This is a genomic window from Alteribacillus persepolensis (genome assembly GCF_900099605.1).
GTDB lineage: Bacteria > Bacillota > Bacilli > Bacillales > Marinococcaceae > Alteribacillus > Alteribacillus persepolensis.
The window spans coordinates 57,672-115,342 of the sequence record NZ_FNDK01000001.1; the positions used below are offsets into that span (position 1 = coordinate 57,672).

The 57,671-nt window shown below is 41.4% G+C and carries 59 protein-coding genes and 1 other annotated feature (1 of these 60 only partly in view); of the genes, 43 read left to right on the forward strand and 16 right to left on the reverse strand.

The window, feature by feature from the left end; translation table 11 throughout:
• Window positions 1-364 precede the first annotated feature (364 nt).
• A complete protein-coding gene (locus BLT18_RS00280; protein ID WP_091270180.1) occupies window positions 365-1,174 on the forward strand; it encodes an inositol monophosphatase family protein in 810 nt (269 codons plus the stop codon).
• Window positions 1,175-1,227: 53 nt separating this feature from the next.
• On the opposite strand, the gene BLT18_RS18055 is transcribed toward BLT18_RS00280, so the two are convergent.
• Entirely contained in the window at window positions 1,228-1,404 is a 177-nt protein-coding gene (locus BLT18_RS18055; protein ID WP_175487313.1) for a DUF5325 family protein, read from the reverse strand.
• A 153-nt stretch (window positions 1,405-1,557) separates the two neighbouring features.
• Here BLT18_RS18055 and typA point away from each other — a divergent pair, with 153 nt between their 5' ends.
• On the forward strand, window positions 1,558-3,396 hold the full coding sequence (gene typA, locus BLT18_RS00285; RefSeq protein ID WP_139184690.1) for a translational GTPase TypA: 1,839 nt from the start codon (window positions 1,558-1,560) through the stop codon (window positions 3,394-3,396).
• Between the two features lie 22 nt (window positions 3,397-3,418).
• Window positions 3,419-3,772, forward strand: coding sequence for a YlaH-like family protein (locus BLT18_RS00290; RefSeq protein ID WP_091270182.1), 354 nt, complete (start codon window positions 3,419-3,421; stop codon window positions 3,770-3,772).
• A 48-nt stretch (window positions 3,773-3,820) separates the two neighbouring features.
• Here BLT18_RS00290 and BLT18_RS00295 read toward each other — a convergent pair whose 3' ends face one another.
• Window positions 3,821-4,018 carry a YlaI family protein gene (locus tag BLT18_RS00295; protein ID WP_091270183.1) on the reverse strand — a complete coding sequence of 66 codons (198 nt, stop codon included), beginning with the start codon at window positions 4,016-4,018 and terminating at the stop codon, window positions 3,821-3,823.
• A 209-nt stretch (window positions 4,019-4,227) separates the two neighbouring features.
• On the opposite strand from BLT18_RS00295, the gene BLT18_RS00300 reads away from it, so the two are divergent.
• Together BLT18_RS00300 and BLT18_RS00305 are read left to right on the forward strand one after the other, a co-directional pair.
• Entirely contained in the window at window positions 4,228-4,692 is a 465-nt protein-coding gene (locus BLT18_RS00300) for a pyridoxamine 5'-phosphate oxidase family protein (protein ID WP_091270184.1), read from the forward strand.
• 208 nt (window positions 4,693-4,900) lie between these two features.
• On the forward strand, window positions 4,901-6,229 hold the full coding sequence (locus BLT18_RS00305) for a PhoH family protein (RefSeq protein WP_091270185.1): 1,329 nt from the start codon (window positions 4,901-4,903) through the stop codon (window positions 6,227-6,229).
• Between the two features lie 464 nt (window positions 6,230-6,693).
• Here the strand turns inward: BLT18_RS00305 and BLT18_RS00310 are convergent, their stop codons facing one another.
• The gene (locus BLT18_RS00310; protein WP_322787532.1) at window positions 6,694-7,206 is read right to left on the reverse strand and encodes a peptidyl-prolyl cis-trans isomerase; all 513 of its coding nucleotides are present in this window, start codon (window positions 7,204-7,206) and stop codon (window positions 6,694-6,696) included.
• A 136-nt stretch (window positions 7,207-7,342) separates the two neighbouring features.
• On the opposite strand from BLT18_RS00310, the gene glsA reads away from it, so the two are divergent.
• The 4 genes from glsA to BLT18_RS00330 all read left to right on the forward strand — a co-directional run bounded on the left by glsA (window position 7,343) and on the right by BLT18_RS00330 (window position 13,681).
• Complete coding sequence (glsA, locus tag BLT18_RS00315; RefSeq protein ID WP_091270186.1) at window positions 7,343-8,266, forward strand: glutaminase A; 924 nt, start codon at window positions 7,343-7,345, stop codon at window positions 8,264-8,266.
• Window positions 8,267-8,337: 71 nt separating this feature from the next.
• Entirely contained in the window at window positions 8,338-8,619 is a 282-nt protein-coding gene (locus BLT18_RS00320; protein WP_091270187.1) for a YlaN family protein, read from the forward strand.
• Between the two features lie 297 nt (window positions 8,620-8,916).
• Entirely contained in the window at window positions 8,917-12,366 is a 3,450-nt protein-coding gene (gene pyc, locus BLT18_RS00325) for a pyruvate carboxylase (protein ID WP_091270188.1), read from the forward strand.
• A gap of 148 nt (window positions 12,367-12,514) precedes the next feature.
• Window positions 12,515-13,681: a GNAT family N-acetyltransferase gene (locus BLT18_RS00330; protein ID WP_091270189.1), complete on the forward strand. Its 1,167-nt coding sequence runs from the start codon at window positions 12,515-12,517 to the stop codon at window positions 13,679-13,681.
• A gap of 390 nt (window positions 13,682-14,071) precedes the next feature.
• Here the strand turns inward: BLT18_RS00330 and BLT18_RS00335 are convergent, their stop codons facing one another.
• Window positions 14,072-14,983: a COX15/CtaA family protein gene (locus BLT18_RS00335; protein ID WP_091270190.1), complete on the reverse strand. Its 912-nt coding sequence runs from the start codon at window positions 14,981-14,983 to the stop codon at window positions 14,072-14,074.
• A 359-nt stretch (window positions 14,984-15,342) separates the two neighbouring features.
• On the opposite strand from BLT18_RS00335, the gene cyoE reads away from it, so the two are divergent.
• From cyoE to BLT18_RS00365, 6 genes are all read left to right on the forward strand, one after another.
• The gene (gene cyoE, locus BLT18_RS00340; RefSeq protein WP_091270191.1) at window positions 15,343-16,275 is read left to right on the forward strand and encodes a heme o synthase; all 933 of its coding nucleotides are present in this window, start codon (window positions 15,343-15,345) and stop codon (window positions 16,273-16,275) included.
• Between the two features lie 154 nt (window positions 16,276-16,429).
• The gene (gene coxB, locus BLT18_RS00345) at window positions 16,430-17,506 is read left to right on the forward strand and encodes a cytochrome c oxidase subunit II (protein WP_091270192.1); all 1,077 of its coding nucleotides are present in this window, start codon (window positions 16,430-16,432) and stop codon (window positions 17,504-17,506) included.
• A 24-nt stretch (window positions 17,507-17,530) separates the two neighbouring features.
• A complete protein-coding gene (ctaD, locus tag BLT18_RS00350) occupies window positions 17,531-19,402 on the forward strand; it encodes a cytochrome c oxidase subunit I (protein WP_091270193.1) in 1,872 nt (623 codons plus the stop codon).
• 1 nt (window position 19,403) lies between these two features.
• Complete coding sequence (locus tag BLT18_RS00355; RefSeq protein ID WP_091270194.1) at window positions 19,404-20,024, forward strand: cytochrome (ubi)quinol oxidase subunit III; 621 nt, start codon at window positions 19,404-19,406, stop codon at window positions 20,022-20,024.
• Between the two features lie 2 nt (window positions 20,025-20,026).
• Entirely contained in the window at window positions 20,027-20,371 is a 345-nt protein-coding gene (locus BLT18_RS00360; protein ID WP_091270195.1) for a cytochrome C oxidase subunit IV family protein, read from the forward strand.
• A gap of 157 nt (window positions 20,372-20,528) precedes the next feature.
• The gene (locus BLT18_RS00365; protein ID WP_091271101.1) at window positions 20,529-21,080 is read left to right on the forward strand and encodes a DUF420 domain-containing protein; all 552 of its coding nucleotides are present in this window, start codon (window positions 20,529-20,531) and stop codon (window positions 21,078-21,080) included.
• Window positions 21,081-21,684: 604 nt separating this feature from the next.
• On the opposite strand, the gene ytvI is transcribed toward BLT18_RS00365, so the two are convergent.
• Window positions 21,685-22,749: a sporulation integral membrane protein YtvI gene (ytvI, locus tag BLT18_RS00370; protein ID WP_091270196.1), complete on the reverse strand. Its 1,065-nt coding sequence runs from the start codon at window positions 22,747-22,749 to the stop codon at window positions 21,685-21,687.
• A gap of 209 nt (window positions 22,750-22,958) precedes the next feature.
• A complete protein-coding gene (locus BLT18_RS00375; protein WP_091270197.1) occupies window positions 22,959-23,318 on the reverse strand; it encodes a YugN family protein in 360 nt (119 codons plus the stop codon).
• 166 nt (window positions 23,319-23,484) lie between these two features.
• Between BLT18_RS00375 and BLT18_RS00380 the strand changes: the two genes are divergently transcribed.
• The gene (locus tag BLT18_RS00380; RefSeq protein ID WP_091271102.1) at window positions 23,485-23,913 is read left to right on the forward strand and encodes a CBS domain-containing protein; all 429 of its coding nucleotides are present in this window, start codon (window positions 23,485-23,487) and stop codon (window positions 23,911-23,913) included.
• Between the two features lie 46 nt (window positions 23,914-23,959).
• On the opposite strand, the gene BLT18_RS00385 is transcribed toward BLT18_RS00380, so the two are convergent.
• Window positions 23,960-24,472 (reverse strand): PaaI family thioesterase, encoded by a 513-nt coding sequence (locus tag BLT18_RS00385; RefSeq protein WP_175487314.1) that lies wholly within the window; start codon window positions 24,470-24,472, stop codon window positions 23,960-23,962.
• 150 nt (window positions 24,473-24,622) lie between these two features.
• Here BLT18_RS00385 and BLT18_RS00390 point away from each other — a divergent pair, with 150 nt between their 5' ends.
• The 5 genes from BLT18_RS00390 to BLT18_RS00410 all read left to right on the forward strand — a co-directional run bounded on the left by BLT18_RS00390 (window position 24,623) and on the right by BLT18_RS00410 (window position 26,807).
• Window positions 24,623-25,006 (forward strand): YlbD family protein, encoded by a 384-nt coding sequence (locus BLT18_RS00390; RefSeq protein ID WP_091270199.1) that lies wholly within the window; start codon window positions 24,623-24,625, stop codon window positions 25,004-25,006.
• Window positions 25,007-25,026: 20 nt separating this feature from the next.
• Window positions 25,027-25,248, forward strand: coding sequence for a YlbE-like family protein (locus BLT18_RS00395; protein ID WP_091270200.1), 222 nt, complete (start codon window positions 25,027-25,029; stop codon window positions 25,246-25,248).
• Window positions 25,249-25,311: 63 nt separating this feature from the next.
• On the forward strand, window positions 25,312-25,722 hold the full coding sequence (locus BLT18_RS00400; RefSeq protein ID WP_091270201.1) for a hypothetical protein: 411 nt from the start codon (window positions 25,312-25,314) through the stop codon (window positions 25,720-25,722).
• A gap of 62 nt (window positions 25,723-25,784) precedes the next feature.
• The gene (locus tag BLT18_RS00405) at window positions 25,785-26,228 is read left to right on the forward strand and encodes a YlbF family regulator (protein ID WP_407639909.1); all 444 of its coding nucleotides are present in this window, start codon (window positions 25,785-25,787) and stop codon (window positions 26,226-26,228) included.
• Window positions 26,229-26,378: 150 nt separating this feature from the next.
• The gene (locus BLT18_RS00410; protein WP_091270202.1) at window positions 26,379-26,807 is read left to right on the forward strand and encodes an SRPBCC family protein; all 429 of its coding nucleotides are present in this window, start codon (window positions 26,379-26,381) and stop codon (window positions 26,805-26,807) included.
• Between the two features lie 128 nt (window positions 26,808-26,935).
• Here BLT18_RS00410 and cbpB read toward each other — a convergent pair whose 3' ends face one another.
• Window positions 26,936-27,373, reverse strand: a complete 438-nt coding sequence (cbpB, locus tag BLT18_RS00415) for a cyclic-di-AMP-binding protein CbpB (protein ID WP_091270203.1) — start codon at window positions 27,371-27,373, stop codon at window positions 26,936-26,938.
• Window positions 27,374-27,573: 200 nt separating this feature from the next.
• Window positions 27,574-27,879 (reverse strand): MerR family transcriptional regulator, encoded by a 306-nt coding sequence (locus BLT18_RS00420; RefSeq protein WP_091270204.1) that lies wholly within the window; start codon window positions 27,877-27,879, stop codon window positions 27,574-27,576.
• A gap of 204 nt (window positions 27,880-28,083) precedes the next feature.
• Here BLT18_RS00420 and BLT18_RS00425 point away from each other — a divergent pair, with 204 nt between their 5' ends.
• The 3 genes from BLT18_RS00425 (at window position 28,084) to BLT18_RS00435 (ending at window position 30,594) form a co-directional block, all read left to right on the forward strand.
• Window positions 28,084-28,650 carry a nitroreductase family protein gene (locus BLT18_RS00425; RefSeq protein WP_175487315.1) on the forward strand — a complete coding sequence of 189 codons (567 nt, stop codon included), beginning with the start codon at window positions 28,084-28,086 and terminating at the stop codon, window positions 28,648-28,650.
• A gap of 6 nt (window positions 28,651-28,656) precedes the next feature.
• Window positions 28,657-29,004, forward strand: coding sequence for a hypothetical protein (locus BLT18_RS00430; protein WP_091270206.1), 348 nt, complete (start codon window positions 28,657-28,659; stop codon window positions 29,002-29,004).
• Between the two features lie 222 nt (window positions 29,005-29,226).
• Window positions 29,227-30,594, forward strand: coding sequence for an aspartate kinase (locus BLT18_RS00435; protein ID WP_091270207.1), 1,368 nt, complete (start codon window positions 29,227-29,229; stop codon window positions 30,592-30,594).
• A 193-nt stretch (window positions 30,595-30,787) separates the two neighbouring features.
• Here the strand turns inward: BLT18_RS00435 and BLT18_RS00440 are convergent, their stop codons facing one another.
• From BLT18_RS00440 to proB, 4 genes are all read right to left on the reverse strand, one after another.
• Window positions 30,788-31,645 (reverse strand): ion transporter, encoded by an 858-nt coding sequence (locus tag BLT18_RS00440; protein WP_091271107.1) that lies wholly within the window; start codon window positions 31,643-31,645, stop codon window positions 30,788-30,790.
• 508 nt (window positions 31,646-32,153) lie between these two features.
• The gene (proC, locus tag BLT18_RS00445) at window positions 32,154-32,990 is read right to left on the reverse strand and encodes a pyrroline-5-carboxylate reductase (protein ID WP_091270208.1); all 837 of its coding nucleotides are present in this window, start codon (window positions 32,988-32,990) and stop codon (window positions 32,154-32,156) included.
• 11 nt (window positions 32,991-33,001) lie between these two features.
• Window positions 33,002-34,249 (reverse strand): glutamate-5-semialdehyde dehydrogenase, encoded by a 1,248-nt coding sequence (locus BLT18_RS00450; protein WP_091270209.1) that lies wholly within the window; start codon window positions 34,247-34,249, stop codon window positions 33,002-33,004.
• On the reverse strand, window positions 34,250-35,368 hold the full coding sequence (proB, locus tag BLT18_RS00455) for a glutamate 5-kinase (RefSeq protein WP_091270210.1): 1,119 nt from the start codon (window positions 35,366-35,368) through the stop codon (window positions 34,250-34,252).
• Between the two features lie 101 nt (window positions 35,369-35,469).
• Window positions 35,470-35,703 (reverse strand) — a binding site (T-box leader).
• A 139-nt stretch (window positions 35,704-35,842) separates the two neighbouring features.
• On the opposite strand from proB, the gene BLT18_RS00460 reads away from it, so the two are divergent.
• The 5 genes from BLT18_RS00460 (at window position 35,843) to coaD (ending at window position 39,696) form a co-directional block, all read left to right on the forward strand.
• Complete coding sequence (locus BLT18_RS00460; protein ID WP_091270211.1) at window positions 35,843-36,631, forward strand: SDR family NAD(P)-dependent oxidoreductase; 789 nt, start codon at window positions 35,843-35,845, stop codon at window positions 36,629-36,631.
• A gap of 116 nt (window positions 36,632-36,747) precedes the next feature.
• Complete coding sequence (locus BLT18_RS00465) at window positions 36,748-37,023, forward strand: YlbG family protein (protein ID WP_091270212.1); 276 nt, start codon at window positions 36,748-36,750, stop codon at window positions 37,021-37,023.
• Between the two features lie 94 nt (window positions 37,024-37,117).
• Window positions 37,118-38,311, forward strand: coding sequence for an MFS transporter (locus tag BLT18_RS00470; protein ID WP_091270213.1), 1,194 nt, complete (start codon window positions 37,118-37,120; stop codon window positions 38,309-38,311).
• Between the two features lie 324 nt (window positions 38,312-38,635).
• Window positions 38,636-39,208: a 16S rRNA (guanine(966)-N(2))-methyltransferase RsmD gene (gene rsmD, locus BLT18_RS00475; RefSeq protein WP_091270214.1), complete on the forward strand. Its 573-nt coding sequence runs from the start codon at window positions 38,636-38,638 to the stop codon at window positions 39,206-39,208.
• Entirely contained in the window at window positions 39,205-39,696 is a 492-nt protein-coding gene (gene coaD, locus BLT18_RS00480) for a pantetheine-phosphate adenylyltransferase (RefSeq protein WP_091270215.1), read from the forward strand. Before rsmD ends, coaD begins: the two co-directional genes overlap by 4 nt.
• A gap of 162 nt (window positions 39,697-39,858) precedes the next feature.
• Here the strand turns inward: coaD and ylbJ are convergent, their stop codons facing one another.
• Entirely contained in the window at window positions 39,859-41,073 is a 1,215-nt protein-coding gene (ylbJ, locus tag BLT18_RS00485; protein WP_245705138.1) for a sporulation integral membrane protein YlbJ, read from the reverse strand.
• A 237-nt stretch (window positions 41,074-41,310) separates the two neighbouring features.
• Here ylbJ and BLT18_RS00490 point away from each other — a divergent pair, with 237 nt between their 5' ends.
• Together BLT18_RS00490 and BLT18_RS00495 are read left to right on the forward strand one after the other, a co-directional pair.
• Window positions 41,311-42,117: a patatin-like phospholipase family protein gene (locus tag BLT18_RS00490; protein WP_407639910.1), complete on the forward strand. Its 807-nt coding sequence runs from the start codon at window positions 41,311-41,313 to the stop codon at window positions 42,115-42,117.
• Entirely contained in the window at window positions 42,101-43,180 is a 1,080-nt protein-coding gene (locus BLT18_RS00495; RefSeq protein ID WP_091270217.1) for a YlbL family protein, read from the forward strand. The genes BLT18_RS00490 and BLT18_RS00495 overlap by 17 nt, the downstream gene beginning before the upstream one ends.
• A 47-nt stretch (window positions 43,181-43,227) precedes the next feature.
• Here the strand turns inward: BLT18_RS00495 and BLT18_RS00500 are convergent, their stop codons facing one another.
• The gene (locus BLT18_RS00500) at window positions 43,228-44,445 is read right to left on the reverse strand and encodes a nucleotidyltransferase (RefSeq protein WP_175487316.1); all 1,218 of its coding nucleotides are present in this window, start codon (window positions 44,443-44,445) and stop codon (window positions 43,228-43,230) included.
• A 248-nt stretch (window positions 44,446-44,693) separates the two neighbouring features.
• Here BLT18_RS00500 and BLT18_RS00505 point away from each other — a divergent pair, with 248 nt between their 5' ends.
• The 3 genes from BLT18_RS00505 (at window position 44,694) to BLT18_RS00515 (ending at window position 46,453) form a co-directional block, all read left to right on the forward strand.
• Complete coding sequence (locus tag BLT18_RS00505; protein WP_091270219.1) at window positions 44,694-45,236, forward strand: YceD family protein; 543 nt, start codon at window positions 44,694-44,696, stop codon at window positions 45,234-45,236.
• 62 nt (window positions 45,237-45,298) lie between these two features.
• Entirely contained in the window at window positions 45,299-45,472 is a 174-nt protein-coding gene (rpmF, locus tag BLT18_RS00510) for a 50S ribosomal protein L32 (protein WP_091270220.1), read from the forward strand.
• Window positions 45,473-45,799: 327 nt separating this feature from the next.
• Complete coding sequence (locus BLT18_RS00515; RefSeq protein WP_407639914.1) at window positions 45,800-46,453, forward strand: RsfA family transcriptional regulator; 654 nt, start codon at window positions 45,800-45,802, stop codon at window positions 46,451-46,453.
• Between the two features lie 92 nt (window positions 46,454-46,545).
• Here BLT18_RS00515 and BLT18_RS00520 read toward each other — a convergent pair whose 3' ends face one another.
• Complete coding sequence (locus BLT18_RS00520; RefSeq protein WP_091270222.1) at window positions 46,546-47,055, reverse strand: N-acetyltransferase; 510 nt, start codon at window positions 47,053-47,055, stop codon at window positions 46,546-46,548.
• Between the two features lie 372 nt (window positions 47,056-47,427).
• Between BLT18_RS00520 and BLT18_RS00525 the strand changes: the two genes are divergently transcribed.
• From BLT18_RS00525 to mraY, 9 genes are all read left to right on the forward strand, one after another.
• Entirely contained in the window at window positions 47,428-47,817 is a 390-nt protein-coding gene (locus tag BLT18_RS00525) for a DUF3397 domain-containing protein (RefSeq protein ID WP_091270223.1), read from the forward strand.
• A gap of 61 nt (window positions 47,818-47,878) precedes the next feature.
• Window positions 47,879-49,501: a bacillithiol biosynthesis cysteine-adding enzyme BshC gene (gene bshC / locus BLT18_RS00530; RefSeq protein WP_091270224.1), complete on the forward strand. Its 1,623-nt coding sequence runs from the start codon at window positions 47,879-47,881 to the stop codon at window positions 49,499-49,501.
• Window positions 49,502-49,654: 153 nt separating this feature from the next.
• Window positions 49,655-50,086 (forward strand): division/cell wall cluster transcriptional repressor MraZ, encoded by a 432-nt coding sequence (gene mraZ, locus BLT18_RS00535; RefSeq protein WP_091270225.1) that lies wholly within the window; start codon window positions 49,655-49,657, stop codon window positions 50,084-50,086.
• A gap of 37 nt (window positions 50,087-50,123) precedes the next feature.
• Window positions 50,124-51,059 (forward strand): 16S rRNA (cytosine(1402)-N(4))-methyltransferase RsmH, encoded by a 936-nt coding sequence (gene rsmH, locus BLT18_RS00540; protein WP_091270226.1) that lies wholly within the window; start codon window positions 50,124-50,126, stop codon window positions 51,057-51,059.
• A 13-nt stretch (window positions 51,060-51,072) separates the two neighbouring features.
• Window positions 51,073-51,456: a cell division protein FtsL gene (gene ftsL, locus BLT18_RS00545; protein WP_091270227.1), complete on the forward strand. Its 384-nt coding sequence runs from the start codon at window positions 51,073-51,075 to the stop codon at window positions 51,454-51,456.
• Between the two features lie 103 nt (window positions 51,457-51,559).
• Window positions 51,560-53,770 (forward strand): penicillin-binding protein, encoded by a 2,211-nt coding sequence (locus BLT18_RS00550; protein ID WP_091270228.1) that lies wholly within the window; start codon window positions 51,560-51,562, stop codon window positions 53,768-53,770.
• 107 nt (window positions 53,771-53,877) lie between these two features.
• Entirely contained in the window at window positions 53,878-55,812 is a 1,935-nt protein-coding gene (locus BLT18_RS00555; RefSeq protein ID WP_091270229.1) for a stage V sporulation protein D, read from the forward strand.
• Window positions 55,813-55,887: 75 nt separating this feature from the next.
• Window positions 55,888-57,402, forward strand: a complete 1,515-nt coding sequence (locus tag BLT18_RS00560) for a UDP-N-acetylmuramoyl-L-alanyl-D-glutamate--2,6-diaminopimelate ligase (RefSeq protein WP_091271110.1) — start codon at window positions 55,888-55,890, stop codon at window positions 57,400-57,402.
• Window positions 57,403-57,422: 20 nt separating this feature from the next.
• Window positions 57,423-57,671, forward strand: partial view of a phospho-N-acetylmuramoyl-pentapeptide-transferase gene (gene mraY, locus BLT18_RS00565; protein WP_091270230.1) — the 5' portion only. The gene runs 723 nt beyond the window's last position; 249 of the gene's 972 nt are visible here — the first part of the coding sequence; it begins with the start codon at window positions 57,423-57,425; its stop codon lies off the right edge, out of view.

Sequence of the window (57,671 nt, forward strand, 5' to 3'; positions counted from 1 at the left end):
ATCCAAAAATAAGAGACTGGTAAGAAGTTCTGCTTCTGCTAGTCTTTTTTATGCCTTAGAATCGCAGTAGCAGTTCCTGAATATCCACCAATCTTCCTTTTTTCAGGGAACTTGCGCCCTTTTATGGATATAAGCGTATTGCCTGTATTTTTGTACAATATAATAAAAATTATGTTGACGGTTGCAGTTAAAACCTTGCATTCTAAACAGTGTGTAGCAGAAGCCCTTTTGCGCTGGTTGCGCTTCTTCTATACAGAGTGATGAACCGAGCTTTTTCATGGCATTATGGTAGAAAACTCCAATGAAAATGTATGAACAGCGTCAATAATGTGTGATAATGTTTACGTAGAATAGGAGTGGTTGGATGAGTGAAAATTGGGCTCAGATGAAGGAATTGGCTGTGGAATGGATGATGCATGCAGGAGCTATGTTAAAAGAAAGTTTGCATGACGTCATTGCGGTAGAAACAAAATCAAATCCAAATGACCTGGTAACAGAAATGGATTATAAAGTGGAGCGCTATTTAACGGAACAAATTTTGCGTACATATCCTTCTCATCATGTCTTAGGAGAAGAAGAAGCAGGTAAAGATATTCAATCGACTGATGGAATTGTTTGGATTATTGATCCGATTGATGGGACAACTAATTTCGTACACCAAAAATTCAATTTTGCTATTTCGGTAGGGGTTATCAAAGATGGGGTCGGGCAAATCGGCATCGTCTATAACGTGATGCAAGGCGAATGGTTTACCGCTGTATTAGGCGAAGGAGCCTATTTGAATGGACAAAAACTGCCGCCAGTCACAGAGACAACTCTGCCTGAAGCAGTGATTGGCATGAACGGCAGGTGGCTTGCACGAGAGAAAAGAAGTGGAGAACAATCTTTACATACAATGGTGAGAAGATCACGAAGTGTCCGCTCTTATGGTTCCGCTGCTATCGAGCTGGCTTATGTGGCATGTGGACGCCTCGATAGTTATATCAGCTTTCATTTATCTCCCTGGGACTATGCTGCGGGGCTCGTTTTATTAAATGAAGTAGGGGTGGATGTGACGGATTTTCAAGGTCAGCGCCCGTCTTTTATCCGCCGCAGCAGAATTTTAGCGGCACGGCCAGGCCTTCATAAAGAACTGTTGTCTTATGTATATAACCATGAAGGTTTTCTGAAATAGTGTACAACACTAAAAACACATGCATATTTTCTGCTAATATGCATGTGTTTCCGTTAATGAGTTTGTAACTTGGCACGCAGCTTTTTCGAGGCAGCAAAGGTGCCGTACAATCCCGCAAAGCATAATACAGCAAGCAGAATAGATCTCTCAGCAACTGCTACACCGAGTGAAGCTACACAAAGCGTTGCGAAAACAGCTAAACATAAAAAACAAACTTTCATCCAGTTCATTGTTTCACCTACCATCTTTAATCCATACTATTAGTGTACAATGAAACAAACAAATTGAAAAGTTAGGCTATGTTATCTGTGTAATACGGAAAAATGTGATACACTAGTAAAGTTGAAATAGTGTAACGAATAGATAGGAGCGATATAGTTATAATGAAAGTTCGAAACGATTTAAGAAATATCGCAATCATTGCTCACGTCGACCATGGAAAAACAACATTAGTGGACGAGTTGTTGAAACAGTCCGGGACGTTTCGGGAGCATGAGCAAGTCGATGAACGTGCGATGGATAACAATGACATTGAAAGAGAACGCGGTATCACCATTTTAGCGAAAAACACAGCAGTACGATATGGGGATACACGTATTAACATTATGGATACACCAGGCCATGCCGATTTTGGCGGGGAAGTAGAGCGAATATTAAAGATGGTAGACGGTGTTTTATTAGTGGTTGATGCGTATGAAGGCTGCATGCCGCAAACTCGTTTTGTGCTGAAGAAAGCATTAGAACAAAAGCTGACCCCGCTTGTGGTTTTAAATAAAATTGATCGCGATATGGCACGGCCGGAAGAAGTAGTGGATGAGGTACTGGATTTATTTATTGAATTAGGTGCTGATGAAGATCAGCTTGACTTCCCAGTCGCCTACGCTTCTGCTATTAATGGAACGGCAAGTGAGAATCCAGACAAACAAGATGAAAACATGGAAGTTTTATTTAAAATGATTGAAAAAAATGTTCCGGCTCCGGCAGATAACCGGGAAGAACCATTTCAATTTCAAGTAACCATGCTCGACTATAACGACTATTTAGGCAGAATTGGAGTAGGGCGAGTATTTCGCGGTACGATTCGAACAGGTGATCAAGCTACGCTGATTAAAAGAGATGGCACACAGAAAAACTTCCGGGTAACAAAGTTATTTGGCTTTATGGGATTAAAGCGAATGGAAATTGACGAGGCATATGCAGGAGATTTGATTGCAATTGCAGGGGTGGAAGACATCAATGTCGGGGAGACGATTTGTCCTTCTGACCATCATGATCCGCTGCCGCCGCTTCGTATTGATGAACCAACATTACAGATGACGTTCCTTGTCAATAACAGTCCGTTTGCTGGACGTGAAGGGGACTATGTTACGAGCCGAAAATTAGAAGAGCGGTTGATGACTCAGCTTGAGACCGATGTGAGCTTGCGCGTGGAGCAAACTGATTCACCGGATGTTTGGACTGTATCAGGACGCGGCGAATTGCATCTATCGATTTTAATTGAAAATATGCGTCGAGAAGGGTACGAACTGCAAGTATCAAAACCGGAAGTCATCGTTAAAGAAGTGGACGGTGTTTTATCAGAACCTGTAGAGCGTGCCCAAGTCGATGTACCTGAAGAGTATACCGGCAACGTCATGGAGTCTCTTGGTGCAAGAAAAGGCGAAATGCTTGATATGGTTAATAAAGGAGACGGACAAGTCCGTATGGATTTTCTCGTTCCTTCTCGGGGGCTTATTGGATATACGACAGAGTTTATGGCACAAACAAAAGGATATGGGATTTTAAATCACTCGTTTGACGGCTACCAGCCCGCCCACACCGGCCAGGTTGGCGGACGCCGGCAAGGTGTATTAGTTTCGATGGAAAATGGGAAAGCAACTCCTTACGGAATGATGCAAGTCGAAGACCGTGGAACTTTGTTTGTTGAGCCTGGTACAGAAATATATGCAGGCATGATTGTAGGAGAGCATACTCGGGATAATGACCTGACAGTCAATATTACAAAAGCAAAGCAGCAGACTAATGTTCGGTCTGCGACAAAAGAAACGACGGTGACGATGAAACGGCCGCGCCTTTTAACGCTAGAAGAAGCGCTCGAATTTTTAAATGATGATGAGTATTGCGAGGTAACACCAGAATCTATACGACTACGCAAAAAAATTCTCGATAAAAGCACACGAGAAAGAGAAGAGAAAAAGAAAAAATTAGCCAATAAATCATAAGAGCAGCATCGGGGTGAAAAAAATGATAACAGCCGCGCCAAATATCAATAACGTAGAAGTGACAAAAGAACAGCTGAGCTTTACAGCGGGCCTGTTGAACGTGCATGAGTATCCAGTGGCCGGCTTTTGGCTGTTGTACGCTGCTGTCGTGGTCATGTCGATTATCGTATTTAACTTGGGATTTGCTCGTAAACTTCCACTTTTAAAAAATGTTATTGTTTATGCCGCTCTGTTTATCGGTGCGCTGCCGCTTACGATTTTTGCAATTGGAATGGCTGTTGTAGAATCGCTTGTCGCTGCGGCTATCGTTCTAGGAATATACAGGCTTCGTTTAAGGAACCATAAAAAAGAGCAAGAACAAGAGAGCATAACGTGAAAAAAACAGCCGCCTGTGCGCACAGGCGGCTGTTTTTCATGTCAATCTTTACCAATCATCATTCTTTTTTGGATCGCGGTAAGGAACAAATCCATTTTTCCATCTTTCATTCGTTCTTGCTGCTATTCGATCATGACATGCATCGCACATGTAAGTATGAATCGGCCGGTTGCGCAGCTTTTTTGCTAATGGATTTTTATCATCAAGGTCATGAATGCCATCACATAATACGCATTTAACTTTCATTCATCTCACTCTCCAATTAATTCAACGGCCAAATGCCTCAACTCCTGTCTAGTATAACATGATAGAAGCCAAGGCGAATATACACTTGTTTGTAACAACGGATTTTATAAGAAGAAAAGGAATTAACCGGCACATTGTCGTAGTATGATAAGTAATAAGAAGTATTTCTTATTTTGTTTTTTCTAACCTGGAAGACAGGAGGTTTGGACATGGCAAACACAGTGGAACCATCTCTATCCAGTGATTTATTAAGATTACTGCGCCGCGAAACATTTGTCTCCGTTGCAACAGTAAGAGAAGAAACGGGTACACCTGATGTGCATGCTATTTCGTGGGTGTATGCAAAAGATGCACATACCATCTTTTTTTCGGCTGACAGCCGCTCACGCATTGTTCGCAATCTGAAAGTAAACGACGGTGTTGTTATTTCTTTTATTGCCAATGGCTCTACCTACGCTATTCGTGGCAGAGCAGCTGTTGAAAAGGAAGAGATGCCCAACATTCCAATCAAACTCGCTTTAGTGAAATGTGTTATAGAAGAGGTGCGCGATGTGATGTTTTACGGAGCAAAAATGGTTTCGGCGCCTGCTTTTGAAAAAATATATGATTTAGAAGCAGCGAGGAAATTAGATACGCAAGTGATGGATGAATTGAAAAGGGCTTCGTCGGGATGATGGTAGGTCCTTTTTATTATTCATAGAGCTTGTATATAGAAAGATTTTTTAAGATTTCTTCAAGATATCTCCGTTTTGCTGTCAACTTTGTCCAAGTTTCAGCATAAGTAAGAATAAGCACCATTTTTCTTGCATCCTCCGAAGCAACTCTTTTTGAGTCCCCTGAAAAAGGGAAAAGAGGTTTATTATCCAGTGGGGAGGAAATATATTGAAAAAGGTATATGTGATAGATACAAACGTATTTTTACAGGATCCACAGGCCATGTTTCAATTTGAAGATAATGAGGTGGTTATACCAGCAGTCGTATTAGAAGAAATTGATACCAAAAAAAGATATATGGATGAAATTGGAAGAAATGCACGACATTTTTCGCGGATGCTTGATCGCTTAAGAGGACAAGGGAAACTCCATGAAGGGATTTCGTTAGATAACGGGGGGAAAATTAGAGTAGAGCTTAATCACCGGTCGCTGCAATATTTAAAAGAAACGTTTATCGAGGTGACCAATGATAATCGAATTTTAGCGGTAGCGATGAATTTACAAAAAGAGTTAGGAACAGCAGATCCCTCGAAAAGAGTGATTATTGTATCAAAAGATGCCCTTGTACGAGTAAAAGCAGACGCACTGGGCATCGCGGCAGAAGACTTTTTAAGCGATCGAGTGACGCAATACGATAATATATATAAAGGGAAGATTTATCAAGAGGTAGCAAAAGAAGTATTAAATGAGTTTTATGAAAAAAACATGCTGCCGGTTCGTACATTAGGAAAGGAGCGAATGTATCCCCATCAATTTATCGTGTTAAAAGATGCATTGGGCACCCCGGCTTCTGCGGTGGCTAAAGTGGATGAAACAGGAAAGTGGGTCAAGCCTTTTGCAAAGGAATTAGAACATGTTTGGGGGATTAGTCCGAGAAATGTTGAGCAAAAAATGGCGCTAGAGCTATTATTACGTGAAGACATTCCCCTTGTGACGTTAACAGGAAAAGCCGGTACCGGAAAAACCCTTCTGTCACTTGCTGCCGGTTTATTACAAACTGAGGATATGGGTAAGTATAATAAACTGCTAGTGGCAAGACCAGTGGTGCCTATGGGGAAAGACATAGGGTATTTACCAGGGGAAAAAGAAGAAAAACTCAGACCTTGGATGCAGCCGGTATTTGATAATTTAGAATATCTATTTAACACAAAAAAACCAGGTGAGCTCGACCAAATTCTAGCTGGCATGGGATCCATTCAGGTAGAGGCATTAACGTATATAAGAGGCAGAAGTATTCCAGATCAATTTATTATCATTGACGAGGCACAAAACTTAACAAAACACGAGGTGAAAACGATTTTAACTCGGGTAGGGGAAGGCAGTAAGATTGTTTTTATGGGTGATCCTGCACAAATTGACCATCCTTATCTTGACGAGTTAAATAATGGTCTTGCTTATGTAGTGGAAGTGTTTAAAGACCAGGCAATCAGCGGCCATGTGAAGCTTGAAAAAGGAGAAAGGTCAGGATTGGCACAGTTAGCGGCAGATCTATTATAAGCTTTTGTGACAGGAATTAATAAAACAACTTAAAAAAAGCCTGTTGTGACAAAGGACTACAGCAGGCTTTTTGTTTTTGAATAACAGCTGGTATATGATCCCGAAAGTCTTTGCTTTCTTTTTATGTTGGGGCGCGGGCATTTACTTTTTTCGTTTACGATAACGCTTGGTGGCATTGTCTCTCATTTGTCTAAGGCAGTTAAAAGCTCTAATACAATGCTTAAGCGTAAAGACAGATTCTCATACCAATGATGGAGGTCATGTATGATGTGCTCTTTGTCTGTTATCTTCTGTTACCTGAGTAACGATAATCAGATGAGGCGCTTCCCGCTTCAAGCGGGCCCAAAGAGCCATCCAATCAGAAAGGGGGATTCTTATCACTACAGCAAACTCGATAGAACCTAAAGACAAACAGAGTTGTCTTTTTGTGGACAACTCTGTTTGTCTTTATTGCACTATGTACTTTAGACAATTCTCAATCCTGTTACATGCGTGATAGGGTTTTCTTTATTACTGCCGTCGCCAAAATATATATGAATCGGCCCGGTTTCTTCTAATGGTTTTCCGTCTTGAGCAAAGCCAACAACAAATCGGTAAGCATCATCCAAGCTGACAATATGATCTGTGTGATTTTCACCAGCCGTTTCAACCACGACTTTTGACGCGTTTTCGTGTGGTTTGGCGTTTTCTAAAAACGATTGAAATGGAATACCAAATGTACCGTTAATTAATTCTTCCTTTTTGCTGCGTATGCGGTTTGTTTGATTGCGCTTTGGAATTTGAGCGCCTTCTGTCAGTTCTTTATCCCACTGTTTCGAAATTGCCTTTTTGTATTCTTCCATTTCCTCATGTTTGCGGTTTTCTTCCCCAGTCCATACAGTCAAGTCAATTTTCCTGTCATCAAAAATCCAAACCGTCGGGTCAAGAGTAATAGTATGATTAACATTGCCATGTATCATTACGATAAAATCCATCATGTTGAGTCCTCCTTTTTTGCCGCATCCTTTCCTATCTTAACATATCTGCTCCTTTGTATGAGTTGTAGAAAAGACGTTTACAATAATGGGAAAATGTGTGTCGAGGTAATGACATGTACGTGAGGTGGGATGACGGATGTTTATTGCACAGCAAGAATTACAGGCCCTCATGGAAAAAGCCAAACCTTATGCTGAAAACGGAAATATTCCTGATTATATTCCAGCGCTTCATGAAATGGATGAAAACTTGTTTGGAATCGTCATAAGAAAAGACAACGAAATCGTAGCAGCCGGAGATGCGGATCATCGTTTCACGCTTCAAAGTGCTTCGAAAGTAATAAGCTTGGCGTTAGCACTTATGGATAAAGGAGAGGAAGTTGTTTTCAAAAAAGTAGGCATGGAACCGACGGGGGATCCGTTTAATACGATACAAGCATTAGAAGAAGAAGAGCCTTCCAAACCGCTGAATCCCATGATTAATGCAGGGGCTATTGCAGTTACAAGTTTAATTGCCGGCAGTCCGGAAGAGAAAAAGCGGCGTTTGCTGGATTTTGTGCGGGAACTGGCAGACAATAACAAGATTTCGATTTGTGAAAAAACAGCACAGTCGGAATGGGAGCACTCAGATTTAAACAAAGCATTAAGTTATTTTATGAAAAGCCATAACGTGATTCATGGTCATATAGATGAGCTTTTGGACGTATATATCAAACAGTGTTCCATTCAAGTCAACTGCAAAGAACTGGCTCGTATTGGCAGTGTAATTGGCGGAAATGGAAAAGATCCTGTAAGCGGCAGGCAACTCATTCCCCCGCGCATTGCTGCAATCATCAAAACATTTATGGTAACATGCGGGATGTATAACGCATCCGGTGAATTTGCGATAAGGGTGGGGATTCCTGCAAAAAGCGGCGTATCTGGTGCATTGCTGGGAGCACATCCAAATGGCATCGGTTTTGGTATTATCAGTCCGCCTTTAAATGAATACGGTAACAGCGCTGCGGGAATTAAAGTTCTAGAGGAAGTGTCTCAAACATATACATTAAGTATTTTTTCATAAGTGTCACCTTGCATTTTTTCTATATAACGGATAAGATAGGAACAGGGAGTTAATGAGTAGGAGGGATCACCTTGAGCGTAAAGGCGTTAACGGAACATAGCGAGAAAGCATACGCTCTCTTGAAGGCCGACGCAGAAAAGATCCGCAAGTTGATTGAAGTACAAATGGATAATTTAACGATGCCGCAATGCCCTCTTTATGAAGAGGTGTTAGACACACAAATGTTTGGCCTATCTCGTGAAATAGACTTTGCCATTCGATTGAATCTAATTGATGAAGAAACCGGCAAACATATATTGTCTGAGCTCGAAAGAAAATTGGCAGCTTTTCATGAGGCTACGGTAGGGAAATAATAAAAACCAGGCTATTCTTTTTGTAAAGGGTAGCTTGGTTTTTTTATGAAGGGGAAAATATGACATTTTGAGCAGTATGCTGGATGATGACGCACTATTTTGAAGAAATCGTGAACAGAGTTGTGAATACAGGCGTATCATACAGCTTTTTATTGTTTATAACGCATTTATTTTTTTGACATGTGAAAAATACATGTTATGATAAAAATCATATTTAGAATTGTCAGTCAAAAGTAAAGAAATAGCTGGATATGGATATTTGACTGAGTGGAGAGAATGATACCAAGGAGGAATTTTATGAATGGCATAGGTAATATTCAAAAAGTGTTAGTAGCAAACCGCGGTGAAATCGCAATCCGCATATTTAGAGCGTGTACGGAATTACATATTCGCACGGTTGCAGTCTATTCAAAAGAAGATTCTAGTGCGTTTCACCGTTATAAAGCGGATGAGGCATACTTAATCGGTGAAGGAAAAAAGCCCATTGATGCGTATTTAGATATTGAAAGTATCATTGAAGTTGCAAAAAGCAATGGGATTGATGCGATTCATCCGGGTTATGGCTTTTTATCGGAAAATCTTGAATTTGCCAAACGTTGTGAAGAAGAAGGGATTATTTTTATTGGACCAGGAACGGAGCATCTTCACATGTTTGGTGATAAAGTGCGGGCAAGAGAAACCGCAATTAAAGCAGGGCTTCCGGTCATTCCAGGAAGTGATGGACCGGTATCAAGCTTAAATGACGTAAAAGAGTTTGCCGACCAGCACGGCTTTCCGTTTATTATTAAAGCGGCCTTAGGGGGCGGTGGTCGCGGAATGCGTATTGTCCGCAGCAAAGAGGCGTTAGAAGAAGCATATGACCGTGCACGCTCTGAGGCAAAATCTTCATTTGGAAGTGATGAAGTATACGTAGAAAAGTTTATTGAGAATCCAAAACATATTGAAGTGCAGGTGTTAGGTGATAAAGAAGGTAACATTGTTCACTTGTATGATAGAGATTGCTCCGTACAGCGCCGCCATCAAAAAGTGGTAGAAATTGCACCAACTGTGGCACTTAGTGAAGAGCTGCGCGAAGAGATTTGCCAGGCAGCACTTAAGCTTGCTCAGAACATTGAGTATATCAATGCTGGTACGGTTGAATTTCTTGTGAACCCAGACGGAGAGTTTTATTTCATTGAAGTAAATCCTCGTGTACAAGTCGAGCATACAATTACAGAAATGGTAACTGGAGTTGACATCGTTCAAACACAGTTGTTTATTGCTGCAGGAAAATCGTTACACGGACCAGAAATTGGCATTCCAACTCAGGATAAAATTACAACAAATGGATATGCGATACAGTCACGTGTAACAACAGAGGATCCAGCAAACAATTTCTTCCCGGACACCGGAAAGATTATGGCGTACCGTTCAAGCGGCGGTTTTGGTGTGCGTCTTGATGCTGGAAACGGCTTTCAAGGGGCTGTCATTACTCCGCACTATGACTCATTGCTCGTGAAAGTTTCTACGTGGTCGCTTACATTTGAAGGAGCAGCTGCAAAAATGCTTCGGAACTTAAGAGAATTTAGAATTCGCGGTATTAAAACAAACATTGCATTTTTGGAAAACGTTGTACAGCATGAGCAGTTCTTAAGCGGTGAATACGATACTTCCTTTATCGATTCCACACCTGAGCTGTTTGTCTTTCCGAAACGAAAAGACCGTGGTACAAAAATGCTAACGTTTATTGGGGAGACCATTGTTAATGGCTATCCAGGTTTAGAACAAGAAAAGAAACCGGTGTTTGAACAGCCGGATATTCCAAAAGTTAAACAAAGTGAGCCGTTTCCAAAGGGAACAAAGCAAATACTTGATGAGAAAGGTCCGGAAGGTTTAGCAGAATGGGTGAAAAACCAGCAAGAAGTGCTGTTAACTGATACAACATTCCGTGATGCTCACCAGTCCCTGCTGGCAACACGTATTCGTACTAATGACTTAAAGAAAATTGCGGAACCAACTGCAAGACTTCTTCCGAATTTGTTTTCTTCTGAAATGTGGGGCGGAGCAACGTTTGATGTATCCATGAGATTTTTGCATGAAGATCCTTGGGAGCGTCTCCTGCTGTTAAGAGAAAAAATGCCAAATGTGCTTTTCCAAATGCTGCTGCGCGCTTCTAATGCGGTAGGCTATAAAAACTACCCGGACAATGTTATTAAAGAGTTTGTTGAAAAATCAGCTAATGCGGGTATTGATGTCTTCCGGATTTTCGATTCACTCAACTGGATAGAGGGCATGAAGCTTGCAATTCATGAAGTAAGAGAACAAGATAAAATTGCTGAAGCTGCCATGTGCTATACCGGTGATATTTTAGATTCCAGCCGAGATAAGTATGATTTAACGTATTATAAAAATGTAGCTAAGCAATTAGAAGATGAAGGTGCGCACATTTTAGGAATTAAAGACATGGCCGGGCTGCTTAAGCCGGAAGCTGCTTATCAGTTGATTTCTGAATTGAAAGGGTCCATTGATATTCCAATCCACTTGCATACGCATGATACAAGCGGCAATGGCATTATGACATATGCCAAAGCTGTTGAAGCAGGTGTGGATATTGTCGATGTAGCGGCAAGCTCAATGGCAGGGTTGACATCACAGCCAAGTGCAAATAGTCTATACTACGCTTTAAAAGGCACAGACAGACAACCAAACATTGATGTGAAAGCATTAGAAGAATTAAGTGAGTATTGGGATTACACTCGTAAGTTTTATAAAGGCTTTGAAAGCGGCATGAATGCTCCGCATACCGAAGTATATGAACATGAAATGCCTGGCGGTCAGTACAGCAACTTGCAGCAGCAAGCAAAAGCAGTCGGCTTAAAAGGACGCTGGAATGAAGTGAAAAAAATGTACCGCCGTGTGAATGATATGTTCGGTGATGTTGTAAAAGTAACGCCATCTTCTAAAGTAGTCGGAGATATGGCTCTATATATGGTGCAAAATAATTTAACAGAAGATGACATCTATGAAAATGGGGAAAACCTTGACTTCCCGGACTCTGTCGTTGAATTTTTCCAAGGATATCTTGGACAGCCGTATCAAGGATTTCCAAAAGAACTGCAGCAAATTATTCTTAAAGGAAGAGAAGCAATTGAACATCGTCCAGGTGAAGATTTAGAGCCGGTGAACTTCCAAGAAATTAAAGAGGATTTGTACCATAAACTGGATCGCCAAGTAACAAGTCATGATATGATTTCTTATGCACTTTATCCAAAAGTGTTTATGGATTTTGAGCGCTTCCGTCAACAGTTTGGTGATGTATCTGTTCTTGATACACCAACGTTTTTCTATGGACTGCGTCTCGGAGAAGAAATCGAAGTAGAAATCGAACAAGGGAAAACATTGATTGTAAAGCTGATTTCGATTTCCAAACCACAGGATAACGGCAACCGGATTGTGTACTTCGAGTTAAATGGTCAGCCGCGTGAAGTACTTATTAAAGACCAAAACGTCAAGACAACAGAAACAAGCCGTCCAAAAGTGGATAAAACAAATCCAAACCAAATTGGTGCCTCCATGCCAGGTACAGTTGTGAAAAAATTAGTGGAAAAAGGTGAAAAAGTGAAAAAAGGCGATCACCTCATGATTACTGAAGCAATGAAAATGGAAACAACGGTACAGGCTCCATTTGATGGAGAAGTCAAGGATGTATACGTGACAGATGGCGACACTATTGAATCCGGAGATTTGCTAATCGAAATCGAAAACTAATTATAATGAACAAGGGCTGTCTCAAAAGGGTTTTCTCCCCCTTTAGACAGCCTTTTGTGTATATGCACGGGAAAAGGCAACGGAGAAAAACCTGTTTCTCTCCTCGCTTTTCACCGTAATAAAACAATATAAAGGAGACCTTGTAATTATGGAGATTCGTCCATTAAGAGAGTCGGAAATCGAGCAAAGCTTAGAACTTAACGCATTTGCTTTTCAATATGAACTAAACGATAAAGTAAGAGAAAAGCACAAGCAATTGATGAAAAACGTTCATACATGGGTGGCAGCTGATAAAGACACACTTTTAGCAAAATTACACCTGCTGCCGTCTGAAGTATTTGTTGGCGGAGAAAAAATGAAAATGGGTGGTGTTACGTGGGTAGCGACATGGCCGGAAGCACGAAGACACGGTCTTATACGGGAACTGATTGATGTTTCATTAGAAGAGATGAACAAACAAGAATACACGCTGTCTTTTTTATATCCATTTTCTATTGGGTTTTACCGGAAATTTGGATGGGAATTGTTTGCGGATACGATTTCGTGGAAGTTAACCAATGCACAGCTGCCAAAAAAAAGCGGTATAATGCGGGGGAGTTTTGCTCGCGCATGTATTGATGACTGGCACGTGTTAAATGCTGTTTATCAGGAAGCAGCTTCAAGCTACAACGGAATGGTTGTAAGAGATGAGTGGTGGTGGCGCCATGTTCATCGCAAAACGAACAACGCACAAATTGTTATCTATCAAAATGAGCAAGGAAGAGAAACAGGTTACCTCATCTATAGTGTGGCATCGCGTAAAATGACCGTACATGAGTACATTGCTTTAGATGAAATAACAAGAGAAGAAATATGGAAATTTATTGCTAATCATGATTCGATGATAGATGAATTAGAAGTAAAACCTCCTGTGGATGATCCGAGCCGCTTTCTCCTGCCGGATCCAAAAATAGAAGAATCACGAAAAAGCTATTTTATGGCGCGGATTGTCAATGTGCAACGGTTTTTTGAGCAATATCCTTTCTCCCTTGAAGAAGGACAATCCATTGTATTAACGATATATGATGATCAATGCTCATGGAATTGCGGTACCTTTCATATATCGGCAGGGAAAGGCCAAAATAACGTTGAGTTTATCCAGAATAGCAAGCGAGCACTAACGATGGATGTGAAAACGGCAGCAGCAGTGTTTTTAGGTTATTTATCAGCTGAACAAGCACAGCGTACAGGACAAATTACTGGAGAGGCAGAAGAGGCAGAGGTGTTTCAACAAGCAGTAACGTCTTCGGCTCCATTCATATATGATTTTTTTTAATACAAAAAGACTGAGTCAAAAGTAAAACAGGTTACTCAAAAGCCGAACAACAAGATACGAAAGTATAGACGAAGCGTTACCAACATGCGGAAGCTTCCTACGGGATGCGGGCTAAGACCAGCCGCACCGTGCGGCCAACGCCGGCACTAGCACGTCCTGTAAGTTGAAGCACAAGCCGACGGTCCACTTAGTCATGGGCTTTTCTATACCAAGTTAGCAGAGGCCGTGCCCGCGGAAAGCGAAGTCTGTTGACGGAGCAATGATAGAAATTACTATGGAAAAACAAATAATCCGAACTGATTGTAATAAATCAGTTCGGATTATTCTGTAGTTCCTGTGTTTTTGTCCCAGTCTCTTTATAACTGCCTGCTGGACACTTTATCAGCTGTTTTAAGATGCTTTTTTCCTCGTAATAATCATGCCCATATAACCTAAAATAGTGAACAATATTGTCACTGTAAGCGCGTGAAAGAGAGCAGGTGTGAGATATGTGTCTGCATATAAAATAGACACACCAGCAATGACTTGGATAAGAACTAATAGTAATGAAAGAATGCTTGCCCATACAAGGATTTTGTGAAAACGAAATTGTTTTAGTGTCCAAACGAATAAAATAATTAAAAAGATGACCAGTAAACTGGCAAATACCCGGTGAGCAAAGTGCACCCCGATTTCAAATCCCAAAGCCCCGGATACACTTGGTATCCATTCATTGTTACATAACGGAAATCCGCCGCACACATAGGTGGCATCAGTATGTTTGACATATGCTCCTGTATAGATAACCGCATAACAATAAACGAGCACAAAAAAGAGGTAGTTGCGATACCCTTTTGATACAGCAGGAGACGGGACATGTTTGCGGTCATTTTCAAAAGCTAAGACTGTCAGCAAGACAACCGAAGCAAAAGATATCGTAGAAATGCCAAAATGAAGGGCTAGGACAATATCTGAGTTTCCCCAAATAACGGCACCAGCTCCCATTAAACCTTGGAAGATGATAAACAATACAGCCATCAGGGCCATAAATGCTGTTTCACGAAGGTGTGATAGCTTTTTCCAAGACCAAATAGCTAAAATGATGACAAATAATCCCATTAAACCGGACCAAATTCTATGCGTGTATTCAATGATTGTTTCTTTTGCAGGAGATTCCGGTATTAATTCTCCAAAACACAACGGCCAGGTAGCACCGCACCCTTCTGCAGAGCCTGTTTTTGTAACGAGTGCCCCTTGTAACAGGACAATAAGCATGCCAATAGATGTAATAATACCGAATATTTTCAGGCCTTTGTTATTCATTTTCTCACCTCCCCGTCTTTGTTCAAGACGGCTGTTATCTAGTTCAATTTCTCATGTTTATCGTAATGAAAAATGATGAAAAAAGTCAATTTTAGAAGAGTGAACTTTCTATGGAAAAGTGAAAATGTGAAGAAAGTGTGAAACTTGCGAAACTAATGAAACAAGGATGATTTTAAGCTATAATATCTGTAGTATGATTATAAAGAGAGCAACGAAAGGTGTTTCTCTCTGAACACGGTTATATGGTACAATCTTTTTATTGATGAAAAACCAAGAAATTTGTTGGATGAATTTGTTAAATGCAATGAAACAATGATGGAGATTGTACGTAATCGTGAGTTTTGAAGGGGGTGTAAAGGTTGAGTAAAACAAATACGGCCATTGAATCTTCCAAAGTAATAGAAAGAGAAGAGACGGAAGCAGTTTCTGGGGGGAAGAGCTGGAAAGACTATGTGACGCTTGCTAAGATGGGTATCGTAACGTCGAATTTAATAACGACGTTTGCCGGACTTTTCTTAGCTTCTGTATATACAGGTTTTCCGCTGCTAGATAATCTGCATATTGCCATTTTAACCTTAATTGGCGCAGGTTTAGTAATGGCAGGCGGATGTACGCTTAACAATTATATTGATCGCGATATTGACCCATTAATGGAACGAACGAAAGACAGGCCAACAGTCTCCGGTACAGTCAAACCAACTAATGTGTTGACAGCGGGGATTATCCAGTCTGCAGTCGGGGTATTGCTGCTTGCCGCAGTGAACATGACCGCCGCAGTAATTGGTGTAATCGGCCTTGTCATATATGTTTTGGTTTACACAATGTGGTTGAAAAGGGTTTCTACGTTAAATACGGTTGTCGGCAGTTTTGCTGGAGCGGTTCCGCCATTAATTGGCTGGGCAGCTGTTGATCCGAGCCTTCATCTATATGCTTGGCTGTTGTTTTCTATTATGTTTATTTGGCAGCCGCCGCACTTCTTGGCATTAGCCATGAAGCGTTCGGAGGAATATCGGGCCGCAGGTGTACCGATGCTTCCAGTTGTAGCCGGATTTGCTATGACAAAACGGCAAATTGTCGTCTATGTAGCAGCATTGGTTCCAATGACATTGCTGTTATATCCTTTCGGGCTCGTGTATACTATTGCTGCGGCTATTTTGGGGATTGGCTGGTTAGCATTAGGGGTTGCAGGATTTAAGATGAAAGATGAAATAAAATGGGCCCGTATCATGTTTGTTTATTCCATTAATTACCTAACCATACTGTTTGTACTTATGGTCATTGTCCATTTTTAACCTGATAGAAAGGCCGTGTTCACAGGACAAACCCGTTATTGGTGTATGTCCTGTGAATATAATGTTTTCATAAAAAAAGCGGCGTCGGAGAATGACTATAAATACAAGATAAATTTTGAAACTACTACAGACGAAAGAGAGGTTGGATGGCTTTATGAAAGGACGCAAAGGTTTATTGCGTTTCCTTCCTTTAACCGCAATACTTTTTTTATTAGCTGGTTGCGGTGAAGAGAGGTTAACAGCACTTGATCCTTATGGCCCACAAGCTCAATGGATTTTAGACAACATGATATTGAGTTTGTATGTCATGGCTTTAGTTATCATTGTTGTTTTTGTTTTATACTTTATTGCTGTGGTGAAATTTAGAAGAAAGCCCGGCGATGATGAAATTCCAAAACAGGTGGAAGGAAGCAAGGCATTAGAATTAACGTGGACAATCATTCCGATTATTTTGTTAATCATTCTTGCTGTACCAACAGTTGCAGGTACATATTACTTTGCAGAAGAACCACCAGAAGCTGCTGGGTCCAGCGGTGAAGAAGAAGCAGAAGAAGCAGCTGCAGAAGCGGCCGAAGAAGGGGCAGTCGTCATTGATGTCACAGGGCATCAGTACTGGTGGCAATTTGATTATCCACAAGGCTTTACTGCTGGTAATGAAGTGTACATCCCAGTCGGTGAAAAGGTTTGGTTTAACTTAACGAGTAATGATGTTATTCACTCCTTTTGGGTACCGGCTCTAGGCGGAAAAATTGACACTATTCCAGGAGTAGAGAACCAAATGTGGTTACAAGCTGATGAGCCAGGCGTATATAAAGGAAAATGTGCGGAATTGTGCGGTCCTTCGCACGCGCTGATGGACTTTAAAGTAGTAGCGCTTGAGCGTGATGAATATGATGCATGGGTAGAAAACATGTCTCAAGAAGAAGAATTGCCAGAAGAGAATACAGTCGCATCAGAAGGCCGTCAAGTATTTGAAGACCAAGGCTGTATTGGCTGTCATGCTGTTGAAGGGCAAGGTTCTGCTCAAGGACCGACACTCACCAACTTTGCTGATCGCGAGAAGATTGCAGGGGTTATTGACTTTACAGATGAAAACTTAGAAGAGTGGATTCGTGATCCACAATCGTTTAAGCAAGGAAATAATATGCAAGCATATCCAAATATGAGCGATGAAGAGATGGATGCTATTATTGAGTATTTGAAAACTCTCAGCGTGGAAGATGGAGAATAAAAAGTAAAAAAGGAGGTAAACCACGTGTCTACTGCTGCAGCTACGAAAGATAAAAGCGTGTTGTGGGACTGGTTGACAACGGTTGACCATAAGAAACTTGCCATTCTTTATTTAGTGGCAGGCGGACTGTTCTTTATTAAAGCAGGTCTCATGGCAGTATTTATGAGAATTCAGTTGATGACAGCTGAAAACGACTTTTTAACTGGTCAGACATTTAACGAGTTAATTACGATGCATGGTACGATTATGCTGTTTTTAGCAGCTACACCATTAATATTTGCATTTATGAACTTTGTGATCCCGCTACAAATTGGGGCACGCGACGTAGCATTTCCGTTTGTAAATGCTCTTGGTTTTTGGATTTTCTTTTTCGGCGGACTGCTGTTAAGTGTTAGTTGGTTTTTCGGAGGAGGTCCGGATGCCGGCTGGACAGCTTACGTACCGCTCTCAAGCGGAGAGTATGCTGACCTTGGCTTAGACTTTTATGTCCTCGGTCTGCAGGTGTCCGGTATCGGTACATTAGTATCGGGTATTAACTTTATCGTAACGATTATTAATATGCGGGCACCTGGCATGACAATGATGAGAATGCCATTGTTCTGCTGGACCGGCCTGGTCATATCCATTCTTATTGTATTTGCATTTACACCGCTTGCTGCAGGGCTTGCTTTGTTAATGCTTGACCGTTTATTCGGCGGACAATTCTTTATTCCAGATATGGGTGGTAACGCTGTTTTATGGCAGCACATTTTCTGGATCTTCGGTCACCCGGAAGTATATATATTGGTTCTTCCAGCATTTGGCATTATTTCAGAAGTTGTACCGGCGTTTTCAAGAAAGCGCTTGTTTGGATATACAGCCATGGTATTTGCCACACTTGTTATTGCGTTTTTAGGTTTTATGGTTTGGGTTCACCATATGTTTACCGTTGGATTAGGACCGATTACTAACTCCGTCTTTGCGATTGCTACGATGGGGATTGCAGTACCTACCGGTATCAAGATTTTTAACTGGCTCTTTACGATGTGGGGCGGTAAGATTACGTTTAATACGGCCATGCTCTGTGCATCCTCGTTTGTTCCTACATTTGTTTTAGGTGGGGTCACAGGGGTTATGCTTGCCATGACACCAGTTGATTACTTATATCACGACACATACTTTGTTGTCGCTCACTTTCACTACATTATAATCGGTGGTATTGTTTTAGGCTTGCTTGCAGGTCTGTATTACTGGTATCCAAAAATGTTTGGCCACAAGCTCAATGAAAAACTTGGTATGCTCATGTTCTGGCTGTTTTATATTGGCTTCCACATGACGTTCTTTATTCAGCATATCCTTGGTTTAATTGGTATGCCGCGTCGTGTGTATACGTATTTAGAAGGCCAGGGCATGGAAACAATGAACTTAATTTCAAGTATCGGCTCGTTTGTTATGGGTGCTGGTATTCTTGTTCTTCTTATTAACGTTGTTTATTCTGCGTTCAAAGCAGAACGTATTACCGTTAACGACCCATGGGATGCGCGCACACTTGAGTGGGCAACACCAACGCCTATTCCTGAATATAACTTTGCACAAACACCGCAAGTACGTTCTTTAGATCCGTTGTTCTATGAGAAAATGCATGGTGACGGCACCATTAAACCAGCTGAACCAATGGAAGATATCCATATGCCAAATGGATCCATTCTGCCGTTTATTATTGGTCTTGGCTTGTTTACTTGGGGATTTGGCATGGTGATGATAAATATGGAAAACCCAATTATCCCTCCAGCCGTCGTAATTGGTGTCGGATTTGTATTAACGTTTGGTTCCATGTTTATACGTTCCATCAAAGAAGATCACGGTTATCACATTCCGGTAGAGCAAGTGAAGAAAATAGAAAAGGAGGTAAGCTGATATGTCTAGTTCAGTAGATTTCTCAAAAGGCCTCCCCTCCCATCCGGAAAAAGCGACATTAGAAGGGAAAAATAAATTTTTAGGCTTTTGGGTCTTCCTAGGCGGGGAAACCATCATGTTTGCTACCTTTTTCGGTACATTTTTAGGGCTGAGAGAAGGGACAGCTGGTGGACCAACGGCAGAAGAATTATTTTCCCTGCCGCTCGTCTTCATCATGACGATGCTATTGTTGACGAGTTCTTTAACAAGTGTATTAGCAATGTTTTCCATGAAAAAGAACAATCACAAAAGCATGCTTGTTTTAATGATCGTGACTGTTCTGCTCGGGGCAGCGTTTCTTGGCTTTGAGATATATGAGTTCGTCGAATACGTTCATCATGGCCTCGGGTATACTACTAGTGCGTTTGCCTCTTCATTCTATACGTTAGTCGGCTTGCACGGAGCGCACGTGTTATTTGGACTTTGCTGGATTACTACACTTATTATTCGTTACAGTCGTTCAGGTATTACGTTAACAAATGCGCCAAAGTTTTATGTAGCTAGTTTGTATTGGCACTTTATTGACGTAATCTGGGTCTTTATCTTTACCGTTGTTTATCTATTGGGAATTGGAGGTGCATAAAAATGGCAGATGATTTATCGAAACCATTTCCGAAAAGTTCGATGTCAGAAGAAGAAATCATGAAAATTAATAAAGAACGAAGAATACAAGTCACATCATTTGCTTTCATGATTTTCTTAACGATTCTTGCGTTCGTTGCCGTTGCAACAGAAATGATTGAAGTAGGCTTTGCTATTCCGTTTATTTTACTGCTGGCGGTCATTCAGTTTTTCTTGCAAATGTACTACTTTATGCATCTTAAAGACAAAGATCACGGCTGGCCGAATGCATTCATTATTTCGGGTGTGGTGTTATCCACTCCGGCACTGATTGCATTAATCCTGCTCTTAGGGGTTACAAAATATTAATGTTTTAAGAAAAACTGCTTCAGGTATATACCTGAAGCAGTTTTTCTGTTCACTTGATTGTTATACGTTCATCCAAGTGAAGATATTTGTATCGTGTATAATAGAGATAGGTTAGGCAAGATAGGAGGTTGTTGGTCGGATGAGTAATGAAAACGAAATGCGCCATTATGAAGAGAATCAACAGGCCAATGATAAAACGAATGTATGGATTGCTGTGATTCTTACGATTGTGGTTAACGGTTTGGTCACCGTGCTGTTTTTTATGGATGGATTTGGAGATGGAGACGTTGGATTTGATTTAACGATTTTACCGATGATGAACGCGATATTTAACAGTTTCACAACAGTCTTCTTACTAGGGGCACTGTTTTTCATTTTAAGGAAAAACGTAACGATGCACCGTCGTTTTATTTATGCAGCATTTACGTCGACGGGGTTATTTTTGATTACGTATGTTACGTATCACGGCCTGGCGGAGTCAACGACGTATGGCGGCAGCGGCTGGCTGGCAGGGGTGTATTACTTTATTTTAATTACGCATATTATTTTAGCAATTGTCATTGTTCCGCTGGCTGTTTTATCTTTTCTGCGAGGTATTAAATTTCAAATCACTAAACATAGGAAAATAGCCCGTTGGACGATGCCATTATGGCTGTACGTTAGTATTACAGGAGTACTTGTATATATTATGATTTCTCCTTATTACTAAAAAAGCAACATGACAATTCCGACGAAGTGAAAGCATTGTATGCGGTAAGCAGATCGGAGAAAAGTTAAGACAATGAATGGCAGCAAAAAGAGGGTGAGACATAGCGGTCTCTAAAGAGTAAAAAAACGCTTCCGATTATCAAAAACGATAGTCGGAAGCGTTTTTTGATGATACCCAGATTTATCTTTTGTCTGGCGGTGTACTTTTTCACATTCACCGATATGAGGGCGTGTCCCATTTCATTTTTTTCACTCTGTCTTTGTCTCTCACCAACATAATGTATTTTTGTACCATCCACCCTTTGACGCAGAAAGGGTCTGTATCAAAAGCCTCTAAACGGAAAAGCCATGGGCGCCATCCAGAGAGACGATGACCACGGCTTTTGGGTAAGGTAAGAACGTATTAAAAGTTTGGCGTTTTCATGGTCCAGAAAAAGCGCCTGCCCGCGGCAAGTGAACCTGAAGAGTCATTCATACGAGAAAGATCTACGTTCATCCAAACAACAAACCTTATAGAACCGAAAAAAGGGCTGTCAAACGGTCATTTTTCATGACCTTTTGATACAGCCCCCTTTTCATTTACTGGATGTTGTCCCAGCCTCTTTTTAGACTTTAAAATTCAGCTTAATAATACCGGCTTCTTTAGCTGATGTAAATGCAATCACTGCAAGCGGCCCGATAATAAACCCGATAATCCCAAATAGAGTCAGTCCGATATATAACGAAATTAATGTAGCTAATGGGGACAGCCCGATATGGTGTCCCATCACTTTTGGCTCAACCGTCCGGCGGATAATTAAAAGCACTGCTGCTAAGATGAGCAGTTGCGTACCGGTTACCAAGTTCCCGGAAATGAAATAATAAAGGGACCACGGTGCCAGCACAGCAATGGAGCCGATAATCGGTATAAAATCGATAAGCCAAATAATGATGGACATAATGATGGCAACATCAGGAGTGAAGATATACAAACCAATAATTGTCACAATAAAAATAATGATACTAACTAAAAACTGAGCTTTAAAAAATCCTAATATAACGTAAGACAGTCGAGATGTCATAAATTTAAATTTCTCTGCTGTATCTTCTTTCATAAATCCATACATTTGCTTTTTAAGGCGTGGCAATTCGATTAAAAACAAAAATAAAGCAATCAAATAAACAAGAAAAGAAACAAGGTAACTAGGAATAGCGGTCACCATTCCGGTGATTTCATTAATCAAATCACCACTTGATATTTGATCACGCAAATTGGTTAACATTTCAGTAATTTGATTGTTAATTTCATGAATAACTTCAGGCGGTAAATCCCATTCCTCATAAGCTGCCTCAATTTTATACTGAAGGTTCAGCCAAGTTCGATTTAAATCACTGATATAAGCTGGCAGATTTTCAGCAAGATAGACCACTTGGGTTACAACTTGCGTAATAAGAATGTAGCCGCTCACACCAAGGATACATAAAAAGAGTGTGAAAACAAGAGTGACAGCAATACTTCGTTTCACACGAGTTTTGTCCATCACAAAACGCACAGCGGGTGATAAAAACAGTGCCGTCAAAAGGGCGAGAATGATAGGGCCAGAAACCGGCAGTATGTAGTATGCAGCAACAAGAATGAGAACAATCGCAATAATGCGCAGTAGTATTTTTTTGTTCAATATGGAAGACACGTCCAGTCTCCTTTCAACTAGTACCGAATTCTATATTTAGATACACACAACATACTTTGAGCGATAATTTCATTATAATATGAAAAAAATCGAATGAACAGCAAAAACATTCGCTGTATATGTCTTAGACCATGAAAGAGAAAAACCGGTGAATACAGGTATTCATCCGGTTTATAGAAAGGTATATGTAACAGAGCAGCTCGCACTGCTTATTTGTTGGCTTCTACCAATTCATTGTAAACGGTTTCTATCTTATTTTTGCATTTTGTTACGATTTTATCTGGAAAATCCTCATCGTATTCGACTCCATGTGGATAGTAGTGTCTGCCTAAAAATGGTGTCATTAATTGTACTTTTGCATCTTCTTTTGGGATTTCACCTTCGGCTGCAACAGCTTGAAAACGCAGGAAATACGTCGCATCATCTGTCTTATCAAGCATTTTGTAGTCAAATGTTACGCGTTCGTAATCCCATTGTCCTTCATGAATAAAACCGTTTTTTTCCATAATGTAAGCTAAGCTTCCAAATTGAAATTCTTTGCCGTGAAAGTCAAAATCTTCAATTTTCATAAATATTTCCCTCCTGAATATAATACACAGTTTATTTTATCATAGTCCGTGCATTTAAACTATGCAAGTGCAGGCTATCCATGCATTTTTACTATCGAAAAGCATAACGAAGTGAAAAAGAGGAAATAGTAAGAAGCGAATCTTTCTTAGGAGGCTGATGATAAAAGTGAGTTCAATTCAAAATGTCATGACAACTGATGTGGAAACGTGCAGACCAGATGAAACAATTTCTGATGCAGCGATGAAAATGAAACAATATCACGTAGGAGCTATCCCAGTTACACAAGAAGATAATTTAATGGGAATGATCACAGACCGTGACATCGTTGTTCGTTGTATTGCTGAACAAAAACCGGAATCTACTCCGGTTTCTGAAGTCATGAGTTCACAAATTATTACCGCTGAACCTGATATGGATATTCACCAAGCGGCAAAAATGATGGCGGAAAAACAAATTCGCCGCCTGCCCATTGTGGAAAATCAACGGCTCGTAGGAATTGCATCTCTCGGTGATTTGGCGGTAGACAAACAAACAGATGCGGAAGCATCATTTGCGCTTAGCGAAATTTCAGAACGTCCTGAAGTACATCATTAGAGTGAATGAGCTGTCCCTTTTAAAAAGGACAGCTCCTTTTGCACGACTATGATGTAGGTAGTTTATTATCTGTTACAGGGATAACGTAGAAAGTAGCAGAACCATAGGCTATTATTTCGTCTTTTTCATTATAGACTCGTCCTTCCGTTGTGACGGTACGTCTGCTTTTTGAAATCATTTTTCCTTCACAGCGCATGGAATCTCCATTTCCAGGTTTTAAATAATTAATTTTTAGTTCTAATGTGACGGTAAAAAAACCTTCAGGGGTGGCAGCATTGGCTACCTCTCCCATGGTTGTATCTAAAACCGTCGCTGTCACACCGCCGTGTACCATCGACATCGGATTGTCCATCCCCTTATGTAGACGAACGGTAATTTCATATGTCTCTTCATCTTTCCATGATCTTGCTGCTTGCAACCAGCTGTCCATGTAAGAAAGATATTTTCCTTGCCGTTTTCCCTCTAAACTGAGAATGGTTTCTTCTAATATGTTCCGTTCTTCCTCGGTTGCTTCTTCTAAAAAAGCATGATAGCGCTGTTGTAACTCTTCGTTTGCCATAGCCGATATTCCTTTCTTATAAACATAATAGCTGATCAGTAACATTGTAACGGAATTCCTGAGCGTTTAAAAGCAAGGAAACTGGGCGAACCAAAACAGGGCATGTGCGTATGATAACAGTAAATAGGTTTAGCTGGAGGTGTGAAAGAGATGAGTCAAGACTCTCTGCCGCCATCGCTTCAAGAGTTTCGTACCTTTCTTTATCGTCATCCTCGGTTGATTAAGGAAGTAAGAGAGGAAAAACGTACATGGAATCAATTGTATCAAGATTGGGTGATATTGGGAGAAGAACATGAGGAGTGGAAACCTTATCGTGTAACAGAAGAAGACAAGAAAAACGATAATCCGCAATCAGCTGATTCTCTTCAACAGTTAATGAAAATGATTGGGCAGATTAACGTAAATGAATTACAACAGCATATTGCTCAGTTCAGTGGTGTGATGGGAAATGTGCAAAGAATGCTGCAGCATTTTCAAAAGTCTTCCGGACCTCCTAAGCCGCCGCAAGATCCGTTTTCATTCAGAGGATTTTAACGATTGGGGGCAGCAAACATATGCATCCAAAGACGTATGCGATGATACAAGCAAAACCCGAGTATAAAGAATTTATACGCTTTCACCCTGAATGGTACCGCACATTGACCAAGCATCCTGAACAAATTGATGCATTTGTCGATGCATCCAAAGTTTATCACGGGCAGACAATGCCGCAGCGTATCGAACGTTTTCAACGAAATATGGATATGGCATTAATGATTTTAAAATTATTAAAATAACAGCTCATACACGTTTAAAAACCCTCCATTGCTGCATACTAAACAAGCAAAGGAGGGTTTTTCATGATAAAAAAGGTTCTCTTCGGCCTGCTTTTTCTTATGACACTATCGTTTGTACCGCTTATAAGCGTCCAGGCATTTGAAGTGATGGACATTGATGATAACAGGGCAGCTCCGGTAATGAAAATGAAAGGTATCCAAACAGACGATTGGACGTTGCAGTATAAGCTAAAAGGAAAGAATTTATATATTGAATGTGTCATCCCGGATTTTTCACTGGCCAAAAAAGAAAAAGGCGGCGATGGTTATGTGCTTGTAGAGATGAACGGTCAAGCAGCTGCTGAAATGCATCAAGCAGCATTCATTATGAAAGGTCTGCCTCCTGGAAAGCATTCGATTACCATACGGCCTGTGCCATATGATGGGACTCCAACAGTTGAAACTATCGACTTTGACATTGAAATCCAAGAATAACGATCTGTGGTTTCGTCTTGTACCATTTTCCGTGTTATACTAAATGACACGGGGGTGTTTATATGACGGTAATGATGTCAACCTCGATTGATCTGTTGGATGAATCGACGTTACTTGGACAAATGGTTTTACAGTCTGAGGTATATATACATTATAAAGAAGCACGGCAAAGAATGAATGAAGATCGTAAAGCGCAGCAGCTAGTCGCATCGTTTGCGGAATGGAAAGATAAATATGAGGATGTGCAGCGATTTGGAAAATATCATCCTGATTATAAGACGATTTCAAAACAGGTGCGCGCAGTAAAACGCGAGCTTGATTTGTATGAACCTATTGCTGTGTTTAAAAAAGCTGAAAAAGAATTAGAAAATCTGTTGAATGACGTTTGTGCAGAAATTGCTGGGGCGGTTTCCCCTGCGATAAAAGTACCAACAGGAAATCCGTATTTCGATAATATGTCATGCGGAGGCGGCTGTGGATCTGGAGGAAGCTGCGGCTGCAGTTAATACATTAACAACTCCTCATGGGCGACGACGCCAGAGGAGTTGTTTTTATGTATCAATCAAAGAAGCCAGATTGTTCCACTCAGAGCTTGGTGCTGGTCAAGTTTTTTTAAGATATTGATAAGAAATGCCAAGCTGATAGGAGGAGCATCCATGTTTAACGGGCAATTTTATGATCAAACCATCATAAATGCAGATATTTGGGATGTGTGGAGTTTTTTTAAGAATCCACAAAATATAGTACGGCTGACTCATTTTCCAGTCGTATCTATTGAAAGTGTTGAACAAAACAAAACAGGTACTATCATCACGCTGCAAATAGATACAAAGGTGAAAAACGTTTATTGGCAAGCGAAAATAACAGATGTAAAGCCGCCTCGTCAATTTATTGATGTTGGAGAAAGAATGCCGTACCCTTTGACGGATTGGAAACATGTTCATTCATTTGAACAGTGGGGGGAATTGGTTTGTGTAACCGATACTATTATGTTTGAAAGCAAATGGCCAGCTTGGTTGATTAAACAAGGATTAAAGGCAATGTTTACTGGCCGCAAAAAATATTTACGCTCGCATTTTTCTTAGAAAGAGAAAGAGCCCTCAGCGGTTTGCGCCAAGAGCTTTTCTATAGGACATGCTCCTATGTGCTGCTCGTGTACCCTAAGGGCCAACTTTCTTATCAAATCGGTCACTTTTTTAGAAGGGAATAGATGTTATTTGCCAAGGTAGCGATGAATCAAAGCAAGGATTGATCTGCGAGTCATTATTCCTATAAACGATTGTTCATCGTCTTCAATACATACAAATGGATGGTTAATGGAAAGCATTAGTGCTTTTCCAAACGTTTCGTTCTTGTTCATTTTAGGAACTTTTGTTGTCATTACATCACAAACTTTATAATCGTGGAGACGCTCCATTTCAATTCGTTCGATTCCTAAAATAGAATCAAGAATTTGCGCTTTGCTAATTTGTCCTTGGACTTTGTACTCTGTATCTAATACTGGTATCGCTGTATAACCTGATTTAATGAGCACAAGCAATGCGTGATCGAGTGGATTATTCAATTGCACATGTGCTACTTTTTCATGAGAAATCATTAACTCTTTAATCTCATTATCAACAATTTGACTATTTTTTAATGTTTGTAACATGAACATCACTTTCTTTCTGAATGGAATTTTTCCGTTAGGAAAAAGAAAGTGGCCCTTTCATGTTGCATCACGTATACCCAATATAATAGTAGAGGGAGAAGGAGGTATTGTCAAGAATGTTTGAAAACGCTTTCTGTCTCTTTCTATGTTTTCCTTAAAAAATCCAACAACCTATACCCCGGTTTTTAATGCCTTAAACCTTATTTTCTCATATTAAAGGCTGCATTTAATTGGCCGCGTAACATGCGTTCACGCAGTTCTTTTTTGGATAGTTTTTTTTGTTCCATCCGGCGGATATCAAATGTTTGCATACCGTCTTCCATTTTGTTTGCAATATCTACAAGCCGTTCAACATCATCAAATGAATACTTTCGTGTACCACCTTTTGTCCGTTCTGGAAAGATAAGTTTCCGCTCTTCGTAATAACGAATTTTTCTTTCTGACAAACCCGTTAATTCACTGATGATACCAATGGTGATTACTTTTTTATCTTTGTAAGAAGACATGCGATATGCACTCCTTTATGTTACCAGAAACGATGTGTGTTGCTATTAATATATCATACTTGTTAGAAAAAAATATTTTTTTATGTGAGAAAACCTAACACAATCAATCTAAAAAAATATATATTTTCCACTAGGAGAACAGGAAATATTCGCGCTATAATAAAAGTAACAGCTGTTTGATAAAAAGAAAGGATGGATAAGTCTATGGAATTGAGTGAGGGATTATTATCACGCAGAACGATACATAAGTTTACAAATGAACCAGTGGATAAGTCTGTTATTGAAAAGGCAGTACACTGCGCTGTTCATGCACCAAACCATAAAATGACAGAGCCATGGCGCTTTTATGCAATGACAGGTGAAACGAAAGAAAAACTTGCGAAAAGACGCAGCGAGTTAAAAGTGGAGAAATTTTTGGACAAGAATTCAGAGCGCGCTAAGCAGGCCAAAGAAGATGCATATCAATTTATGATTGATTTACCCTGGGTGATTGCTGTGACGACCCATCGATATAGTGTGGATCCAGTTAGAGAGAAAGAGGACTATGCCGCGGTGGCTTGTGCGATTCAAAACTTTATGCTTGCAGCGTGGGAAGAAGGGGTTGGAACAAAGTGGGCGACCGGGCAGCTCGTCAATGATTCTATTGCAAGAGAGATTGTGCAGCCAAAAGAGGAAGAAGATATTATCGGCTTTTTATTTCTAGGTTATCCAAAAGAGGTTCCAAAACGAATAGAGCGTCATGAAACAGAGAGTGTCAGCTGGCTGGAGTGAAGAAATATGAAAAACAGCATGAATAAAGGTGTTTTCGCGTTCGGTCTTGCGTTTATTGTTCTGATCACAGCAGGTTTATTCATTCCTATTCAATTAGAGGCACCGCCTGATGCACGAACGATAGTAGATCATAACACCCGCGTGTATGTTACCCCGCCGTGTTTTAACCAGGCAGATATGACAAATTATTTACAGGAAACAGACTACAGTGAAGCGAAGGAACTAGGTTATGAACCAGAATCATCATGCACAGTCGAAACATTAGTAGAAGAAGATGTTCCAATTGTGGTTGCTCTGCTAAAGACAATCGGTGTTGCCAATACGAAATGGGATGATGAATTTGTGTGGGGATAAGACAAATTCGAGGCGTATGAAAGCACGCAATAGAACGATTGGCAGATAAAGAGCGTTTGCCGGATGAGTTTCGCTTAGACAGTTATAGACAAAAGAATGGTATGAAATGGTGCAAAAAAACCTTTGTGATGATTAGGCTCGTGTGATAACCTAATATTTGTGAAATTTTCTGATAAACAAAAGAACGGAAGACAAACAAAGCATAGGAGATGTTTAACTGATATGAAAGTAGCTAAATTTGGAGGCACTTCATTAGCAAGTGCAGAACAAATTAAAAAAGTAACAAATATTGTTACTGCCGATAATGATCGCAAAATCATCGTTGTATCAGCCCCAGGCAAACGCAGCGATGATGATACAAAAGTAACGGATTTGTTAATTGGCCTTGGAGAAACGTATTTAAACGAAGGAAAGGCTGACGACGCTCTAGCAGCCGTTGTGGAAAGGTACCGCGACATTGCTGAGGGGCTTGGACTTGATGATGATATTGTGAAAACAATCAAAGATGATTTGAAGAGCCGCCTCGCTTATGATACGTCTAATGAAGGGCAGTTTATGGACCAGCTGAAAGCAAGCGGGGAAGACAATAATGCAAAAGTTATTGCTCGTTTTCTTCAACGTCTAGGATACACGGCTGAATACGTGCATCCAGAACAAGCTGGGTTATTTGTCAGTGATACTCCTGGGAATGCTCAAGTGCTTCCTGAAGCATACGATCATTTGTATAAGCTGCGTGATAAAGACGGTATTCTTGTTATTCCAGGGTTTTTTGGCTATTCAAAGGAAGGCCGTCTCGTAACATTCCCGCGCGGCGGTTCCGATATTACTGGTTCCATCGTTGCAGCAGGGGTAAAAGCAGATATGTATGAAAACTTTACGGATGTAGACTCCGTATTTGCTGCTAACCCAAAGGTGGTGGATGAGCCGTGCTCTATTAAACGCATGACTTATCGTGAAATGCGCGAGCTCTCTTACGCAGGTTTCGGTGTATTTCATGATGAGGCGCTAATTCCTGCTTTTCAAAGCAATATTCCAGTGTGTGTGAAAAATACAAATAACCCGGAAGCTAGTGGAACCATGATTATTAACGAACGAGAGTATGCCACGAACCCAGTGATTGGTATTGCTGCTGATAAAGGTTTCAGCACTATTTATGTACGCAAGTACTTGATGAACCGTGAAGTTGGATTTGGCCGCAAGCTCTTAGAGATTATTGAAGATGAAGAAGTGTCTTATGAACACATGCCTTCTGGTATTGATGACACTTCTGTCATTCTCGATGATAGTCAGCTAACGCCAGAAAAAGAAGATCGAATGATTCGTCGTATTATTGATGAATTAAACGCTGATGATGCTTATATCGAAAAAGGTTTTGCTATGATTATGCTTGTTGGAGAAGGTATGCATGAAACCGTTGGTATTGCGTCTCGTGCAACCAAGGCAATTTCTGAACAAGGTGTCAATATTGAAATGATTAATCAAGGTTCTTCCGAAGTGTCCTTATCGTTTGGTGTTCATGAAAGCAGCGTAGATGATGCTATTCGCGGGCTGTATGAAGAATTTTTCAGCGAAAAGAAAGTGTTGCAATAAAAAAGTCTGAGCATTTAAAAAGGATGTAGACCCATAGACAAGCACGGCTGGTATAAAAATAACCCGTTGTCAGCGGATGGATAGTCATTCGTGTCAGTAGGATGTTATATGCATTTTAAGCAGGTTTACGTTGATGCCATTGAGGAGTTTACAAAAAAGAACCTCGTTCCTGGCCAGGAACGAGGCTCTTTTTCTAACGGGACCGATTTTCTTTTTCTTCAAGCAGAAGTTGTTTGAGTTCTTGGACATCACGCTGCAGTTCGTCAATTTGTTTTTCATTCGTAAAAGGAGTAGGTTCTTTATTGTCATCTTTTTTATCGTTATTTGCTGCTAACTCCATTTCGTTTGCTTTTTCCACATTGTTTACGATTACACCGATAAACAAGTTGAAAACAACAAACGTACCAACGAGTACGAAGCTGACGAAGTAAATCCAAGACAGCGGTTCTTGTTCGAAAATAGGCCGCATGACATTACTTGCCCAAGACTCTAGTGTTACTACTTGGAAAAGAGTAAGAAATGATAGCTGCAAGTTTCCAAAATACTCAGGAGCGATGTCTTGATAGAGCATTGTGCCAATAACCGCATAAATATAAAAGATAATACCCATCAAGATGAGAATATTGCCAAGAGCAGGGATTGTTAACAGCAGTGCATCTACGAGCCTGCGCAGCGACGGTATGACCGATATTGCTCGAAGCACACGGAGCACGCGCAAAATACGCAGTACTGTAACAAAGTGTGCGCCGGCAAATACATGCCCTGCAAAAACAATGAGAAAATCAAACCAATTCCAAGTACCTTTAAAAAAGGATAGGGCAGGTTTGGCAGCAATCATGCGCAGAATAATTTCTATGGTGAAAATCCAAAGCAGCACTCGGTCTAATGCATAAAAAACAGAGGTATAATCTTGATATAACCGCGGGTATGTTTCCAATCCAACAATGAGTGCATTGATTACGATAAAAATCATGATGGTGGCAAGAAAGGCACGGTGTTCTACCAAACGGGCAATCTTTTTTCTTATATGTGCGACAGCCTCGCGGTTCATATGTAAAAACATTCCTCTCCTTATTTTCTTGTTTGTCTAATGATACCCTTTTAAATTTTACTAAAAGAAAAACGAAGTGAAAAGGTAAAAGCATGGAAAAACAATGGAGATATCATGACACTTGCTGAAAAAGGTTTTCATTTAAATATAGGGATGAATAAATAGTTTGATGTGTTACGCGTTAGGAAAAGTTACCTTTGTGAAGGGATGAAAGGATAAGAAAAATGCAATTATCCGGAAAGAAGGAAATGTGGCTGGGTTGAAGGAGCTTCTACGAAGAACGTACATGTTCTGTGTTGAACGTAGAAGTAATTACCTCCTGTGGGAGGTGCGTCCTGTGGCAGCATCGAATGGAACGTCCTCCTGTGAGCCCGGCGGCAATTCAAGTTTTGCCTGGTTAGTGAACCTGAAGAGCTGCCCGATTCGAAAGGAAAAGGTGATGATAACCTTAATAAGCTTTAGAATATCAAAAAAGAGCAGCTCCAATAAAGGAGCGCTCTTTTTTGATTTATGTCAGCGGACTTTTAGTAGAAGCACCTAATTCTTTGGAACGATTAATTGCTTCTTGGATTCCTTCTTGAAAATGTTCTTGCAAGCGGTGGTGTTTAAACAATGTAAACGCTGCTTCTGTCGTACCACCTGGACTCATTACTTCTTGATAGAGATCATGCGGCGTTTTTTCTGTTTGCTGCAGACGTTTAGCTGCCCCGTGAAGTGTTTGGACAATGAGCTCTTTTGCCTCTTTGTCGGGAAGGCCGGCTTCTGTTGCTGCTGTTTGCATAGCTTCTACGAGATAATAAAAATAGGCAGGACCGCTTCCAGAAATACCAGTGACAGCATCCATCTTGCTTTCTTCAATCGTTGTCACTGTACCAATTGCTTGAAAGAGAACAGAAGACATATCCAAATGATACGCATTCGTGTAATACCCTTTGCAAAGAGCGGTTGCTGAAGCATTTACTTTTGAAGACGTATTTGGCATAGCACGGATAACCGGCGTTTCCTTTTCGAAAAGCTGTTCGATATAACCAGTTGAGAGACCGGCTAATACAGAAATAATTAAATGTTTGTCTGTTGTGCTGCCTTTAATCGTTGATATGCCTTCTGCAGCATGTTTTGGTTTGAATGCTAAAATGACAATATCGGCCTTCTCGACGGCTGCTTTGTTAGAGCTTGTGGTTTGTACGTCATAGCGCTTCTGTAATTCATCAAGACGCTGCTGCTGGCTTTTATTCGTTACGACAATTTGCTCTGGAGAAACAAGCTGTTCGGACAGCAGGCCGCCAATAATGGACTCTGCCATCGATCCGGCGCCGATGAAAGCAAGCGTTTTGTTTTCAAGCATTCTATATCCTCCTATTCTTTGATTTGTCCGCTGCCCACTACAATATATTTTGAAGAAGTTAATGCTTTAAGGCCCATTGGACCACGGGCATGCAGTTTTTGTGTGCTGATGCCAATTTCTGCACCGAAGCCGAATTCATCCCCGTCAGTAAAACGGGTCGAAGCGTTATGGTAGAGCGCTGCCGCATCAATGTGGCGGAAAAAGAGCTGCTTATTTTCAGCAGTTTCCGTAATAATAGCTTCAGAATGCCCTGTGCCGTATTTTTTTATATGGGACACTGCCTCTTTTGCATGTTCTACGGTTTTTACAGCAACAATCAAATCCAAGTATTCTTCCTTCCAATCATTTTCAGTGGCTGGTTTTACTTGTTCGTGTACGTGTTGTACTGCTTGATCTCCTCGAATGTCGACTCCTTTTTCAAGCAATGCACGGACAAGTTCTGTGCCGTGCTGGTCAAACCAGGATTGATGAACAACTATGGTTTCACAAGCGTTACATACTGACGGGCGCTGTGTTTTGGCATTAACGGCAATCGCTATTCCCATATCTTTATCAGCTGTGTCATCAATATAGACGTGGCAGTTCCCGACGCCGGTCTCTAGCACAGGAACAGATGATTGTTTGACGACAGCCTGGATAAGGCCGGCACCGCCTCTTGGGATTAAAACATCCAAGTAATCATTCATTGTAAACATTTCTGAAGCAGCTTCTCTGGATGTATCTTTTGCTAATTGAACGGCATCTGTTGTAATGCCTTCTGCTTGAAGAGCAGAATGAATGGATTGGACAATTGCTTTATTGGAGTAATAAGCGGAGGAACTTCCTCTCAAAAAGGCAGCGTTTCCTGTTTTAATACAAAGACCGGCTGCATCAGCAGTCACATTTGGGCGGGCTTCATAAATGATACCTGCTACACCAAGCGGGACACGGATGCTGTCGATTTGTAACCCGTTGGGGCGCTCCCAACTTTCGATTGTTTCACCAATAGGGTCTTTTAATGATGCTACTTGCTGAAAGCCATTCGCCATTCCTTTAATTCGGTCTGGTGTTAAGCGCAGGCGGTCAAGAAGTGCTGCGGATAATCCATTTTTTTCTCCTTGTGCTAAATCCTTTTCGTTCTCTAAAAGGATGACATCCATGTCATCTAAGAGGCATTCACTCATTTTATGCAGCAAGCTGTTTTTTTCTTCTGTTGACAGCAAAGCCATTTCTTCAGAGGCTGCTTTTGCTTTTTGTCCTTGTTCTCTTATAACTCCCATTTATATCCTCTCCTTTGGCAGATGTACCCATTCATCTCGGTGAATAACTTCTGCTTTATTAGTAACGGTTAATAATGATGCGTCATAAGACGATTTTCCTTTAATTTCTTTGATCTCGTTTGCAGACATGTTGACTTGCCCTTTGCCGATAATCTGACCTTTTTGGTCTTTTACTTCTACAACGGCGCCGCTCTCAAAGTTTCCTTGCACGTTGATAATGCCAGCTGGAAGCAGGCTTTTTCCTTTATCAAGAAGGGCTGTTTTAGCTCCATTGTCAATCGTCAGCCCACCGGCAGGCAGAGAATGCAGGGCAAGCCACTGTTTTTTGCTGTTTAGCACAAAGCTGCCTGGAAAACCAATGTATGTGCCATCGCCTTTGCCAGCAAGAATGTCAGATAAAAAGGCGGAACCGAAGCCTGTGCCGATAAAAGTACGTAATCCTAGAGACAATGCTGTTTCTGCAGCTTCTAACTTGGATTTCATTCCGCCTGTCCCCACGTTCGAACCTGCATCACCAGCTTGCTCATACAAATCAGGAGTAATTTCTGATAAAAAGTGATAGCGTTTCGCTTGTGGGTTAGTGTTCGGATTAGAATCATAAATGCCGTTGATATCGGTTAAAATGATTAAACAATCGGCGTGAATAAGGCCGCCAACAAGTGCAGAAAGCATATCGTTATCGCCAAATGTCAGCTCATCAACGGCAATGGTATCATTTTCATTAATAATAGGCAGAACACCGCGGTGCAGCAATTCAGATAACGTAGAGTATGCATTTTGATATTGTGATTTGTTGGAAAAATTACTTCTTGTTAATAAGATTTGGCCGGTTTCTATCTTATACTCGTTAAAAGCTTCGGTATATGCCTGCATTAATAAGCCTTGGCCGACAGCAGCTGCCGCTTGCTTACCAGCCAAAGTAACGGGACGAGTTGGATAGTTCAAACCGGAAAATCCTGCTGCAACAGCTCCAGATGAAATAAGAATGACTTGATGCCCTTCGTTTCGCAAGGCAGCAATAGCATCTGTATAACTTTTTAATTTTTCGCGGCTTAATTCACCACCTGGATTAGTGAGTGAACTGCTGCCTATTTTGACGACAATACGCTGTTTTTTCATGACAATCACCTTAAATAAGTAGTCGTATAGGACTGTGTTATTCTCTAGAAACGAACAAACGATGATAATTAGCTAACAATAAAAAAACTCTTCTGTCCTTCGTAAAGGACGGAAGAGTTGTTCCCGCGGTACCACCTTTATTGGAATACACAGAAGACAGACGTCTATCCCTGTGTATTCCCGCTTTCTCCAGTAACGTTAGAGGGACGGTCAGGTTTATCCCTGACAGCTCCAGGGCGGGTTCAGAGATGCCGATATCCTGTAAAACCTCTCAGCCTAGGGCTTTACTCTCTGTTGGTGATCATTCTCTTACTATTCCCTTTCACAGCATGATCATATCAATTTGCAAAAAGTTCAGTTATATTTTACAAGGAACGTCATCCATAAAATATCCAGTTATCATATTATGTGAAAAAATCTTTTCATTTGTCAAGTCTGCTGCTAAAAATTATATTCAACAAGGAGGTGTACAACATGGAGACAACGAAACAAAACATCGTGATAACAGGAGCTTCAAGCGGCATAGGAGAATCTTTAGCACGAATGGCTGCAACACAAGGACACTATCCTGTGTTGATGGCAAGGTCAAAAAAGCATTTGCAGCGTATACAGCGGGACATTCAAGCTGATGGTGGGGCATGTTCAATATATGTTTGTGACGTGACGGATGAACAGCAGGTAAAGCAAACAGCTGCTTCTATAATGGATGATGTAAAGAAAGTGGATATCCTGATTAACAATGCCGGATTAGGCCGATTTATGTTAACAGAAGAAACAACTGCAGAAGATGCGAAAGCCATGGTCGATGTTAATATTTTAGGTTTATTTTATGTTGTTAAAGCGGTGCTGCCATTTATGAAAGCAAAAAAGCAGGGACATATCATTAATATTGGTTCACAAGCAGGAAGGTTAGCGACACCGAAATCGTCTATGTATGCAGCGACGAAACATGCATTGATAGGATTTAGCAATGCGCTGCGTTTAGAAACAGAACCGGATGGAATTTTTGTATCAACGGTGAATCCGGGTCCTGTTAAAACTAGTTTTTTTCAAAAAGCAGATCCGAGCGGCCGGTATGAAAAGAGTATTAAACGTTTTGCTATGGAGACAGATGATGTTGCAAAACAAGTATGGGATGCAGCAATCGAAAAGAGAAAACGTGAAGTTAATATACCGAAGTGGATGGCAGCCGTTTCTAAGCTGCATGCCATGTTTCCTGGACTTATAGAAACCCTGGGAAAGCGTCAATTTTATAAAAAATAAGCAACGATAAAATTATTATGTAAACAAAAGTTATAAAAAGCTATTGCAATTGATTGCTGTTAGTTTACCTGGCGTGCTAAACTATAAACAAACCTTCTAAAAAGGAGAGAGAAGGTATGTTTCAAGAAAGAGCTGGAATGGCTGTATGGCTGCACTCTGTCAAACTAGCCAGACAATTACGCAAGTATGGTGTTGTCCATTACGTTTCAAAACGAATGAAATACGCAGTAGTATATTGTAATAAAAGTGACATCGAGCAAACAGTGCAATCATTAGAAGCACTGCCATTTGTAAAAAAAGTAGAGCCGTCTATGAAGCCGGATATTTCTACTGAATTTTCAGGTCCTGTTCATCCAAGAGAGAAGCAATTTGATTATAATGTTGGTATTTAAGTATGCTGTTCTTTTCTTCATTGAAAAGGGCAGCTTTTTCCTTCACGGCAGTATATGAAAGGCAGTTTGAAGAGAAAGAAGGGTATATACTGGCATGGTAGACTGGAAGAAAAATTTATATATTTTAACGGCGTCTGTATTTATTGTTATGGCGGCGATGACAATGATTATTCCGTTTTTGCCGCTGTATTTACAAGATCTTGGCGTCACGGACCCTGAGCAGGTAAGCATCTGGTCAGGTGTTATTTTTGGTATTAATTTTTTTAGTGCTTTTTTAGTTTCTCCGTTATGGGGAAAACTGGCTGATCGCTACGGGAGACGGCTTATGGTACTTCGATCGGGATTTGGAATGGCTGTGGTGATGATCTTAATGGGGTTTGCTACAGGTCCGTGGAGCTTGTTCTTTTTTCGGCTGTTAAATGGGACAATCTCTGGTTTTAATCCGGCCTCTATTACATTGGTTTCCACAAATACCCCAAAGCAGCACGTCGGCTATGCATTAGGTATTCTGCAAGCTGGTGCTGTTGCTGGAAGCATTTGTGGGCCGTTGTTTGGCGGGCTAATGGCAGAGGTGTTTGGATTTCGAACGATATTTAATATTACCGGGCTGGGGATTGCCTTGGCGACATGTGCTGTATTTTTGTTTGTGAAAGAGGATTTTGATCCACCGAAAAATGAAGAAAAAACAAGTACGTGGCAGGATTTTAAAAAAATCGCTGGGATTCAGCCTATACCGTTCGTATACGTCATTGTATTCTTCATTCAGTTTGCACTTGTCGGTGTAAATCCGCTGGTCTCTTTGTTTGTGGAAGACTTAAGCGGCGGAGTCAACAGTGCATTCTTTGCAGGCCTGGCAGTTTCGGCAATGGGGTTTGCTAATATGCTGGCTTCACCACGACTTGGGAAGGTAAGCGATAAAAAAGGAGCTCAATATGTACTGTTTGGCTCGTTAATTGGTGCAAGCATTTTTTCGATTCCGCAAGCTTTTGTTACCGAATTGTGGCAATTAATTGTGATGAGGTTTATGACAGGACTTTGTTTAGGAGGGCTTCTCCCAGCTGCAAATGCGCTTATTCGAAAATTAGCTCCTGAGGGGATGGAGAGCAGAACGTATGGCTTTTCCAACAGCTTTCTCTTTTTAGGTTCAATGCTTGGCCCAATGTTGGGAGGCGTCATTGCAGCAGCGGCTGGTATCCGCTTATTGTTTTTATTTTCTGCTGTGTTATTATTTACAGGTGTTTTGGTGATGTATTTTCAAGTAATTCCTCGTTTGCGGAAGAATGTTTAATCTATCAAAAAAAGGCTGTTCCTCAGGGTATAGGAACAGCCTTGCCCGAATGTTGCGGGCTATGGGAGAGGAGAAACCGGAGGAAGAGCTTATGGGGAAACGTAAGCCTTCTCCGCGGTTAAACAGCAACATGGAATCATGCTGCTGTTTGTCAGTATAGACGCCTGTCAGCAGTTTTATACACAAAAACAAAATTTCTCTTCGAAGTTCTTTGACAGCTACCTATTTTGTGATAGCATTAAATCAATACAGGTGCTTTGGCATCGGTATTACATCTCTTTTGACTGAAATTTATTTGTTTGTGAATAAAGGAACGTGAACATCATGCGTGTTATTTCAGGAACAGCAAAGGGTGTCATTTTGAAAGCGGTACCGGGAATGAAAACGAGGCCGACTTCTGATAAAGTAAAAGAAGCGCTGTTTCATCGAATCGGTCCGTATTTTCGCGGAGGAGCGGGGCTTGATTTGTATGCAGGAACGGGCAGCCTGGGGATTGAAGCGCTGAGCCGGGGGTTTGATTCTTTTGTGTTTGTCGATAAATCCCCGCAGGCTGTAAAAATAATACGGCAGAATGTAAAAGCAGCGTCATTTGAGCAATCCAGCCGTATTTATCGCAATGATACCTCGCGTGCACTGTCAGCGCTTGAAAAAAGAAACGAAGTGTTTGATTTGATTTGTATGGATCCGCCTTATGATTATCAACAATTAGCGGAAATGCTTACCACCATATATGAGAAAGGGCTTCTTCGCTTGTCTGGGTATGCTATTTGTGAGCATCGTTCATCTGTTGAGCTTCCAGACTATGTCAGCGGACTTTCGAAACAACAGGCGCATACTTACGGGGATACGGCTGTTTCTATATATGGATTTGATCATGAAGGAGGGAATATAAAATGACTGCGATTGCCGTCTATCCAGGAAGCTTTGATCCTGTCACAAATGGGCACTTAGACATTATTGAGCGCAGCGCCAAGGTTTTTGACAAGGTTGTCGTAGCTGTTTTACATAATCGTAACAAAGTACCGCTGTTTACAGTGGAAGAACGAGTGCAAATGTTAAAAGAGTCTACTTCTTACATAGGCAATATCGAAGTGGATTCTTTTAATGGTCTGCTTGTCGACTATGTGCGGGAGAAAGGAGCAGCAACGATTGTTCGAGGTCTGCGGGCAGTTTCAGATTTTGAGTATGAATTGCAGGCAGCATCAATTAACCGTAAGCTCGATGCCGATGTAGAAACGTTTTTTATGATGACAAACAATCAATATTCATACTTAAGCTCTAGTATTGTAAAAGAAGTAGCGAAATATCAAGCAGATGTGAAAGAATTAGTGCCGCTTCCTGTTCAAAAAGCACTTCAGGAAAAATACAGTCATTTAACAGAGTAGGAATGTATCATACAGGATGTCCCGTAAGGAAGAAGCGGAACATCCTTTTTTTATTGGTTTTATAACGTTTAAAAAAGGTAAACATGCTAAAGGACAAAAAGCACATCACCTATGCACTTTAACATTTGGATGAGAAGGCTTGTTTCAGGACATGCATCAATATTAGTTAGAGGTGTGCCGTTTGTTTGTCGTATGGATAACGATGATATAGAGTAAAAGCGAAGAAATGGTCACCAGTGTTCCGTATTGAATAAACCATGCTTCGATGCCCTGCCAGCCTGTCTTCATAAATGAAACAGCGGTATCTCCTGTAAATACTGGACGTTCTGCTTGCCTAACGTATAAAGGCTCCCATAATATATATGTTAAGAACATTGCTAATAACCCGTGAAGCCAGCGGGCTGCAAAGAAGGGAGCAAATCGTATGTCTGTGTCTGCAAGCAAACTAGCTACTTGAGCCTGGACAGAAAACCCGCTAAAACCTAGTATGAATCCAACAATCATCGCTTTTTCTAACATATCGGTTTGCTGCAGGTCACTGACTAATTTACTGCCGACTGTAATTTCAAAAAAGCCGGAAAGCCATGGAAATGCCAGGGCTTGATTAAATTGTAAAAGTGACAAAATCAAAGCTGGCAGCATAGACAGTATGTGAATGAAACCAGTGACGTGCAGGATTCGGTATAAGACGGAAAATAATACAATAAATCCGCCAATCATAAGTAAAGTATGAATGGATGTTGATACGGCATCTCCTAACTTTTGTCCAAGCGGACGCTCATCGCTGTCTTGCTCTTTTTTTAGTGCATGAATGGCTGCGGATATGGAAATTTTACTATTTGTATTTGTGCTGGGAGGAGCGTTTTTTCGATAAAATCGCATGATGATACCAACCAGGGTGTTGGCCCCGTAGTGACAGGCAGCTAACAACAAACCTAATGCCGGGTCTTGAAAAAAACCGACGGCGATTGCACCGCAAATAAATAACGGGCTAGATGAGTTAGTGAAGCTGACTAGCCGTTCGGCTTCTTCTTTTGTGAGCTTTTTTTGTTTGCGTAATCTTACGGTAAACTTGGCTCCTGATGGAAAACCAGAAGAAAGCCCCATCGCCCAAACAAATCCTCCGCACCCAGGGACATTAAACAGTGGGCGCATAAAAGGCTCCAGCAAGACGCCGAGGAAACTGACGATACCAAAGGCTATCAACAGTTCGGCTGCAATAAAAAAAGGCAGCAGCGATGGAAAAACGGAATCACTCCACATAGCTAGTCCGCTTTTAGAAGCTTCTAATACATCTTTTGGATATGCAATCAAGCAGACAGTAAACAAAAAAAAGGCAATGGCGATGCCGAGCATACGCATGTCTTTTATGTTCAAGTGAATGGGCCCCCTTCAATGTTGGTTATGTGGCTGGGAAAAGAAAGAGACATGCACGTCGTTTTGCAAGCAGACTTGTCATCTGTGGAAATAGGAAATATGGACGGCACTCGTGTTAAAATAAAACCACCTGTCTGCATACAAGATGGTTGTCTTAATACATGAATATGAGAGCAGCAACATAATTTAGACCAATCGTTTCTAAATCTGTAAGGGGCGATATGGGGAGGGAGGATGTTGGAGAACAGGCAGCCAACCATTGGCCTTGCTCTTGGTGCTGGCGGTGTGCGCGGCTATGCACACATTGGAGTGCTGAAAACGTTTGAAAAGCATGGGATTCCTGTAGATATGATAGCAGGAAGCAGCATGGGAGCCTTAGTTGGTGCGTTGTATGGAGCAGGGCATGAACCTGATACATTAGAGCGGTTTGCTAAGTTATTTAAACGTAAATTTTATCTGGATATTGGTGTGCCTAAAATGGGGTTAGTGCAGGGGAACCGTGTAAAAAACTTAATTTATATGCTTTCTAAAAAAAAGACTATTGAAGACATGCGGCTTCCCATTGCTATTGTTGCAACAGACCTGCATTCTGGAGAAGTGGTTGTCTTCCGGGATGGGTGTGCAGCAGACGCGGTGCGGGCAAGTATTTCGATTCCCGGTATTTTTGTTCCTGAACGATATAGAGGATATACGTTAGTAGACGGTGGCGTGGCAGACAGAATTCCAGCAAGCACTGTCCGGGCGATGGGGGCAGATATCACAATTGCTGTTGATGTATCCTATTACAGAAAAGAGCCTGTGATTAACTCTATTTATGATGTGATTATGCAGAGCATGGATATTATGGGAAAGCAATTAATAAAATACAAAGAAGTCGATGCTGATTTACTTTTAAAGCCGATATCTTCCTATTATAACGCGGTTGTATTTGAACATATCGATGAATTAATTGAAGCCGGTCAAAAAACAGCAGAACAACACATACCTGCTATAAAAAATATGATTAAGCAATGGAAGGAGACAGAACATGGCTCGTCGTCATAAATCAGGGATACAAAAACGCAGCTGGCTTTTGCTTTTATTTCTTATCGTAATGCTGGCTATTTATCAAATTCCGCTTCCATATTTTTATTCACAGCCAGGAGAAGCAACCCCTCTTCACGGTATGATAACGGTTGCCGAAGGGGAGGGGGAGGAAGGTCAATTTCATTTAACGACGATTCGCCAGCAGCGAGCGACAATTCCGCTGTATATTTGGGCTCAGTTTTCTGAGTACCGAAAAATTGTTCCAGCTGAGCTTTATTTACAAGAAGGAGAAACAGATGAAGAATACTTTCATCGTCAAGAAATGCTGATGGACAGTGCACAAGAAGCCTCGAAAATGGCTGCCTATGACCGGGCGGGCTATTCATATGATGTAGAATATCAAGGTATTAGAGTCACAAAAGTCGTTGATGAGATGGATGCTAGTGAACATGTACAAGAAGGGGATTTAATTAAAGCGGTAGACGGTGAAACGGTGGAAACATTAGAAGAAATGAATGGATTACTAGAGGAAAAAACAGCAGGAGACGTGGTAGAATTAACCATTGGACGGAATAGTGAGACGTTGACAGAGTCTGTAACAATTGATACATTCCCAGCGGATATTGATCCTGAAAGAGGGTCTGGTTTAGGTTTGCTTTACCCATTTACACAACGAAATATTGAGTTCCATCCAGATGTAACTATTGATGCAGGCTCCATTGGAGGGCCGTCTGCAGGACTTATGTTTGCACTTGAAATTTATAATCAGCTCGTGGAAGAAGATTTGACAAGCGGGGCAAAGATTGCCGGGACAGGAAGTATAGATGAAGATGGTCAAGTTGGGAGAATTGGCGGCATCGAACAAAAAATTGTAGCAGCTGATAATGCTGGGATAGATGTTTTCTTTGCACCTGATGACGACGCGGCTTCGCCGTCTAATTATGAAGCAGCTGTTGAGACTGCAGAAGATATTGGTACGGATATGGTGATTGTGCCGGTGAAAGAATTTGATGATGCTGTCACGTATTTAGAAAATCATTTAGACGAAAAGACAGCTGTTAAACAGGGATTGGTTTCATAAGTGTCATGAAAGAGGAGGCGGTCTTTATACACCGTCTCCTCTGTGATTTACAAGCGTACAGGTGGAAGCTGATATTCTTCTTTCCATTTAGCTGTCCGTTCTTTCGGCGTAAGTCTGCTATAGTAAGCCAAGCAGGCACGTTCGTCAAGTGTTTGCTGAGGCGTTTTCTCTCTGGGCATCTTTGTGTAGACGGGAATCTCCATTTGTTTTTTTATATGGTTGAGGTAAGACTGGCCTTTTTCATTCATACCAAGTATGCGAATGTGGTCTGCTTGTTCGGGCTGAAGAGCGGTTTGAGCTTCTGCTTTTGTTGTGCCGGTTAAAAGCTGAACAGCAAAACGCTGCAGCCTTGTCCATGTGTAGCGTTTTGTTTTAAAAGCTTCCATGAAGGCATGGAAGTTGTTATGCAATTTGATGTGCGATGAAAAGCGGTGTTCTAAGCCTTCTTGCGCTTCGTAGATTTGTGCCAGGAAGCTTACAGGCAGTGTGAGTACTTTTGCTTGTAACAGCGGAAAGTATTGTTCCCAGTGAAAATAGTCGTTGCCGCTGCTTTCATATGCTTGCATAATGTGTTTGGTTGTGCTTGGTATCGTATGTTTGATATCTTCTGGTGTTTGTTGATGGTTTATTAACGATCGGCGGATGCTCGTTGCGCTTGCGATGCTGGCTTGTGATATTTGAGTCTCGTGGTAGCCTGCTGTGTGCCGTGCAATGGTCTCTGGTTTCATGTTGCTTTTCAGCTCACGAATACTGCGAATATAATGATACCCTAAAATATTATTAGGCTGAGTTAAGTCGGGCAGGCTGGTATCAGGTGACAGAGCGCGAAAAGCGAGCGACGCAGCTTTTGGATAGCTGTACCCTTCGTTTATGAATTGTTTCACGTGGTGATTGTATGCGTGTTCATTTTGGTCAAGAAAATCAGCCAGCTGTAAGAAGGGGTCAATTTGTCCATGCTCACTTCCGAAACAAACTACGCCGGCGCCAAGGTGATGTAATATAGAGACGGCTCCTTTGGCAAACCAACTGGCGTGCTGGCTGGAAAAAATGTAAGGCAGTTCTACAACTAAATCAGCTCCCCCCCTAAGTGCCATTTCAGTTCGCTCCCTTCTTGGCAGCAATGCAGGTTCACCGCGCTGTAAAAAGTATCCGCTCATCACGCAAATCACAATATCGGCATTGGTTTTTTCTTGCGAGGCTTGCAGATGATAGGCGTGACCGTTATGAAATGGATTATATTCAACAATTAACCCAAGCGCTTTCATAAATTCCTCCTTCTGTTCCATAATAAAAGAACAAGTATTTTATGCCATCCCTTTTCCTTCAGGCATTGGCATGTTAAGATAAATAGACTGTCTCAAAAGACAGATGTTGGACTATTCGCGGGTTTATAGAACAGTGTTTTCCTATCGCGAAGGCGGCTGTTTACTGTTAAGTATAATGTAAAGAAAAAATATTGACAAATACAATCATGATGGATATAATTACTCTTGTTGCCTAGAGGTGATGCCAGATGAGATGGAGTGTACAACAACTGCTTGCTAAGAGGCATGAAGGTCTTACATTAGACGATCAAGTCGATGTCAGCGAGTTAATAGACAGGGATCGTGAAATTCGTGATATTACATCGGTTACGGTAAAAGGGAACGTTACATTTACTGGAGAAACGGCCGCTTTTGATCTGCGGCTGCAAGGTTCAATGATATTGCCGTGTGCAAGAACGCTTGCAGATGTGCATTTCCCTTTTGATATCGAAACGACAGAACGCTTTCGATTAGATGGCATGCCTGTTGATGAGGAAGATGTATCACTTCACGAACCTGAAGAAGGATATGTCGACTTACTGCCTTACATTAAAGAAAACATTTTGTTAGAATTGCCTATTCAAGTGTTTGCTGAGGATATTGATGAAAAAGATGCTCCGGCGCCGCAAAAAGGAAAAGACTGGGCAGTTGTCAGCCAGAAGGAATTAGAAACGCAAAAATCAGAAGAGCAAACAAATGTTGATCCGCGCATGGCGGATTTAGCTAAGTTTTTTGACAAAGACAAAAACTAAATATCCATTGTTTGTGGATGTTTACAGATGAAACATGCAACCCCGTAAAGGAGGTGGGAAGAATGGCAGTACCAAAAAGAAAAACTTCAAAAACCCGTAAAAATCAACGCCGTACGCACTATAAAGTAGAAGTGCCTGGCATGGTGGAATGTGCAGAGTGCGGTGAAATGAAGCTATCTCACCGTGTTTGTAAGCATTGCGGTTCTTACAAAGGTGAAACGGTAGTTGAAAAGTAATAACAAATAAAAAAGCTGTTTTTCTCTGAATTCAGAGAAAAACAGCTTTTTTATTTGTTTTAAATCATATGCTTGGATAATAAAGCGGCTGTTTTTTGGTTCAGGTGCGATTTTGCAGGACAAACGGCACTAGAAAAGAACAGGACTTTTTATTGTGCTGAGATTGGATGAGATTACTATGAGTGGCATGCCGCTGTGCACAAACTTCTATTCATTTGCAAATGGCGGGAATAATTTTTTTAAAAGTAGGAGATAATCTTTTGATAGAGTTATTCTATCTTCTCGTTATGAATCATAGAAATAAAGAAAAAGAACGGAGGGATCATGATGGCATTACCACGCCAAGATGCTTGGTCTGCAGACGAAGACATCATGTTAGCAGAAATTGTTCTACGCCACGTGCGGGAAGGAAGCACACAGTTAGCAGCTTTCCAAGAGGCTGGAGAAAAGCTTTCACGAACAGCAGCGGCATGCGGATTCCGCTGGAATGCATGCATTCGAAAAAAGTATGAAGCAGCCATTGAATTAGCAAGAAAGCACAAAGGAAGCCAGGACAAATCAGCCGCTGCAAAACAAGAGATTGACAAACTAGTAAACGATAACACAACAACGCAGCAAGAAGAGACGAATGTGACGAAATCAAAGACAAAGAGAGAAGATATATCTCAAGAAAACAAAGAGGCGATGCAGCCGAAAAAAATGGCAGAAGAACTAAACAGTATGGTTGCGTTCTTGAAGGATTTATCGAATTATTTAGAGCACAATGAAGCTCAAAAAGCAGATGCATTGCTTGAAAAGAAAAAAGAACTTGAACAGGAAAAAGAAAAATTAGACCAAGAATTAAATCAGGTAAAAAAAGACTTCAATCGTTTGAAAGAAGATTACAAGGCATTGTTAGAAGTGATGGAAAAAGCGCGTGCATTATCAGAAGGGGCGCTGCCTTACTTAAGTGAAGACAAAGAGATGGAAGAAAGCAGCTGAAAACAACAGCATAAAGAAACCACATGCAAAAAACCAGGGATAAATGAAAGGGCGAATAACTGCACCTTCTTTTCCCTGGTTCTTTTCGTGTATTATTCTGGGTCCATGGTTGACTCAGAGTCGATCGTTGGGGTTTGAGCTTGAACACCTTCAGGATACCAAACGTATGGGTTTTCGCCACGGTCCCGAACAGGATTGTATTCTGCCGCTTCAAAGCCCATTTTTTCCCAGAAATCATCAGAACGGCGGCGGGCATTTGTTTTGACCGGAAGCTGAAAACTTTTCGCATGGTTAACAAGAGCGGTACCAAATCCTTGACCGCGGTAAGGCTTCAGCACTTCAAGTTTCCATAATTCCAAATAATCTTGAGGCGGATTAAAATATTGATCGTATTTTTTATTAATTTTGTATAAGCACATTCTAGCGACAAGACGATCTCCATAATATATGCCGTAAAAAGGGGATTCACTGTCGTTTTCAATGATATTATCTTCTAATTCCTCCTTCATCGACAGTTCTTGTGCACCAACTTCTTTAAATTGATCGAATTCCTCTAATGTTTTGTAGTTTACGAGCAGACGTTGTACTTGGTAGTTTGCCATATCTGTTAACCTCCTTTTATCTGAACAACCACTTTCATTGTACTATACCGCAAACGGGTTATGCCAAAACTTGAAAGAATTTTTTATAAGGTGAAAAAGTATAAAAGTTAGTGTTTTGTATATCTGACTTCAGCGCCAGCCATCAAGGCCTGGCTGACGTGTGCGCTCTTAATAGAAGTTCCTTGCAGAAGTTCTTTTATCTTACCCGAATCCTCTTCTGTTAAGGTACTTGCAATTTTCTTGTCTTCGGTAAATTAATGGTTGTGACTTGATTAAAATAAGAGAGTCATATATGCTGAATTTTAGAAAATGTACTGTTGTAATTCCCGGTGAAACGTTTGCAGTACGTTTAAGGGAGTGTTTGGATCATTGATGAATGCTTTGGTGTACGTTCTAGCTTTATTGTTTATTCTACCATTTTTAGCTTGGTACATTGTCTATATTATAACGGTGAAGCGGACGAAACGAAAAGGAAAAGCAATGCGGCTTGCAGCGGATGTGTCTGCCATTCTATTTATAGGTTCAGTACATATTCTCGCCCATTCGATTTGGGGAGGCTCTTTTTTTTGGGTGATTTTAATCATTATTTTGTTAATAGCAGCAGCGTTTACATATTTACACTACCAGTCAGAGGAAGCCGTTGATGTGAAGAAACTGTTGAAAGGCATCTGGCGTTTTACGTTTTTTGTGTTTATGATGCTGTATTTTTTGCTTTTACTGTATGGTTTGATAAGTTATTTGCTTTCTAGTTTTCTGGGCTGATGCAACATGATAGGGTAGTAAAAAGAAGATCACTAAAGGCAGCAGAAAGGTTGGACCATATATGCACATAGACGAGATAAACATTTCCCATACGAATCCGTTTGTTCAAGCTTACAAAGAAAAAAAAAGAGAAGCCATGGCGTTTTTTGATTACGGAACATCTGATACGGAAATAAAGAAGCGGTATGATGCTATAAAAGAAAGGTCTTTTAACAGAGAAGCATTGTATGCGCACTTGTATCAATACAACCAGCGTTTTTTGTTTTGCGACAATGCCTTACGCGAATTAAAAAAACTGCCAAACTCCGACTCAGTGATGGTTGTTGCAGGACAGCAAGCTGGACTAGCGACAGGACCGATGTATACGATTACAAAGGCAGTTACCGTAGTGAAAGAAGCAGAAAGACTGGAAAAAATATTAGGTGTACCGGTGCTGCCTGTTTTTTGGATTGCTGGGGAAGACCATGATTGGGAAGAAGTCAACCATATTATCCTGCCCGGAAGTCAACATCCGACAAGAGTTACATATAAAGGTACTTACTATAAAGGAGCTTCTGTATCAGAACAATCAATGGATGAAACAGCTTGGGAGTCTTGGTGGGAAATGGTGTTAACCTACTTGGAAGAAACGCCATATACGAGAGAAATTTATGAAAAGCTGCGAATGTTTGTGAAACGGGCAGCAACGTTTACGGATTTTTTTGGCGAGGTAATGCGCTGGTTGTTCCGTGACACAGGTCTGGTTATGCTGGATGCGCATCATCCAGACATACGGCAGCTGGAAAAAGGATTTTTTCAAGAGCTGATTACAGATAATGACATCTTGCGCACAGCGGCAGAAGGTGGCATGAAACAGCGTGAATGTAGTGACTATACGCTGCCGGCGGGTCTTCCGCGGGGAAGTGCTCATCTGTTTTACCATCACCACAGGCAAAGACATTTGCTGTATCCTGCAGAAGACGGCGGTTTTACCGTTAAAAACGGCCATGTTTATTTTAGTAAAAAAGAATTACTCGACATGCTGCAGGCGTCACCTCATGTATTTAGTACGAATGTATTGACTAGACCGCTCATGCAGGAAAAACTTTTGCCGGTTGCTGCTTTTGTGGCTGGACCGGGTGAAATTGATTATTGGTCGGTATTATATGAAGTTTTTCATAGATGGAACGTAATGGTGCCTCCTGTTCTGCCGCGGTTTGAGTGGACATTGGTTCCGCGCCATGTGCAGTCGTATGTAGATAAGGAAGGTCTAACAGCCCAAGATATACTAACGGGGAAGATAGATGAAATAATGCATCAAATTCTCAAAGAAACAAAACAAGTGGATGGAAAGAAGCTAGGAGAGGATATGCTAGCAAACATGGCAGCTGACCATCAAAAAATGCAGCAAGCCTGGGAGGCGCTAAACCCTGCAGAAAGTCGTTTTGCCGCAACAAATTGGCATCTATTGGAAAAGACTGTCATGACGTTTGCAAATAAGATCGATGGGTTTCAGAAGAAGCAGGAAGAATGTCGCTTGCAAAAATTAAGAAAATCGAAGCAATTATTGTATCCTGATGGTAAGCCTCAAGAACGAGTTTACAACATTTTATACTTTCTCAATCAATATGGTAGTGACTTTGTCATGAGTCTAAATGCCTTATCATTTTCGGGGCGGGGCGCGCATAAACTAATTAGTTTGTAAAAATGTTGCAAATCATTCATACAAAAGGCTGTTTTTGTAAGCTCTCTGCATAAGCAGGGAGCTTTTTTGTCGGGAAAAAAAGGATAGAAAAAGTGGTATGAAGTGGGGGAATGTGGTAATTTTAATATAGAGAGTGGAGGAGGCTGGAACAACATGTTTATGGGGGAGTATCACCATAACGTGGATGACAAAGGAAGAATGATTGTTCCTTCTCGCTTTCGAGAAGGGCTGGGGGCTTCTTTTGTCATTACACGAGGCATGGATCAATGTTTGTTTATTTACCCCATGGACGAGTGGAAGCGCTTAGAAAAGAAGTTAAAGTCACTTCCTTTTACTAAAAAGGATGCGAGGGCGTTTACGCGCTTCTTTTTTTCAGGTGCAGCTGAGTGTGAATTAGATAAACAAGGAAGAATCAGTATTCCCTCCACTTTGCGCCGCTATGCTGGTTTGACGAAAGAATGTGTAGTGATTGGGGTTTCAGCGAGAGTAGAAGTTTGGAGCAAAGAACGCTGGGATGAGTACTTTGAAGAATCTCAAGAATCGTTCTCTGAAATAGCCGAAAATATCGTTGACTTCGATTTTTAATACGGTTCATACAAATAAGCATGAAGGAGGTGCAGGAATGCAGCAATTTCAACATGAAACCGTGCTCTTGGATGAGGCAGTAGATGGTTTAGCAGTGAAAGATGGTACATATGTCGATTGCACCCTTGGTGGCGGTGGACATAGTGAAGCTATTTTACAGCGTTTAAACGGGGCAGGCCATGTATATGCATTTGATCAAGACAAAGCGGCTATTCAACATGCACAGCAGCGTTTGAGCAGTTATCACGATGCTGTCACGTTTATTCATGCAAATTTTGCAAAGGTAAAAGAGAAGCTTTCAGAGCAAGGTGTTTCGGGAGTAGATGGCATCTTATTTGATTTAGGTGTTTCCTCCCCGCAGTTTGATCAGGCAGACAGAGGGTTTAGCTACCGATTTGATGCTCCTTTGGATATGCGGATGGATCAAACACAAGCGCTGACCGCCAGAGAGATTATTAATGAGTGGAGCTTTCAGGATTTGGCGTATATTCTTTCCAGGTACGGAGAAGAGAAGTTTGCTAAACAAATCGCTCGGAAAATTGAGGCGAAGCGCGCTGAAGAACCTATTGAAACGACATTTGAACTCAATGACATTATTAAAGAAGCCATTCCAGCGCCAGCCAGGAGAAAAGGGGGGCATCCTTCCAAACGAACATTTCAAGCTGTTCGCATGGCAGTTAATGATGAACTGGAAATGTTTGAGCGTGCACTGCAAGACGCAATTTCACTGTTGAATAGTGGGGGGCGAATTTGTGTCATTACGTTTCACTCATTGGAGGACCGGCTCTGTAAACAAGTGTTCAAGAAGGAAAGCAGCTTACCGGACTTGCCAAAAGGATTACCCGTCATACCAGAAGAATCAGAACCATTATTAAAATTAATTACTAAAAAACCAATGCTTGCGAGTGAACCGGAAGTAAAACAAAATCACCGTGCACACTCTGCCAAGTTAAGAATAGCGGAAAAACGATAGGGGGGACGTGTACATGGATAATCTGGCCCGGCAATTGCAGCGTCAAAGACAAACAGACCAAGATGGTGCAGCACCGCGAAAGGTTCAGCATAAGACCCAAAGCAAGCAAAGCAGAATAACCAGGGGAGAAAAATGGATTGTTGCGGCAATGGCATGTGCAATCATTGCAGCTTGCTTATTAGTTATTACAAATTACGCTAACATCTATGCGCAAGAGCGTGAGATAACAACGTTAAACCATGAGATCAGCCAACAGGCAGATGTGAATGACAGCTTGCAGCTGCAAGTATCTGAACTCCGCGCACCAGAGCGTATTATGTATTATGCCAAAGAGGAGTTAGGCATGGAGTTAAATGATGACCAAGTGAAAGTAATTCAAAAAAGCTCGACACCTTAACATCATATTGGCAATTGCAGGGGCTGGCCAATCGCAGCGATACAAGAGGCCGCCCCTTTTGTGATGAGTGCACACAGCCAAGAATGAATAGGTGGTGGTAATGATGAAGGATATGAAAAAAACAGTAGTAAAAAGAGCATTGTTATTGTTAGTATTTGTTTCTATCTTTTTTATTGTATTTATGGGAAGAGTAGTTTATATACAAGTATCTAAGGAAGTGAATGGCCAGGATCTTGAAGCAAAAGCAGAGTCACGCTGGACAACAACGCAAACATTGCACGGAGAAAGAGGGACTATTTTTGACCGTGACGGAGAAGAGCTGGCAGAAGTAGTTCCGTCATATACGGCGTTTGCTGTACTCGATGAGAGTTATCAAGGGCATGTAGAAAATCCGGAGGAAACAGCTGAAGAGCTTGCTCCTTATATTGACATGGATGTATCAAGGCTTGAGAACTTGTTGTCAAAAGAAGATGTGTTCCAGGTAGAACTAGGTGCTGGTGCGAGGCACTTAACGTTATCGGAAAAAGAAGAAATAGCGGCACTGGATCTTGCGGGCATACACTTTCGAGAAGAAGAAAAACGGTATTATCCAAAGCAAACGTTTGCCTCTCATGTTCTTGGCTATACGGATCGGGATATGAGTGATGCCCGTATGGGACTTGAACGCAGCCTGAATGATCAGTTGGCTGAAACAGACGGGTCGCTTTCTTACCAAAGGAATATAAAAGGCATTCCCTTGCTGGATAATGAGGAAATCGTTGAAGAGCCTGTTGATGGAGAGGATGTTTATCTTACATTGGACACTAATGTTCAGACAGCTCTTGAGCAAGCAATGACGGAAGTGGAAGAAGAATACAACCCTCATAAAATGACTGCGGTTGTAGCCAATGCAGATACCGGTGAAATCCTAGGCATGAGCAACCGCCCTAGTTTTAATCCGAACGAGTATGAGGAAATTACTAATTACACGAATTATGCCGTTTCTGATCGATTTGAACCTGGGTCGACAGTAAAAATGTTTACGTTAGCAGCGGCTATTGAGGAAGGAGTATACAACGGTCAGGAAACTTTTCAGTCAGGATCGTATGAAATTGGCAGTACGACTGTAGGAGATCATAATAATAACCGTGGATGGGGAGAAATTACTTATAACGAAGGATTGGAACGGTCTTCAAACGTAGCTTTTGCTAAGCTGGCGCTAGAGAAGTTAAAACCACAGCGTTTATATGAGTACATGGAAGCGTTTGGGTTTAGAGAGAAGACGGGCATTGATTTACCAAAGGAAGCTACCAGCTTAATTGCTGAGTCTAGTGAATTAGATGCTGCTGTCACGGCGTTTGGACAAGGCAGTGCGGTGACGCCAATACAGATGGTTCAAGCGGCCACAGCTATTGCAAACGATGGGAAGATGATGCAGCCATATATTATTGATAAAATGTATGATTCCAATGATGGCACTTTCACGTATGAAGCAGAGCCAGAAAGTAAGGGGCAGCCTATCAGCAAAGACACAGCAGAACAAGTCAGAGGGCTGTTAGAAAATGTTGTGACATCAGAACATGGAACAGGCCAGCCTTTTTATATTGAAGGGATGGATGTAGCTGGCAAAACAGGCACTGCCCAAATCAGCAACCCAGACGGAGGCGGCTATTTGTCCGGCAGAAACCAAAACATCTTCTCATTTTTAGGAATGGCACCGGCTGATGATCCCAGTATTATTGTTTACGTGGCGGTGGATCGTCCGGAATTGGACAATACCGAAACGGGGTCTGTCCCTGTATCAAAAATATTTAATCCGGTCATGAAGCAAAGCCTTTCTTATATGAATCTTTCCCCTTCACAGGATGTAGAAGACGAAAATGTATTAGAAGAAGAAGGCATCAGCATGGAAAACTATACCGATAAATCTGTAGAAAATGCTGTCCAAGAGTTGGAAGAGTTCGGACTGCATCCGGTTGTATTAGGTGAAGGCAATACAGTCATCAATCAATATCCGCAAAAAGGAGAAGCGCTGATTATTGGTGAAAGAGTTTTTCTCCAAACGGACAAAGATGTCGCGATGCCGGACATGACAGGCTGGTCGCTGCGAGATGCGAAAAGGTTGAGTCATCTCCTTGGTGTGTCACTGCATCACATTGGTTCTGGGTATGTTACAGATCAAAGTGTTGATCCTGGATCAATTATTGAAGCAAAAGATTATGTAACGATTGAATTGAAAACACCCGCTGAGCAAAGGTTAGAAGCAGAAGAAGAACAAGAAAGTGAGGAGGAAGACGAAGGGGAAAGTGAAGAAGACATACAGAGAATTGATTAAAGAAAAACAACGGAGTACGTATCCGCGTTCTGTTACAGAAGAAACAAGCATAAAGTGTAAAGAGTTGTACGACATTCAACAATTACCTTTATGGTGGTGTTTCAAGAATGCGGGTTTCGTTTGTAACAGTGCGGAAAAGACTATTTTTTGTATTGATTGCTGGTGCTGTCGCGATTTTCATCTTACTCCTGCGTCTTGGATACGTGCAGTTTTCGATGGGTGAGTGGTTAAGCGACCTGGCTGAGGACTCATGGAGCCGTGACGTTCCGTTTGAAGCAGAGAGAGGTGAAATACTCGACCGGAATGGAGATGTCCTGGCGACCAATGTCAGTGCTCCGTCTGTACTAGCTGTTCCGAGACAAATTGAAGATCCAGAAGATGCAGCATCAAAATTGGCAGAAGTTCTCGGTGTTAGTTTTGATAAGGCGCACGACTGGGTTACAGAGAATGAACGAATTGTGCGTTTAACACCCGAGGGCCGCAAAATATCTAAAGAAAAAGCGACAGAAGTGCGTGATTTGGATATTGAGGGAATCTATATTGCAGAAGACAACAAGCGTCATTACCCGAAAGGCAAATTTTTATCCCATGTCCTCGGGTTTGCTGGAATTGATAATCAAGGTTTAACAGGCATTGAGCAATATTATGACGAACGTTTAAAAGGAGAGCCTGGACGAGTATCGTTTTTTTCCGATGCAAAAGGGCAGCGGATGGAAGGGATGGCAGATCAATACGAACGTCCTCAACAAGGAGAAAATTTAAGGTTAACAATTGATGCAAGAGTCCAGACTATTATAGAAAGAGAGTTGGATATTGCAGAAGCTACCTACAACCCAGATGGGGCTCTTGCGATTGCTGTGGATCCTGACAGTGGCGAAATATTAGGGATGAGCAGCCGTCCTGATTTTCATCCAGAAGACTACCGAGAAGTACCGCCCGAAATATATAACCAAAATAAACCTGTTTGGTCGCAATATGAACCGGGATCAACGTTTAAAATTATTACGCTGGCTGCTGCATTAGAAGAAGGAAAGGTCAATTTAGAAGATGACCATTTTCATGACCCGGGTTATATTGAAGTGAATGGCACGAAGCTGCGCTGCTGGAAAAAAGGCGGTCATGGCGAACAAACTTTTTTAGAAGTGGTCCAAAATTCCTGTAACCCAGGGTTTGTTGTTTTAGGAGAAAGACTGGGGAAAGATACGCTGTTTGATTATATTGAAAAATTCGGTTTTGGCAGGAAAACAGGAATTGACCTCCAAGGAGAGGGAACTGGGATATTGTTCAACAGAGATAATGTCGGCCCGCTCGAGTTAGCGACAACCGCATTTGGCCAGGGGGTTTCTGTCACTCCATTACAGCAAGTAATGGCGGTATCAGCAGCAGTGAATGGCGGCTATTTATATGAGCCTTATTTAGCAAAAGAGTGGTTAGATCCAGTGACAGGCCAAGTGTTAGAAAGCCAGCCGTCCAACCAGAAACAGCAGATTATTTCAGAAGAAACGTCGGAAAAAGTACGAGATGCACTAGAACATGTTGTTGCAAAAGGGACAGGGAAAGGTGCGTTTCGGGATGGCTATCGTATCGGCGGAAAAACAGGAACAGCACAAAAAGCAGTTGGCGGTAAGTATCTAGAAAACAATCATATTGTGTCGTTTATCGGTTTTGCACCAGCGGATGATCCGGAAATTGTGGTGTATACAGCCATTGACAACCCGAAAGACACTCTTCAGTTTGGTGGTATTGTCGCCGCTCCTATTGTCGGAAATATTATTGAAGATAGTTTAGCAGTCATGGGGGTAGAACGAAGAGACAATCAAATTGAAAAAGAATTGACTTGGGATGACGAGGCCCTGGTTGACATGCCGGATATGGTGGGATTGACATTGAAAGAACTTCATGATGCCTACTATCCATTGAATATTGAAACGCAAGGGGAAGGCTCTGTAATTATTTCTCAAGCCCCAGAACCGGGTGAGAAAATCAAAGAAGGAGCGACCATTCGTTTATACCTTGGTGACAAAACGGAAGCTTCCGATTAAAATGGAAAAGACGTTGTTATCTGAGGACTGGAGACAGCAGCTGTTGTCTCCAGCTGTTTTACGAACACAATGAAAATGCCGGATAGGCGGAAATACAGATTTCAGGAGAGATGTCACGTGAAACGTTTAAATGATTTAACTCGCTTATTAACTGTAAAAAAGGTCGTACCGGATGCTAATCCTGCGATAACATCTATACATATGGACTCCCGTGAAATAAAGCAAAACGGCTTGTTTTTTTGCATCCGTGGCTATACTGTGGATGGCCATCAATTTGCAAAACAGGCGGAAGAAAAAGGTGCCAGCGCGATTGTGGCAGAAGAGGAAGTAGATGTAAGCATTCCCTGTGTCGTAGTGAATGATTCGAAGCGTGCGATGGCGATGATGGCGAGTGCATTTTACGATTATCCTACAACACGGTTTCGTTTGATTGGTATTACCGGCACCAATGGAAAAACGACAACAAGCCACCTTGTTGATGCTATAATGCAACAGCATCAAAAAACAGGCTTGGTTGGAACGATGTATACAAAAATTGGCAGCGAGACAAAAGACACGAAGAATACAACACCAGAATCACTGCCATTGCAGCGGCTGTTTGCTGAAATGGCCGAAAAACATGTTGAAACGTGTATTATGGAAGTGTCGTCTCATGCTCTTGACTTAGGAAGAGTGAGGGGATGTGATTTTAATACCGCGGTATTTACAAACTTAACAAAAGATCATTTGGACTATCACAAGACAATGGAAGCCTATAAACAAGCGAAGGGGCTGCTGTTTTCACAGCTTGGCAACTCATATGAAGCATTTGCTAAAACAGCTGTGCTGAATACTGATGATGAGGCTTCTGCAGATTTTGCAAGGATGTGCACCGCTCCCATTCTGACGTATGGAATAGAATCTGATAGTGACATTCAAGCAGAAAATGTACAGCTCACTCCAAGTGGAACGTCCTTTACACTTGTTACTCCATGGGGGCAGCGCAATATCAAACTGTCCTTAATGGGAAGATTTAGCGTCTATAACGCATTAGCTGCAGCAGCAGCTTGTTTGGCCGAAGGAGTGTCGCTGGATAGTATTCAAGAGGGACTAAGTACTGTAAGAGGCGTTTCCGGGCGTTTTGAACCAGTTGATGTGGGACAGCCTTATGCAGTGGTTGTTGATTATGCCCACACGCCAAACAGCCTCGAAAATGTATTGCAGACGATACAAGAAATGGCGGAGGGGAATGTGTATGTCGTTGTAGGCTGCGGGGGTGACCGGGACGCTACCAAGCGTCCAGAGATGGCACGTATTGCAGTGAAATACAGTGACAATGCAGTGTTTACTTCAGATAATCCAAGAAACGAAGACCCAGATCAAATCCTGCAGCATATGGTGGACGGTGTGGAAAAAGAAGATTCATTTACCGTCATATCTGAGCGCAGGCAAGCGATACGCTATGCAATCAGTCGTGCGAAACGAAACGATATTGTGTTAATTGCTGGAAAAGGCCATGAAACGTATCAAATCATTGGAAATCAAGTATTGGACTTTGATGACCGGAAAGAAGCGGAATCATCCATCATAGAATCTTCTAAAGACCAGTAAACAAGGAAGGAGGATGCAGCATGGTATCCACTATATTTTTAGCACTTGTCACTGCATTTATACTAACAGTCATTTTTTCACCACTGTTTATTCCGCTGTTAAAAAGATTAAAATTTGGCCAAAGCATTAGAGAAGAAGGGCCAAAATCCCATCAGAAAAAAGGCGGCACCCCAACGATGGGCGGGGTTATGATTTTATTAGCTGTTTTTATTGTCACGTTATTAGCCCAATTTATTCAAACCACTTTTCAAACCGAGGCATTCCTGCTT

Coding starts and splice junctions, on each gene's coding strand:
- rsmH (WP_091270226.1), top strand. CDS start 50,124: ATGCAGCAATTTCAACATGAAACCGTGCTCTTGGATGAGGCAGTAGAT.
- BLT18_RS00355 (WP_091270194.1), top strand. CDS start 19,404: ATGTCTAGTTCAGTAGATTTCTCAAAAGGCCTCCCCTCCCATCCGGAA.
- BLT18_RS00525 (WP_091270223.1), top strand. CDS start 47,428: ATGAATGCTTTGGTGTACGTTCTAGCTTTATTGTTTATTCTACCATTT.
- BLT18_RS00405 (WP_407639909.1), top strand. CDS start 25,785: ATGACGGTAATGATGTCAACCTCGATTGATCTGTTGGATGAATCGACG.
- BLT18_RS00280 (WP_091270180.1), top strand. CDS start 365: ATGAGTGAAAATTGGGCTCAGATGAAGGAATTGGCTGTGGAATGGATG.
- BLT18_RS00390 (WP_091270199.1), top strand. CDS start 24,623: ATGAGTCAAGACTCTCTGCCGCCATCGCTTCAAGAGTTTCGTACCTTT.
- BLT18_RS00495 (WP_091270217.1), top strand. CDS start 42,101: ATGGCTCGTCGTCATAAATCAGGGATACAAAAACGCAGCTGGCTTTTG.
- pyc (WP_091270188.1), top strand. CDS start 8,917: ATGAATGGCATAGGTAATATTCAAAAAGTGTTAGTAGCAAACCGCGGT.
- BLT18_RS00505 (WP_091270219.1), top strand. CDS start 44,694: ATGAGATGGAGTGTACAACAACTGCTTGCTAAGAGGCATGAAGGTCTT.
- BLT18_RS00335 (WP_091270190.1), bottom strand. CDS start 14,983: ATGAATAACAAAGGCCTGAAAATATTCGGTATTATTACATCTATTGGC.
- BLT18_RS00470 (WP_091270213.1), top strand. CDS start 37,118: ATGGTAGACTGGAAGAAAAATTTATATATTTTAACGGCGTCTGTATTT.
- typA (WP_139184690.1), top strand. CDS start 1,558: ATGAAAGTTCGAAACGATTTAAGAAATATCGCAATCATTGCTCACGTC.
- BLT18_RS00300 (WP_091270184.1), top strand. CDS start 4,228: ATGGCAAACACAGTGGAACCATCTCTATCCAGTGATTTATTAAGATTA.
- BLT18_RS00500 (WP_175487316.1), bottom strand. CDS start 44,445: ATGAAAGCGCTTGGGTTAATTGTTGAATATAATCCATTTCATAACGGT.
- BLT18_RS00520 (WP_091270222.1), bottom strand. CDS start 47,055: ATGGCAAACTACCAAGTACAACGTCTGCTCGTAAACTACAAAACATTA.
- BLT18_RS00310 (WP_322787532.1), bottom strand. CDS start 7,206: ATGATGGATTTTATCGTAATGATACATGGCAATGTTAATCATACTATT.
- BLT18_RS00375 (WP_091270197.1), bottom strand. CDS start 23,318: ATGAAAATTGAAGATTTTGACTTTCACGGCAAAGAATTTCAATTTGGA.
- BLT18_RS00465 (WP_091270212.1), top strand. CDS start 36,748: ATGTTTCAAGAAAGAGCTGGAATGGCTGTATGGCTGCACTCTGTCAAA.
- mraZ (WP_091270225.1), top strand. CDS start 49,655: ATGTTTATGGGGGAGTATCACCATAACGTGGATGACAAAGGAAGAATG.
- BLT18_RS00410 (WP_091270202.1), top strand. CDS start 26,379: ATGTTTAACGGGCAATTTTATGATCAAACCATCATAAATGCAGATATT.
- BLT18_RS18055 (WP_175487313.1), bottom strand. CDS start 1,404: ATGAACTGGATGAAAGTTTGTTTTTTATGTTTAGCTGTTTTCGCAACG.
- BLT18_RS00460 (WP_091270211.1), top strand. CDS start 35,843: ATGGAGACAACGAAACAAAACATCGTGATAACAGGAGCTTCAAGCGGC.
- cbpB (WP_091270203.1), bottom strand. CDS start 27,373: ATGTTACAAACATTAAAAAATAGTCAAATTGTTGATAATGAGATTAAA.
- BLT18_RS00420 (WP_091270204.1), bottom strand. CDS start 27,879: ATGTCTTCTTACAAAGATAAAAAAGTAATCACCATTGGTATCATCAGT.
- glsA (WP_091270186.1), top strand. CDS start 7,343: ATGTTTATTGCACAGCAAGAATTACAGGCCCTCATGGAAAAAGCCAAA.
- BLT18_RS00440 (WP_091271107.1), bottom strand. CDS start 31,645: ATGAACCGCGAGGCTGTCGCACATATAAGAAAAAAGATTGCCCGTTTG.
- coxB (WP_091270192.1), top strand. CDS start 16,430: ATGAAAGGACGCAAAGGTTTATTGCGTTTCCTTCCTTTAACCGCAATA.
- BLT18_RS00425 (WP_175487315.1), top strand. CDS start 28,084: ATGGAATTGAGTGAGGGATTATTATCACGCAGAACGATACATAAGTTT.
- BLT18_RS00450 (WP_091270209.1), bottom strand. CDS start 34,249: ATGGGAGTTATAAGAGAACAAGGACAAAAAGCAAAAGCAGCCTCTGAA.
- BLT18_RS00430 (WP_091270206.1), top strand. CDS start 28,657: ATGAAAAACAGCATGAATAAAGGTGTTTTCGCGTTCGGTCTTGCGTTT.
- bshC (WP_091270224.1), top strand. CDS start 47,879: ATGCACATAGACGAGATAAACATTTCCCATACGAATCCGTTTGTTCAA.
- proB (WP_091270210.1), bottom strand. CDS start 35,368: ATGAAAAAACAGCGTATTGTCGTCAAAATAGGCAGCAGTTCACTCACT.
- BLT18_RS00400 (WP_091270201.1), top strand. CDS start 25,312: ATGATAAAAAAGGTTCTCTTCGGCCTGCTTTTTCTTATGACACTATCG.
- rsmD (WP_091270214.1), top strand. CDS start 38,636: ATGCGTGTTATTTCAGGAACAGCAAAGGGTGTCATTTTGAAAGCGGTA.
- BLT18_RS00330 (WP_091270189.1), top strand. CDS start 12,515: ATGGAGATTCGTCCATTAAGAGAGTCGGAAATCGAGCAAAGCTTAGAA.
- BLT18_RS00560 (WP_091271110.1), top strand. CDS start 55,888: ATGCCGGATAGGCGGAAATACAGATTTCAGGAGAGATGTCACGTGAAA.
- proC (WP_091270208.1), bottom strand. CDS start 32,990: ATGCTTGAAAACAAAACGCTTGCTTTCATCGGCGCCGGATCGATGGCA.
- BLT18_RS00550 (WP_091270228.1), top strand. CDS start 51,560: ATGAAGGATATGAAAAAAACAGTAGTAAAAAGAGCATTGTTATTGTTA.
- BLT18_RS00290 (WP_091270182.1), top strand. CDS start 3,419: ATGATAACAGCCGCGCCAAATATCAATAACGTAGAAGTGACAAAAGAA.
- BLT18_RS00385 (WP_175487314.1), bottom strand. CDS start 24,472: ATGGCAAACGAAGAGTTACAACAGCGCTATCATGCTTTTTTAGAAGAA.
- BLT18_RS00435 (WP_091270207.1), top strand. CDS start 29,227: ATGAAAGTAGCTAAATTTGGAGGCACTTCATTAGCAAGTGCAGAACAA.
- BLT18_RS00555 (WP_091270229.1), top strand. CDS start 53,878: ATGCGGGTTTCGTTTGTAACAGTGCGGAAAAGACTATTTTTTGTATTG.
- BLT18_RS00365 (WP_091271101.1), top strand. CDS start 20,529: ATGCGCCATTATGAAGAGAATCAACAGGCCAATGATAAAACGAATGTA.
- ftsL (WP_091270227.1), top strand. CDS start 51,073: ATGGATAATCTGGCCCGGCAATTGCAGCGTCAAAGACAAACAGACCAA.
- coaD (WP_091270215.1), top strand. CDS start 39,205: ATGACTGCGATTGCCGTCTATCCAGGAAGCTTTGATCCTGTCACAAAT.
- BLT18_RS00515 (WP_407639914.1), top strand. CDS start 45,800: ATGGCATTACCACGCCAAGATGCTTGGTCTGCAGACGAAGACATCATG.
- BLT18_RS00295 (WP_091270183.1), bottom strand. CDS start 4,018: ATGAAAGTTAAATGCGTATTATGTGATGGCATTCATGACCTTGATGAT.
- BLT18_RS00360 (WP_091270195.1), top strand. CDS start 20,027: ATGGCAGATGATTTATCGAAACCATTTCCGAAAAGTTCGATGTCAGAA.
- rpmF (WP_091270220.1), top strand. CDS start 45,299: ATGGCAGTACCAAAAAGAAAAACTTCAAAAACCCGTAAAAATCAACGC.
- BLT18_RS00395 (WP_091270200.1), top strand. CDS start 25,027: ATGCATCCAAAGACGTATGCGATGATACAAGCAAAACCCGAGTATAAA.